Source organism: Stenotrophomonas sp. LARHCG68 (assembly GCF_052871705.1).
The window spans coordinates 625,162-682,832 of the sequence record NZ_JBIXJV010000002.1 but is presented as its reverse complement, the minus strand read 5'-3'; the positions used below and the strand labels follow the sequence as shown (position 1 = coordinate 682,832).

Genomic DNA, 57,671 nt, shown 5'->3' with positions numbered 1-57,671 from the left:
AGATCACCGGGCCGGTGGCGAAACGACGAATGGCCACGAACCGCGCCGGCAGTGGCAGGTGCGCATGGGCAAGCGCCTGCAGCCGGTCGAACACTCCGGTTTCCGATTGCCCCGTCGCCAGTGTCCCCAGCCCGGAGGAGCCGGCCAGGGTGATCTCGGCCGGGTAGCCGGCCAGGCGGGCGTCGTAGCGACGACGCAGCGCCAGCACCTGCGCGGCGACCGGGTCGGGCAGTTCGAGCACCACGTAGCAGGGGTGCTCGAACATAGGCTTCAATGGTGCTCGCTGCGCCGCACGTGGCGCACGAAACGGCGCAGCAGCTGGCGGGCCAGCGGCGCGGCGCTGACCTCGCGGGCAACGCTGCGTGCGCAGCCGCCATGGCGGGCGATGCAGTCGGCGCGTGCGCGCACGTAGCCGCGCATGTGGTGGGTGGCGAATTCGGGGTGGAACTGCAGGCCCCAGGCCTGCGCGCCCCAGCGGAAGGCGTGGCAGTTGTCCTGCACCGAGCGCGCCAGCACGGTGGCGCCTTCGGGGGCGCGCAGCACCGTCTGCAAGTGGGTGGCGTGGGCCGGGAAGGTGGCCGGCAGGCCGGCGAACAGCGGATCGGCCGCGGCCGGTGCTTCCAGCTCCAGGCGGATCGTGCCGGACTCGCGCCCGGCCGGGTTGTAGGCCACCTCGCCGCCCAGTGCGTGGGCCAGCAGCTGGTGGCCATAGCAGATGCCCAGCAGCGGCATGCCGGCATGGGCGGCGTCGCGCAGCCAGTCGGCGCTGCGCTCGCTCCAGTCGGCGCGGTCGGTGACGAAGGCGGCCGAACCGGTGACGATGGTGGCGGCGAACCCGCCGCGGTCCGGCAGTGCCTCGCCGTGCTCGACGTTGACCACCACGGTCTCGGCTTCCTCCAGCCCGGCGGCGACGCGGATCCAGTGCGGGAAGCGCCCATAACGGCGCAGGGTCGGGAACGGTTGCCCGGTTTCAACGATCAGGAACGGCTGGGACTTCATTCCGCGGGAGGCAGTACTGACAGGACTTCCTCGATTGTAGTCAGCCCCTGCGCCACCTTTTCAAGCCCGGTGCGGCGCAGGGTACGCAGCCCTTCGGCGCGTGCGGCGCGGCTGAATCCGGCCAGGTCCATGTCGCGGGTGATCAGGGCACGCAGCCGCGAACCCAGTGGCAGCAGCTCATACAGGCCGATCCGGCCCATGTAGCCGGTGCGCCGGCACTCTAGGCAGCCGACCGGCGCATATGCGGTGATGACATCAGGTAATGCGTCATGGGCATCACGCAGCGGGGCCCAATCGGCCGCTTCCAGCGTGTCGGGCACCTTGCAGTGCGGGCACAGGGTGCGCACCAGGCGCTGGGCGAGCACGCCGTTGACGGTGGAGCCGATCAGGTAGTGCGGCACGCCCAGGTCGAGCAGGCGGGTGATCGCCGAGGGCGCGTCGTTGGTGTGCAGGGTGGACAGCACCAGGTGGCCGGTCAGCGAGGCCTGCACCGCCATCTGCGCGGTCTCCAGGTCGCGGATCTCGCCGATCATGATGATGTCCGGGTCCTGGCGCAGCAGGGTGCGCACGCCGGCGGCGAAGTCCAGGTCGATGTTGGCCTGCACCTGCATCTGGTTGAACTCCGGCGCGATCATCTCGATCGGGTCTTCCACCGTGCACACGTTCACGTCCGGGGTGGCCAGCCGCTTGAGCGTGGAATACAGCGTGGTGGTCTTGCCCGAGCCGGTCGGGCCGGTGACCAGCACGATGCCGTGCGGGCGGGCGACCAGTTCATTCCAGCCGGCCGCTTCCTCCGGGCTGAAGCCCAGCTGCTCGATGCTCTTGAAGGCCGAGTCCGGGTCGAAGATGCGCATCACGCACTTCTCGCCGAACGCGGTGGGCATGGTGGACAGGCGCATCTCCACCTCGCGCCCGCCCGGCGAGCGGGTCTTGATGCGGCCATCCTGCGGGCGCCGGCGCTCGGCCAGGTCCATGCGGCCGAGCACCTTGACCCGGCTGACCACCGCGGTCATCACCGAGGGTGGCATCTCGAACACCTTGTGCAGCACGCCGTCGATGCGGAACCGCACCCGGCCCATGTCGCGCCGTGGTTCCATGTGGATGTCGCTGGCGCGCTGCTCGTAGGCGTACTGCAGCAGCCAGTCGACGATGCTGACCACGTGGTGGTCGTCGGCGTTGACGTCGCCGGAGCTGCCCAGCTCGACCAGCTGCTCGAAGCTGGGCAGGGTGGTGGCGTTGCCACCGTCCCGTGAATCGTTGCGGGCATTGCGGATCGAGCGGGTGACGCCGAAGAACTCCATCGTGTAGCGATGCAGGTCCAGCGGATTGACCAGCACCACCTCGATGCGGCGCCGACTCAGGTGTTGCAGGTCCGGCACCCAGTCGCGTGCCAGCGGCTCGCTGGTGGCCACCAGCACGCGCTCGCTGTCCACGCCCAGCGGCAGGATGCGGTGGCGGCGGGCATAGGCGTGGGAGACCACGGCGGTGGCGGCGGCCACGTCCACCCGGGTCGGGTCGATGCGCAGGTAGCGGGTGTGGGTGCGGCCGGCCAGCCATTCGGTCAGCCGCTCCAGCGCCAGCTCGCCCCGGGCCGGTGGCGCGGCGGCCAGCTTCAGGTTGGCCAGCAGCACCAGCGGATGGATCTCGCTGGGATTGCGCGCGCCCTGGGCCGAGAAGCGGATCCGCTCCTGGTCGTGCGCGGCCACCAGGCCATCGCCCAGCAGGGCGGCGGCGACGTTGGAGAATTGCAGCTTACCGGGCGTGATCGGCACCGGAACCGGTGGTATCTGCGCGCTGCCTGCAGCCTGTTGCTCCACCCCGAACCCCTTGCTGGCGCGGCCAAAGAGCGGCCGCTCGCTATACTAGCGCACCCCTTTCGCATGGCTCAGGCAGCATGTCCGCGACCCCCACCGTTCCAATCACCTTCCAGGGCCTGATCCAGACCCTCAACGATTTCTGGGCAAAACAGGGCTGCGTGCTGATCCAGCCGCTGGACCTGGAAGTGGGCGCCGGCACCTTCCACCCGGCCACCTTCCTGCGCTCGATCGGCCCGGAAAGCTGGAACGCGGCCTACGTGCAGCCCAGCCGCCGTCCCACCGACGGCCGCTACGGCGAGAACCCCAACCGCCTGCAGCGCTACTACCAGTACCAGGTGGCGATGAAGCCGAGCCCGGACAACATCCAGCAGCTGTACCTGGATTCGCTCAAGGCGCTGGGCATCGACCCGCTGGTGCACGACCTGCGCTTCGTCGAGGACAACTGGGAATCGCCGACCCTCGGCGCCTGGGGCCTGGGCTGGGAAGTCTGGCTCAACGGCATGGAGGTCACCCAGTTCACCTACTTCCAGCAGGCCGGTGGCCTGGAGTGCAAGCCGGTGCTGGGCGAGATCACCTACGGCCTGGAGCGGCTGTGCATGTACCTGCAGAACTGCGACAACGTCTACGACCTGGTCTGGACCTACGGCCCGGACGGCACCCCGGTCAGCTACGGCGACGTCTACCACCAGAACGAGGTGGAGCAGAGCACCTACAACTTCGAGTACGCCGACGTGGAAGAGATGTTCCATCGCTTCGACGCCTGCGAGAAGGAAGCGCAGAAGCTGGTCGAGGCCGGCCTGCCGCTGCCGGCCTATGAACAGGTCTGCAAGGCCTCGCATTCGTTCAACCTGCTGGACGCGCGCCGCGCCATCTCGGTGACCGAGCGCCAGCGCTACATCCTGCGCGTGCGCGCGCTGGCCCAGGCCGTGGCCAAGCTGTACGAGGCCAAGCGCCTGGAAGCAGTGGCCGCCAAGGAGGTGCAGGCATGAGCATGCAGCCGCTGCTGATCGAACTGGGCGTGGAAGAGCTGCCGGTCAAGGCGCTGCCGGGCCTGGCGCAGGCCTTCTTCGATGGCGTGATCGACGGGCTGGCCAAGCGCGGCATCGCCTTTGACCGTGAGGGCGCCAAGCCGCTGTCCACCCCGCGTCGCCTGGCGGTGCTGCTGCCGGGCGTGGAAACCGAACAACCCGAGCAGCATTCGGAGGTGTTCGGCCCGTACCTGAACATCGCGCTGGATGCCAACGGCGCGCCGACCAAGGCGCTGCAGGGCTTCGCCGCCAAGGCCGGCATCGACTGGACCGCGCTGGAGCGCACCACCGACGCCAAGGGCGAGCGCTTCGTGCTGCGTTCGGTCAGCCCGGGCGCACAGACCGCCGCGCTGCTGCCGGAGATCGTGCGCGAGGCCATCGCCGCGATGCCGATCCCCAAGCCGATGCGCTGGGGCAGCCACGAGTACGCCTTCGCCCGCCCGGTGCACTGGCTGGTGGTGCTGCATGGCAATGACGTGGTGCCGGCCGAACTGCTGGGCCTGAAATCGGACCGTTTCAGCCGTGGCCACCGCTTCATGGCCGACAAGCAGGTGTGGCTGAGCCACCCGAACGACTACGTCGAGTCGCTGAAGGCCGCCAGCGTGCTGGTCGATGCCGATGCGCGCCGCGAGCGCATCGTCGCCGAGGTCAATGCCGCGGCCGCGCAGGCCGGCGGCGTGGCGCGCATCACCGAGGACAACCTGGAGCAGGTAGTGAACCTGGTCGAGTGGCCGGCGGCGGTGCTGTGCAGCTTCGAGCGCGAGTTCCTGGCCGTGCCGCAGGAAGCGCTGATCGAGACCATGGAGATCAACCAGAAGTTCTTCCCGGTGCTCGATGCCGGCGGCAAGCTGACCGAGAAGTTCATCGGCATCGCCAACATCGAGTCCAGGGACGTGGCCGAGGTGGCCAAGGGCTACGAGCGCGTGATCCGTCCGCGTTTCTCCGATGCCAAGTTCTTCTTCGACGAGGACCTCAAGCAGGGCCTGGCCGCGATGGGCGAGGGCCTGAAGAGCGTGACCTACCAGGCCAAGCTGGGCACGGTGGCCGACAAGGTGCAGCGCGTGTCGACGCTGGCCCAGCACATCGCCGCCCAGGTCGAGGTGGACCTGGCGCAGGCACGGCGTGCCGCCGAGCTGGCCAAGAACGACCTGCAGTCGCGCATGGTCAACGAGTTCCCGGAGCTGCAGGGCATCGCCGGCCGCCATTACGCCGTGGCCGGTGGCGAATCGCCCGCCGTGGCGCTGGCCATCGACGAGGCCTACCAGCCGCGCTTCGGCGGTGACGACATCGCGCTGAGCCCGCTGGGCAAGGTGCTGGCCATCGCCGAGCGCCTGGACACGCTGGCCGGCGGCTTTGCCGCGGGCCTGAAGCCGACCGGCAACAAGGACCCGTTCGCACTGCGCCGCAATGCGTTGGGGTTGGCACGCACCATCATCGAGAGCGGCTTCGACCTGGATCTGCGCGCACTGCTGCACAAGTCAGCGGAGGGTGTGATGCTCTCGATGTCTGAAGTTGCGCTAAGGGAGAAGGCGCGGATTGGCAGTGAAGCAAAAGAAAAGGGCGTTGACGTCCCGGCGGGGCAGGCCAACGTTCGTGCGCTTCAGGACACCAATTACATGGAAATCTATCCCTTTGTCATTGACCGCCTGAAGGGCTATTACGCCGACAAGGGCGTGCCGGTCACCCACTTCAATGCCGTGGCCGAGTTGGGGGTGCCGTCGCTGTACGACTTCGACCGCCGCATCGATGCCATCGGCACCTTCGCCCAGCTGCCCGAAGCCGAGGCGCTGGCCGCAGCCAACAAGCGCATCCGCAACATCCTGCGCAAGGCCGAGGGCGACATCCCGGGCATGATCGACCCGGCGTTGCTGCGCGAGCCGGCCGAGACCGAGCTGGCCGAGGCGGTGACCGCGGCCATCGACGACACCGGCGCCAGCCTGCACCACAAGGACTACGTGGCCGTGCTCGGCCGCCTGGCCCGCCTGCGCCCGCAGGTGGATGCGTTCTTCGATGCGGTGATGGTCAACGCCGAGGACCCGGCGCTGCGCGGCAACCGCCTGGCGTTGCTGCGCACGCTGGGTGACCGCCTGGGCAGCGTCGCGGCGATCGAGCACCTGTCCAGCTGATCGCGGGCGACATGCCGCAGACGAAGGCCCGCGCAAGCGGGCCTTCGTCGTTCTTCCCCGGCAGGAGCGGCCCCGGCCGCGAAGCACGCACGAAGGCGGCCCATGCAAGGGCCAGTGTGCCGATGAGGTTGCGGCGGTTGTCGGTGTGCAGGGGTTGCTGACTTCGCGGTCGAGGCCGCTGCTGCCTGATCGGCAGTGCGGGCCCACAGGCGACGTCCGGCACAAGCGCGCCGGGGATTTACATCGCTTTCACATGTGGCAAAACCGCCACATTGTGATTTTGCCAGTCATCTCCAGCCCGGTATGCTGGCGTGCATGCAGCCTTCCCGAATCACCCTTTTTCTCCTGTCTGCCGCGTTGTTTCTGGCGGCGCCCCTTGCCCATGCCCGCGGCACCATCCAGAAAGTCGAAATCAAGGGCCTGGACAAGGGCGACGACGCCGAGATGATCGAGAACATCGAGGCCTCGCTCTCGCTCTATGACGTCATCGGCAAGCAGCAGGGCGAGTCCCGGCTGGAATACCTGCTCTCCCAGGCCGAGAGCCAGACCCGCAAGGCGCTGGAGCCGTTCGGGTTCTACAACCCCGACATCACCATCGAAAGCCCGCGCGAGGGCGACAACGTGCGCGTGGTCGTGCGCGTGGAGAAGGGCGAGCAGATCCGGGTCCGCCAGGAAGAACTGGCCATCACCGGCCCGGCCGGCCGCGACCGCTACCTGATGGAGGACCTGGAGGCGTTCCAGCCCAAGCGCGGCCAGCCCTTCGACTCGGTCAACTACGAAGCCAGCAAGATCACCATCACCCGCCGCCTGGCCGAACGTGGCTACTTCGACGCCGACTTCACCCAGCGCAAGGTGGAAGTCACCCGCGCCGAGAACGCCGCCGACATCTTCCTCACCTGGGACAGCGGCCGCCGCTACAACATGGGGCCGATCAACTTCCAGCAGGACTACTTTCGGCAGGACCTGTTCGAGCCGCTGGTGTACTGGGAGCAGGGCAGCTACTGGCACGAAGGCAAGCTGGACCGCCTGCGCGAGTCGCTGACCAAGCTGGACTACTTCAGCGTCATCGACATCCAGCCGCACCCGGAGCAGGCCGACGAGAGCGGCGAGGTGCCGGTGGACGTGAAGCTGACCCGCGCCAAGCGCACCATCTACACCGCGGGCCTGAGCTACGGCAGCGAGAGCGGTGCCGGTGTGCGCGGTGGCGTGGAGCGTCGCTACGTCAACCGCCGCGGCCACAAGCTCAACACCCAGGTCGACTACGCGCAGAAGCGCAAGAGCCTGATCACCAGCTACCGCGTGCCGGGCTTCCGCTGGCTCGATGGCTGGTACACCTACGCGGTGAGCGTCTATGACGAGCAGACCGACTACATCGACCTGCGCAACTTCAAGCTGATCGCCAGCCGCAGCGGCGAGATCAACGAGCACTGGAATGCCATCGTCTCGATGAACGCCCTGCGCGAGCGCTGGCGCTACAGCTCCGGCAACCAGTTCAACAGCGCCGTGTACCAGTACTCCACGCTGGTCTACCCGCAGTTGACCGCCGATTACGTGGACGTGGACGACAAGAGCTTCCCGCGCCGGGGCCTGAGCGGCAACGCGACCATGCGCGCCGGCATCGAGGGCGCCGGCTCGGACACCAGCTTCGTCCAGGCCGATGCGACCGTGCGCTGGTACGTGCCGGTGGGGGAGAGTGACCGCCTGATCCTGCGCGGCCAGGCCGGCACCACCTGGACCAGCGACCTGGTGGCGATGCCGCCCAGCCTGCGCTACTTCGCCGGTGGTGACCGCTCCATCCGCGGTTACGCCTACCGTGAAGTGGGCCCGCGCACGCCGGCCCCGGACAAGTTCGCCCTGGGTGCCAAGAACCTGGTGGTCGGTTCGGCCGAGTACGAGCATTACTTCGGGGGCGGCCCGTGGGGCGCGGCGGTGTTCGTCGATACCGGCAGCGCCTTCGACAACACCATCGACCTGCATACCGGCGTGGGCCTGGGCGTGCGCTGGAAATCCCCGGTGGGCCCGGTGCGCATCGACATCGCGCACGGCCTGAACAGCCCTGACTCGCAGTTCCAGCTGTACCTCAACATTGGAGCGGACCTGTGAGCCGGCGTCCGGAAGAGGTGAGCCCGGAAGAGCGCGAGGCGCGCATCGCCGAGCTGCGGGCGCGGCGCAGGGCGCGCGTGCGCACGCTGGCCGTGCGCAGCGGCATCACCCTCACCGTGCTGGTGCTGCTGGGGTTGTTCGGCCTGTACTGGCTGCTGCAGACCGTGGCCGGCCGCGAAGTGCTGCTGGCGCAGGTGGTGGCACGCCTGCCGGCCGGCTCGTCGCTGACCTGGAGCAAGGCCGAGGGCCCGCTGGCCGGCCCGCTGATCCTGCACGACCTGGATTTCCGCTACGACGACCTGCATTTCAGCGCCGCCGAAGCCTACCTGGACCCGGACATCCGTCCGCTGCTGGGCCGCAAGCTGCGCCTGGACGCACTGCGCATCCGCGACGCGCACCTGGAGCTGGGCCCGTCGGAGGACAAGCCATTCGAACTGCCGCGCTGGCCGGACGTGCTGCCGGCCATCGAGCTGCCGCTCGCGCTGCAGGCGGACACCATCGTGGTCGATGGCCTGCGCATCACCCAGCTGCAGGAACCGATCATCGACATCACCCGCGTCCGCGGGGGCATCGAGGCGGCCGATGGCGAATTCACCGCCACCCAGCTCAAGGTCAACAGCAACCTGGGTGACTTCCGCATCGATGGCCATTACCTGCCGCGCAAGGACTACCGGACCGACCTGACCGTGCGTGCATTGATGCCGCCGCGACCGGGCCAGGCCGCGGCCCGGCTGGGGCTGGTGGCACGCGGCGACCTGGCGCACATGGAAGTGGCCCTGGCCGGTTACGCGCCCAAGCCGTTGCACGCCAGCCTGGTGCTGGACGGTCGCAACGACCCGGTCTGGAAGCTGGCCGCGCGCAGCGAGGAGCTGGACCTGGGCCAACTGGTGCCCGCGCAGTTCATGGCCGAAGCGCCCGCACCGCTGGCGCTGGACTTCACCGCGCGGGGCCGTGGCGGCAACGCGCAGCTGCAGGGGCGCGTGCGCCAGGGCGAACAGGAACTGGTGCTGGCGCCGTCCAATGTCAGCATCGACAACCAGGTGCTGACCGTCGCGCCGCTGGTGGCCGAGGCCTTCGGCGGCACCGTGCGCCTGCAGGGCAAGGCCGATTTCACCGATGCGCAGAACCCCGGCTTCCGCTTCGCGGTGGTGGCCAACCAGTTGACCTGGACGCCCGCGCCGGACCCGACCGCACCGGACAGCACGCCGGTGCCGATGCACCTGAAGGAAGCGCGGCTGGGCGTGGCCGGCAACCTCAAACAATGGGCGGCGATCGGCAAGGCCGACGTGGCCCGCGACCAGCAGGACGCCAGCCTGGATTTCGACGTGCGCGGCAATGACCAGCAGGCGCAGATCGAACACCTGAAGGCGACCACGCCGGGCGGCGCGCTGGAGCTGGCCGGTTCGGCCGCCTGGGCCCCCGCATTGGCGTGGGACGTGGATGCGCGGCTGGCCAACTTCGACCCGGGTTATTTCGCACCGGGCTGGGACGGCGACCTGTCCGGCACGCTGGCGTCCCGCGGCAAGCAGTTGCCGTCGCCGGCCGGCACCGAGGACCTGCGTTTCGAGGCCACGCTGGATGCGCCGAAGATCAGCGGCCGGCTGCGTGGCCGCAGCGTCGACGCACGCGCCAAGCTGGCCGTGCAGGGGACGCAGGGCGAGGGCGACGTGCGACTGGTGCTGGGCCAGAGCCGCATCGAGGCCAAGGGCAAGGTCGGCGACCGCATCGACGTGGATGCACGGCTGGAGCCGCTGCACCTGTCCGACCTGCTGCCCGGCGGCAGCGGCAGCCTGGCCGGCACCGTGCAGCTGCGCGGCACGCCCAGCCAGCCGGACATCACCGCCAACCTGCAGGGCAGCAGCCTGCAATGGGACGACTGGAAGGCCGGCCAGGTCAGCATCAACGGCCGCCTGCCGTGGGCCGGCGACAACGGCAACCTGCAGGTGCAGGGCAGCGCGTTGGAAGTGGGCATGCTGCTCGACCACGTGCGCGTGGACGCACGCGGCAGCGTGCAGAACCTGCAGCTGGACGCGGAGACGCGCAACGACCTGGGCGCGCTCGCGCTCAGTGGCAGCGTGCGCCAGGCCGGACAGTCGTGGCGTGGCGAACTGGGGGCATTGCGGATCGCGCCGATCAAGGGCGCACCGTGGCAGCTGCGCCAGCCCGCGGCGTTCAGCGTGCAGGGCAGCGCCTTCACCCTGGGCGATGCCTGCCTGGGCTCGGACACCGGTGGCGCGCTGTGCGTGGCCGCCAACTGGCCGCGCGAGGGCCTGCTGCTGCGCGGTGATGCATTGCCGCTGGCGTTGGTGCAGCCGTGGCTGCCGCCGAACTCGGGCCGCCGCATCCATCTGCGGGGCGACATCACCCTGGACGGCAACATCCGCCCGCGTGGCAATGCGTGGGAAGGCAGCTTCAAGGTGGCCTCGGCCGAGGGTGGCATCCGCCTGGGCGACAACGCCCGCGGTGAACTGGTGCGCTACGACCACTTCTCGATCAACGTGGACATGCAGCCCAACAGCATCAAGGGCTACCTCGGTGTCGGCTTCCAGGGCGATGGCTTCATCGACGCCAAGGTGCAGACCGGCTGGGAGCCGAACGCCGCGCTCAACGGCGAGCTGTACCTGAACATGTCGCGGCTGTACTGGATGGAGCTGTTCTCGCCGGACCTGGTACGGCCCAAGGGCCTGGTCGAAGGCCACGTGAGCCTGCGCGGCACGCGCTCGCAGCCCACGCTGGGCGGTGAGGCCAAGTTGAGCGATTTCACCGGCGAGTTCCCCGCGCTTGGCCTGACCCTGAGCGAAGGCGTGGGCAACTTCACCGCGCAGCCCGATGGCTCGGCGCGCATCAGCGCCTCGGCCAAGACCGGCGGCGAAGGCGCGCTGAAGATCGACGGCGGGCTGTCGTGGTTCGGCGATGCCCAGCCGTTGCAGCTGCATATCCACGGTGACAACGTGCTGCTCGCCAACACCAGCGAGATGCGCGTGGTGGCCAACCCGGACCTGAACTTCACCCTGGCCGGCACCGCGATGGAACTGCGGGGCAGCGTGCACGTGCCGGAGGCCGACCTGGACCTGGAGCGCCTGGACCGCGGCACCTCGGTGTCGGAGGACATCGTGGTGCTGGACCCGGTGGACCCGGAGGAAGCGCCGTCCTCGCCGCTGGACATGGACCTGACCGTGAGCCTTGGCGACAAGGTCCGGATGAACGGCTTCGGCCTCAAGGGCGCGCTGACCGGACGCATGCAGGTGCGCGCGCGCCCGGGCCGCGAGATGACCGCCAACGGCGGGCTGGAAGTGAGCGGTCGCTACAAGGCCTACGGCCAGGACCTGACCATCACTGACGGCACGCTGTTGTGGAACTACGGCATCGTTTCGGACCCGCGCATCAACATCAAGGCGCAGCGCGAGATCGGCGACGTCACCGCCGGCATCCACGTCACCGGCCGCGCGCAGGCGCCGAAGGTGGACGTGTGGTCGGACCCGGCCATGTCCCAGTCCGAGGCCCTGGCCTACCTGGTGCTGGGCCGTAGCCTGAGCATGGCCAGCAGCGACCAGGCACAGCAGGTCAACGCGGCTTCGGCGGCGCTGTCGGCCGGTAGCGGCCTGCTGGCCGCGCAGGTCGGTGCCAAGCTGGGCCTGGACGACGCCGGCGTGAGCCAGTCGCGTGCGCTGGGCGGTTCGGTGATCGGCGTGGGCAAGTACATCACGCCCAAGCTCTACGTCGGCTACGGCGTCTCGCTGGTCGGCAGCGGCTCGGTGATCACGCTCAAGTACCTGCTGCGCCGCGGCTTCGACATCGAAGTGGAATCGAGCACGGTGGAAAATCGTGGTTCGGTGAACTGGCGTACGGAGAAGTAAGCCCCCGGCCGTGCATCGCCGGGGATGGGCCGGGCGCGCAGCCATGCCGCGCGGGGGCGTTGCGGGGGAAATGCGTGCCGGGCGTGGCTCGGCACTACGGGGCGTCTTCCGTTGGTATCCGCTCGCCGCGCGTGCGATGCAGGCGGCCCAGGTCGAACAGGCACAGGCCCAGCGTCAGGCCGCCGCTCAGCGCGCCGTAGGACAGGTTCAAGCCGCGCATGATGAACGGCGCGGCGAAGAACAGGCCGATCGCCAGCAGCGGCAGCATCTGGTTGAGCCGCGCCGAGGCGCGCAGCGCACGCCGCACGGCGAGCCACAGCGCGGCACCGCCCAACAGCATGCCCAGGAATCCCAGTGGCGTGGAGCTGAGCGCGATGGCGGCCACGGCAAGCAGCGGAAGCCACAGCCGCATCGCTGCAGGCGTGGGCAGCCAATGCATCAGCAACTTCCACGGCAGCACACCCATGCCCAGCAGCAGCGTGACCGCCGTACCGGTCAGGGCCAAGGGCATCAGCTCACCTGGCGATGGCCAGCCCAGGCCTGCATCCAGGTCGGCGCTGGCTTTCATCACGTATACCGCAACGGGCAGCAGCAACCACAGTGCGGACAGGCCGATGCCGCGGACCAGCCCCAGCAGCACACGATCCTGGCTGAGCCGACCGTCGTCGGTGACCGCGCGCCAGAACCTGACCTGCATCTCGTGCAGCGGCGGGCAGGGCAGGAAAGCGGCCGCGCCACCGAGGTGCCGCAGCGCATTGCGCATCATGTGCAGGCGGGCCGGGTTTGCCGCGCTCAGCAGCGCCTGCAGGTGGCGCCACGGACGGGTCAGCAGCGTGCGGCACCGCCGTGTGTCGGGCAGTGTCGCCGGTGCGTCCTGGTCGGTCTGCAGTTCCAGTGCCAACGCCGCTTCGTTGCCCGCCTGCCAGATCCAACGCTGGCGCAGCGTCTCGCGCATGCCGGCCAGCGTGTCCGGGTCGACATGCGTGCCCACCTGGTCCCAACCGAACGCCGTGGCAAGCAGATCGAAATTGGCGCCGCCGATGGCGTCGCCACCGTGGTACAGGCGGCCGAGGAGCTCGCCACCGGCATCGGCCTTGCCGCTCAACGACCAGAGCTCCGGGCACGTGTCCAGCCAAACCTGGAAGCGGTCCGGTGGCTGCGTGCCGGCGGCGTCGATGATGCGCGCGACCAGCGCGTCGAGGTCGATGGCCGGCGGCAGGACCAGATTGTCCTGTGCCAACCAGGCCGGTTCGGCGTACGGGTGGGTGGGCGCGACGGCCGCGGGTGCGGCACCGGCCAGCACGTCGGCCAACGACTGCGGCTCGATGATGATCTCCCGTGCATCCGGCTGCGCCGTCGGCCATGGGTCCTGGTCATCGTCCGGTGCTTCGGCGTCGGTGGTCGCCAACGCCTGTTGATGGCGCTGCCAGTGCAGGGCGGTCTGGTAGGCCTCGTGCAGGCGCTGGAAGGCCGCGGCGTCATCGTCCGGGCGGTTGCTGCGCAACAACCGGGCATAGGCACGCTTGATTGCGCGCTCGTCGGCGCTGGCATCGAGCTCGAGTACTTCCAGCGCCCAGTTCACTGCAGCCCCTCCAGCTCGTCCAGCGCCCGGCCGAGTTCGCGCCGGTGGCGTTCCACGCGCTGCGCGTCCTGGCTTTCCAGCGCCTCGCGGAACTGCAGCAGCCAGCCCTGCAACTGCTCGCGCTGGTCCACGTGTTCGGAGTACAGGCGCTCGGTGCGCGCGATCAGCGCAATGTTGGGTTGATGGTCACGCGGGTGCACCTTCAACGCCTGCAGTGCCTGCAGGCGTTGCTGGATCTGGTCCGGGGCCAGCACGCCGGGGTTCTGCTCCAGCACCAGCTCGTGGCGCTTGCCGGTGGCGTTCTCGGTGACCTCGACCTGCAGGATGCCGTCCACGTCGTAGGTGAAGCGGGTGGTGACCGAGCGGTCCTCATTGCCGTGGTTGGTCAGCGGAATCTGCAGTTCGCCGAGCTTGATGTTCCTGTCCACCGTGGGGCTTTCGCCCTGGTAGACATCGAAGCGCAGGACCTTCTGCTCGGCATGCACCGGATGGAACACGTCCTCGCGGCTGACCGGCACCACGCTGTTGCGCTGGATGATGGGATGGAAGTAGCCGGTGCGCTCCTTGCCGTCCGGGCCCATCCGCGACACCTGCGTTCCCAGTGTGTAGGGACAGACATCGGTCAGCACCACTTCCCGCAGCGCGCTGTCGCGCGCCTTCATGCCGGCGGCGACGGCCGCGCCGAGGGCGATGGCCTGGTCCGGGTGGATATGGCGCAGTGGCAGGCGCCCGAACATGCGCGTGGCAAGGCGCACGACCATCGGCATGCGCGCCGCGCCGCCGACCAGGATGATGTCGTCCAGTGCCTCGGGCTTGAGCCGCGCGTCGCGGATGGCGCGTTCGATGGGCGTGCGCATCCGTTGCAGCAGCGGTTGGCACAGCTGCGCATAGCGGGCTTCATCCAGATGCCAGTGCAGCTCGCGGCCGCCCAGCGTGAGTTGCAGGTCAACCGCGCTGCGCGCGCTGAGCTCGCGCTTGAGCTGCTCCAGCCGGTGCAGCAATTGCGCCTGCTCGCTGCCGTCGAGCGTCGCCGGGTCGAGTTTCATGTCCTGCCGGAAGGCGTGCGCCAGTACCTGCAGGAAGTCCTCGCCGCCGAGGAAGTTGTCGCCGGCGCTGGCATGGACCTCGACGATGCCGTCGAACAGCTCGAGGATCGATACGTCGAAGGTGCCACCGCCCAGGTCCAGCACCAGGATGCGGCCCTCGCGCTCGCGTTCCTGCAGCCCATAGGCCAGGGCCGCGGCGGTCGGCTCGTTGATCAGGCGCTCGACGCGGATGCCGGCCAGTTCGCCGGCGGTGCGGGTTGCCTTGCGCTGTGCGTCGGAAAAATAGGCCGGCACGCTGATGACGGCCTCCTCGACCTTGTGGCCGAGCGCGGCCTCGGCGTCGGCCAGCAGTGCGCGCAGCACCAGCGCGGACAGCTCCTCCGGGCGGAAGCGGTGGCTGCCCAGCCGGGTCTCGCGGTCGGTGCCCATCCAGCGCTTGAAGTGCGCCACGCTGTCGCCGGGGTGGCTGACCAGCCGGTCGCGTGCGGCCTGGCCGACCAGCACCGCGCCATCGGCGACGCTGACCGCCGAAGGCGTCAACACCTGGCCGTGCGGGTTTGGAAAAAGGACCGGGCCGTCGGCACCGTGCATGCCGATCAACGAGTGCGTTGTGCCCAGATCAATGCCGACGATCATCCCTGATGCCCCTGTTCAAGTTGTCGTTGCGATTGTAGGCAAGCCACCGCCATGCGGAAACACGCCGTGCAACCGGGTGATGGATCGGCATGCAGCACGGGACTGCATGCCGGCGCGGGCATCGGGGCACCGACCATGACCGCTGGCGGTTGCCGCTGTTGGCTGGCACGGCTACTGTCTGGCCCTGTTCTGCATTCCGCTGGAGTACCCATGACCCGCAAACCGCTTGCCGCCGCCCTGGCGCTGGGCATGTCCCTGGCTACCGCTGCCCATGCCAATGAAGGCATGTGGATGCCGACGCAGCTGCCTGACCTGGCCGGCACGCTGAAGGACGCGGGTTTCAAGGGCAATCCGGCCGAACTGGCCGACGTCACCGCGCCGCCGCTGAGCGCGGTGGTGCGGGTCGGTGGCGGCACCGGCTCGTTCGTCTCCGGCGACGGCCTGCTGCTGACCAACCACCACGTGGCCTATGGCGTGATCCAGTACAACGCCAGCAAGGAACACAACATCATCGACGAGGGCTTCATCGCCCAGGGGCGCGCCGACGAACGCGCGGCCAACCCGGATTACCGCGTGCTGGTGACGGTGGGCTTCGACAAGGTCACCGATGACGTACTCAAGGACGCACGCGGCAAGACCGGCCGCGCCTACTACGATGCGGTGGAGAATGCGCGCAAGCGCATCGTCGCCGACTGCGAGGCCGAAGGCGGCGTGCGCTGCTCGGTGGCCAACATGTACTACGGCAGCGACTTCTACCGCATCCGCCAGCTGGAGCTGACCGACATCCGCCTGGTCTATGCGCCGCCGCGCGCGATCGGCAACTACGGCGACGAGATCGACAACTTCATGTGGCCGCGCCACACCGGTGACTTCACCCTGCTGCGTGCCTACGTGGGCAAGGACGGCAAGCCGGCGCCGTACAGCAAGGACAACGTGCCGTACCACCCGCCGGCACACCTGACGATGTCGCTGGACGGGCCGAAGGAAGGCGACTACGCGATGCTGGCCGGTTACCCGGGTACCACCTACCGGCTGCGCACCGCCGCCGAGTTCGCCAACCAGATCGATACGGTGCTGCCGCGCCGCGTGGCGGTGTTCCAGCAGCTGATCGACACCATCGAGGCGATCGGCAAGGACAATGCCGATGCACGCACGCGCTACGCCTCGCAGCTGCAGTCGCTGAAGAACAACCGCAAGCGCGCCGCCGGCGAGCTGGAAGGGCTGCTGCGCAGCGATGCCAAGACCCAGCGTGCGCAGGACGAGCAGGCGATGCTGGCCGCCACCGACCGCAAGTACAACGCCGACATCGATGCGCTGTTCGCCTCGCTGGCGGCCGGTGAGCAGGCCGGTGCCAGCGAGTTCCTGGTGACGCTGATGTCCAGCCAGACCCAGCTGCTGCGCTCGGCCATGCTGCTCGAACGCCTGCGCATCGAATCGGCCAAGCCCGACGCCGAGCGCGAGAGCGGTTACCAGCAGCGCGACCAGGCGCTGATCGAAGGCGTGCTCAAGCAGGTACAGCGTCGCTACGACCCGACGGTGGAGAAGGCCATCCTCACCGCGCTGCTGACCCGCTACCAGCAGCTGCCCGATGCACAGCGCGACGCGCACTACGACAACCTGTTCGGCCGTACCCCGGCTGAGCTGGCCCGGCATCTGGACGAGATGTACGCGCAGACCCGCCTGGGCGACGAGGCGCAGCGCCTGTCGCGCTTTGAATCCGCGCGCAAGGGGGGATTCATCGAGGGCGACGCGCTGGTGTCGGTGGCGTCGGCGCTGGTGATGGCGCAGCTCAACGCCGAGCGCGAAAGCAAGGAGCGCGAGGGCGAGCAGCTGCGCCTGCGGCCGTCGTACATGCAGGCCCTGTTCGATTGGCGTGCAAAGCAGGGCCGGGCGGTATACCCGGATGCCAACAGCACGCTGCGCATCAGCTACGGCAAGGTCGAGGCGCTGCACCCGCGCGACGCGGTCAGCTATTCGCCGGTGACCACGGTGGCCGGCATCGTCGAGAAGAACACCAACACGGTGCCGTTCGATGCGCCCAAGCCGCTGCTGGCGGCCATCGCCAAGGGTGACTTCGGCAGTACCGCCGATCCGGCGCTGAAGACGCAGACGGTCAACTTCCTGACCAACCTGGACACCACCGGCGGCAACTCCGGCTCGCCGGTGCTCAATGCCAAGGGCGAGCTGATCGGCCTGAACTTCGATTCCAACTGGGAGTCGGTCAGCGCCAGCTGGTGGTTCGACCCGCGCTACAAGCGTGCCGTGCACGTGGACATGCGCTACCTGCGCTGGCTGCTGGCCAAGGTCTACCCGGCACCGGCGCTGCTGCAGGAGATGGGCGTGCCGGCGCAGTAAGCCCGGCCGCACCGGCAGAACTGTAACGGGGCCTACGGGCCCCGTTACTGTTTAATCTTCTGACACATGCACCCTCCCGTAACTGGTATTACGCTGGGCTAGAATCCGACATACGTAGGCAATGGTATGCCTTCGAACAGGAGTGATCGGTGCAGCAACAGGACAACATCATGGTGGGCGTCGAGCGGGAGCTGGCCCTGGCGCCACTGCGGATATGGATCGTCGGCAGCCTGGATGTGGTGCAGCCGCTGGTCTGGCACGGCGCGCAGGTGCATGCGCTGGACAGCATCGACGCGCTGTACCGCGAGCTGGCCATCGTGCCGTGCGACATCGTGCTGATCGACACCTCGCAGATCCGCGAGGACGTGGCCAGCACCGTGGCCCACCTGCGCCGTCGCGATGACCTCGGCGTGGTCCTGCTGGTCGATCCGGCCACCCCCGAGGCGGTGGCCGAAGGCCTGTGGGCCGGTGCCGACGCCTGCCTGCCGCAGCGGCCCTCGTCCAACGTGCTGGCGGCCAAGCTGTACAGCCTGCGTCGTCGCCTGCCCGGCGAGCCGGCGCAGGTGGTGGAGGCCAGCGCCGCCCGCCTGCCGGAACAGGGCTGGATGCTGGAATCCGATGCCTGGGACCTGCGCGCGCCGGGTGGCAGCCTGCTGGCCCTGACCGAAGCGGAACGGGCGTTTCTGTCCCTGTTGTTCTCGTCTCCCTCTGAGACGGTGGCGCGTGAGCGCCTGATCGAAGCCCTGACCGACCAGCCCTGGAGCTTCGACCCGCACCGCATCGAAGTGCTCGTGCACCGGCTGCGCAACCGCGTGCGGATGGCCACCGGCCATACCCTGCCGATCCGCGCAGTACGGGGAAGTGGCTACCGCTTGACGGTCTGAATGTATAAATTTCGTTCAGAATAAATTCACGAATTTGAAATTTCGCGCATTCAGCCGAGTTCCGCGGATGCACCGTGATTTCCCTGTGAAAACAAGATGATGGCGATGTGAGCCAGATCACATTATTTGTGTGACGTGAGGAAGTGAAAGTATCCGTCACGCAGCGGCACTGTTTCCGCGTAAGAGCGCAGTGAGAATCCGCGCCGTCACACGCACCTCACGGTGCTGAATTGCGACCCGTTTTGGGGCGGGTCGCTGTTTCGAAGCTCAACGAAACCAAACGGACTGCCTGGACGGGCAGCCCGAGCGCGCGCTTGCAGAGGCTCTCCGGTGAAAAAACAACTTCAGCAGTACACGGTCCGTGCGGGTGATACCGCCGGTAGTCATCATGGACATGGCCGCTCGCCGTGGTACGCGCCCATCGCCCGTGCCACAGCGGCACTGGTGCTGGGCCTGCTGCCTGCGGCCGCATTTGCCACGGTCGTGCCGCAGAACGTGAATCTGCCGCCGAACATGGGCGAGGGCATCGACACCCCGCTGACCATCAGCTGGCTGCGCACCGCCACCGACGCGACCCAGACCAACATCTCGGTAGTGCTGCCGCCCACCGTGGACTTCGTGCCGCCGGCATCGCCCAGCGCCAGCGACTGCGTGTACACGGCTGCCACCCGCACCGTGTCGTGCCCGGTCGCGCCGGGCAACACCGCCACCGCCCCGAGCGGTTCGGTGGGTTTCAGCATCCGCGCGCGCCAGCTGGGCAGCTTCAACCTGACCGCGACCTCGAGCAACAGCGCGACGCCTGCGACTGGCACCACCACCGTCCGTGAGACCGGCAACCTGCAGGTCCAGAAGACCCTGATCACGCCGGACAACGGCCAGGGCGCGACCGGCGGCACCGCCACGTTCGAGCTGCATCCGCGCATCGCCGCCGGCGGCAGCGCACTGCCCAGCGGCGCGCGCATCGTCATCACCGACCAGCTGCCGACCGACACCGCCAACGTGGTCACCGCCATCACCCCCTCACCGGCCAACAGCGCCGTGTGCGAGACCGTGGCCCAGGCCAACAGCGCCCGTGCGTTCAGCTGTACCTACAACGGCCCCATGAGCCTGGCCCAGCTCGACGCCGCCAAGGTCACGGTAACCCTGCGTACCAACGGCCTGGGCACGCACACCAACAACGCGACCATCGCCACCGCGAACGACAACTACTTCGACGCGGACCCGAACGACAACTCCGACAGCGCCAGCTACAACATCGTGCTGGGCACGGACATCGAAGCGCTGGTGAGCTTCCCGTCGCAGCCGCTGGAAGTGGGCACCGCGCAGAACCTGGTGCTGACCTACAAGAACAACGGCCCGCAGACCAGCACGGCCGGTGGCACCGTGAGCACCATCGTTCCCGACGGCTTCGTCATCGGCACCCTGCCGGCGGGCTGCAGCCTGGAGGCCGGCCAGCAGCTGACCGTCTCCGGCACCGTGTATCCCGGCACGCTGGTGACCTGCGATGCCGGCGTGGTCGCTTCCGGCAGCAGCAAGCCCTTCACCATTCCGCTGACGATGCCGCAGACCGGCACCGACGGGCGCTTCCCGGTCGTGGCCACGCCGCCGGCCGCGCTGAAGGACTGGAACGAAGCCAACAACAGCGTGCTCGCGCCGTACCAGATCAACGAGCCCTACACCGACATCGGCCTGACCAAGACGAAGAACCCGTCCAGTGGCCCGGTCAGCCCCGGCGCGCCGATCACCTCCTCGTTCTTGGTCAGCAATGGCATGAACAGCACCAGCGCGGCCAGCTACACGCCGGCGCAGCCGCTGTACGTGGTTGATTACATGCGCCCGGAGGAAATGGACGCCGGCTACGGTGTGAACGGGCTGGCGAACGTCACCCCGGGCTGGGAGTGCACGGTCCAGCGCAACGTGACCCCACCGAACGGCATTTCTGCCGCCTTCACCACCCAGGTGACCTGCAAGACCACCGGTACCGGCTCGATCGCGCGTGGCGACAGCCTGCCGTTGTCGTTCCAGACCCGCGCCACCGCGATCGTCGGCCAGTTGAACCTGTCCAACCGTGCCTGCACCGGCATCACCGCGCTGGGCCAGCTGGGTGTCAACGCGGCCGATGCCGCGCAGCCGGCCGACCGTAGTGCCACCAATGACTGCGCCACCGCCGGCGGCAGCCTGAACCTGACCGACGTCATCGATGACACGGCCTGGGTCAACATCCGCAAGGACTCCTCGGTCGACCAGATCACCTGGCACGATGACGTGGCCGACGCCCCGACCCTGTCCGGCGCCGCCGAGACGGTGTACTGGAAGATCCTGGTGTCCACCCCGAACACCACGGACAAGCCCAACCAGAAGACCATCCCGACCCTGAACCTCACCGACAACGTGCCGGGCGTGCTCAACACCTCGGTGTTCAAGGGCCAGGTGCGGGTGCTGTCGGCGGCCGCGATCAGCGGTAGCGCAGGTGCCGTCAGCTGTCCCGCGCTGGGGTCCGGTGCGCGCAACCAGACGTGTGTGTTCAGCAATGTGGCACCGGGCACCGAGATCGAAGTGGTGCTGGCGGTGGATCGTCCGCTGCAGTCCACCAGTGGCGGCGGCGATCTGACCAACACCGCAACGCTGACCTCGCCCAACGCGGTGCTGTCGAGCCTGCGCGCCGATCGCATGTACTCCGACTCGGCGGCGGTGAAGGTGCTACCGCGCACCGACTACCGGATGACCAGCAAGACCGTCACCCCGAGCGGCACGGTGCTGATCGGCGAGCCGATCTCCTTCACCCTGACCGCGCGCAACCACGGCCCGGACGCGGCGCCGCAGAACGACTTCCACATCACCGACGCCCTCCCGACCGGGACGGCGACGATGGCCGGTGCCACCTACGAGATCATCGACGTGAGCGTGCCGTCCGGCAGCATGCTGGACTGCTCGGCCAGCAACAAGGCCACCGGCGCCATCTCCTGCGTCAACAGCCGCGGCGCGATCGCCGCGCAGACCACCGAGACGGTGACGATCAGCGCGCGCGTCAAGAAGCCAGCCAACCTGCAGGTCGCTGCCGGTGGCGTGGTCTATCCGTCGGTCACCAACCAGGCGTCGGTCGCCAGCCTCGGCGCTGTCTGCCAGTGGCTGCCGGGCGCCTCGACCAGCTGCGACGACGCCGCTTCCAACAGCAATAACAGTGCCGACGTGACCTTCGAGGTCCGCGTGCCGACCATCGACCTGCAGCAGAAGAAGACCCAGGTCTATCCGAACGGCCGCAACACCTTCGTGGTCGGCGACCAGCTGCGCTACCGCCTGAGCACCTTCAACCTGGGGCCGTCGCAGGCCGAGAATGTGGAGGTCCGTGACCGGATCACCGCACCGGCGGGCTTCACCGCTACCTTCGACCGCATCGAGAACGTCAACACCGGTGCGCCGGTGAGTGGCTATGTCTACAAGACCGACGTCGATGTGACCTGCAGCCAGCAGGGCGCGGAACTGGTCTGCCTGCTGAATTCCGTGCCGGCGCTGAACCGCCTGGACAAGGAACACATGGTGGCGTTCGATGTGCTGTTCACCATCGCCGGTGATTCCAGCCAGCCGGTGCTGTTCAACAACATCGCCTACGTGTGCGGCGACGAGACCACCAATTACGAAAGCCAGGGCAAGTGCAGCGCCGACGCAGGCGATGCCGGCAACAACCTGGAGCAGGTCAACGACGTGATCTTCCCGTCGGCCGACCTGGAAGTGGCAAGCAAGACCACCGTGACCGCTGGTCCGGTCGATGTGGGCCAGCCGATCCGCTACGACATCGTGGTGCGCAACGCGCTGGGCAGCCGCGTGGAGAAGATGCGCGTCACCGACACCCTGCCGTCCGGCTTCGAGTGGGTGCATGACGCCGCCCATCCGCTGACCGTCACCGTCAACAGCGGCAGCGCCGCCACGCTGTCGGGCAGCGTGAACACCGTGGCCAGCAAGCCGGCCGCCGGCACCGACAACGTCTGCTACCTGTCCGCAGGCCCGGCGTCGATCACCGCGATGACCCAACAGCAGGCCGTGACCTGCGACCTGGGCGGCAGCTTCCCGTCGGGCAGCGCGAACACGCTGACGCTGACCCTGTGGGCGCGCACCGTACCGGGCGTGTTCACCGGTGCCTATGCGCCGACCAACCACACCAACAAGGCCAGCATCGAACCGGGTCGTGACGACAACGACGAACCGACCTCGGTGGACCTGGTGCCAACCAACAACGAGAAGACCTCGACCACGCAGGTGCAGAACGCCAGCCTGGGCGGGCGTGTGTTCGCCGATGACAACGACAACGGTGACCAGGACAGCGGCGACACCGGCATCGCCGGGGTCAAGGTGACCCTGAGCGGCGTGGACCTGTACGGCAACACCGTGCTGCTGGAGGCCACCACCGATGCCGCCGGTGACTACCAGTTCACCCACCTGGCGCCGTCCGACGCGGCCGGCTACACCATCACCCAGACCCAGCCGAGCGGCTATGCCGCCAATGGCGCGCCGCAGCCGAACACCCCGCGTACGGTGCGCAACGGCACCAGCAACAATGTCAGCGGCAGCTACACCACCAGCAACACCGCCACCACCAGCGTGATCGGCGGCGTGGTGCTGGGTGCCGGCGGTGCCGGCGTGCAGTTCGACTTCCCGGAACCGGCCGAGCGCACCCTGTCCGGCTACGTGTACATCGACCAGGACAACAACAACGTCCTGGGCAGTGCCGATGCGCGCATCGACCAGGCCACCGTCAGGCTGCTGGAAGTGGAAACTGGCCGCGTTCTGACCGCGACCACCGATGCCCAGGGCTTCTACCAGTTCACCGGCCTGACCGCCGGCAAGACCTACGAGTTGAGCGAGCCGCTGCCGGCCACGCCGGCCGGCCTGGTGAACCAGCCGCTGGCGGTCACCCCGGGCAAGATCGGTGGCGTGCTGTGCGCCGCCGCCTGCACGGCAAGCACCACCGGCAGCGAGGACCGCATCAGCGGCATCAAGCTGGTCGCCGGCAACGGCACCGAGTTCAACTTCGGTGAGAACCTGACCACCGTGCTGTCCGGCAAGGTCTACCTGGACCGTGACGACAGCGGCGCGCAGAACGGCACCGAGCCGGGCATTCCGGGCGTGACCATCACCGTCACCGATTCCAGTGGCGCCGTGGTGTGGACCGGCACCACCGACGCCAATGGCGACTACAGCGTGCCGGGCCTGATCGCCGGCCACGAATACACCATCACCGAGACCCAGCCGACCGGGCTGAAGGATGGCAAGGAGAACCCCTCCAACGTCATCCGCATCCCGCAGCTGCCGCCGACCGGTTCGGCCGGCAACAACTTCGGCGAACTGGCCGCCTCGCTGTCCGGTCGCGTGTACCTGGACCAGGCCAATGACGGTCACACCGTCAGCGATCCCGGCCTGGGCAACGTGCAGGTCACCCTGAGCCGTCGTGACGGCCAGCCGGTGGTCGATGTGCTGGGCAACCCCGTGTCGGTGCTGAATACCGCCGCCGACGGCAGCTATGCCTTCATCGACCTGCCGGCCGGTGACTACATCGTCACCCAGCAGGTGGCGCAGCCGGTCTACACCCCGGCCGGCGGCACCCCGGTCACCACGCTCAATGGCATCACCACCGCCGGTACCGTCATCGACGGCACGCCGGGCGTGGCCACGACCGTGCGCGCCACCCCCAGTGCCATCACCGGCGTGGTGTTGAATGCCGGCGGCAGGTCGGTGGACAACAACTTCGGCGAGATCCTGCCGGTGTCCGCCTCGGGCGTGGTGTTCTTCGACCTCAACAACAATGGCGTGAAGGAAGCGGGCGACGCCGGCATCGGTGGCGTGGATATCCGTCTGACCGGTACCGACGACCTGGGCAATCCGGTTGACCTGCCGTTGCAGACCAACGCCGACGGAACCTTCAGCTTCGAAGGCCTGCGTCCGGGCACCTACACCCTGATCGAGCCGACCCAGCCGGCCGGCACCGCGCAGGGCAAGACCACGGCAGGCCAGCTGGACAGCACCAAGGGCAACAGCGGTACCGCCAGCAATGGTGCGGCACCGGAGTCGAGCAAGATCACCAACATCGACCTGACCCGCCCGGGTGATTTCTCCAGCGACAACCTGTTCGCCGAGGTGCCGACCAACAGCGGCATCACCGGCAAGGTGTGGATGGATGCCAACAATGACGGCGTGGTCGATCCGGGCGAGGACGGCATCGCCGGCGTCGAAATGGAACTGACCGGCACCGACATCAACGGCAATCCGATCACCCCCATCACCGTCACCACCGGTGCCGATGGCAGCTACAGCTTCCTCAACCTGCCCCCGGGCGAATACAAGGTGGTGGAGAAGCAGCAGCCGGCCGGCACCAATGACGGCAAGACCAAGCCGGGCAACATCGGCGGCACGCCGATGGGCAACGGCTCGGCAGAAGGCAGCGCCACCGCACAGAACCCGTCGTTCATCGGCACGATCACCGTTGGCGTGGGCCAGGTGTCGGTGGAGAACAACTTCGGCGAAGTGCCGGCCGCCAGCATTTCCGGCAACGTCTACAACGACAGCAACGACGACGGCATCCGCCAGCCTGAGGAAGGCGGCTTTGCCAACGTCACCGTCGAGCTGACCGGCACCGACGACCTGGGCAACCCGGTCACGTTGACCACCACCACCGACGCCAACGGCAAGTACACCTTCGAGAACCTGCGTCCGGGCACCTATGTGGTGACCGAGCCCAACCAGCCGGCTGAAACGCTCAACGGCAAGACCACCGCCGGCAGCACGGGCGGCACGGGCGGCAATCCGTCGACGACCACCTCGGAGATCACCGGCATCGTGCTCAAGCCGGGCGACAAGTCGGTGGACAACAACTTCGGCGAGATCGGCGATTCGCCGGACATGCTGGTGAGCAAGTCGTCCAACACGGTGAAGTTCACCGTCAACAACGTCGCCACGTACACCATCCGCGTGCGCAACGGTGGGCAGCAGGCATCCACGGGCGAGTACATCGTCAAGGACCGCCTGCCGGCTGGCCTGAACCTGGCGGAAGTTCCGTCCGGCAATGGTTGGACCTGCTCCGGCGCGGTGGGCGATGCCCGCTTTGAATGCCGCAGTTCGGAAGTGGTCAACGCCGGTGCGACCTCCACCTCGGACATCACCGTCAAGGTGAACGTCACCGCCGAGGCCGCGCAGGCCGGCACCGTCAACAACGCCGTGCTGGTGGAAGGCGGCGGTGAGAACGAGTTCCGCACCCCGACCACCACCGAGCGCAACACGTTCGAAGGCGATGTGACCCAGTTGCCGGTGTGCGATGCGGCCATCACCCAGAACGTGTGCCGCGTGCCCAATGAAGTGCAGCTGTCCGCATCGGTCGGCGGTACCGTGTGGTACGACATCGGCAGCGATGATGCCTTCCTCGACGGCGGCGATACGCGCCTGCAGTCGTGGATCGTGGAACTGCTGGATGCGGCGACCGGCCAGGTTGCCAAGACCACCACCACCGCCGTGGACGGCAGCTACCGCTTTGGCGACGTGGTGCCGGGCATCAAGTGGAACATCCAGTTCCGTGACCCTGCGTCGGGCGTGTTGTGGGCGTGGCCGGTGAACCAGGAAACCGCCGGTGGCATGGGCGTGTCCTGTGACGCCACGCGTGCCATCAGCGATGGCAGCAGCAGCGCCTGCCGTATCACCGAGAACGGCACCAGCCAGCTGCAGGTCGTGCTCGAAGCCGGCCAGCATCTGCCGCAGCAGAGCCTGCCGGTGGATCCGTCGGGCGTGGTCTACGACGCCATCACCCGTGATCCGGTGCCGGGCTCCATCGTGACCCTGACCCCGGTGGGCGTGTGCAACGGCTACGACCCGAAGACCGCCATCCTCAATGCCGGTGCCGGTGGCTACCGCGTGGAAGGCAACGCGGTGTCGATGACCGTGGGTACGAGCGGCTACTACCAGTTCATGTTCGGCCCGGCCGCGCCGGCACGTTGCGAGTTCCAGCTGACGGTGACGCCGCCGGGTGGCTACCAGTTCGTGTCGTCGCTGATTCCGCCGCAGGAAGGTTCGCTGTCGCCGCTGGGCGCAGCCGGCACCAGCCACCTGGTGCAGCCGCAGGCCGATGCGCCGACCGGTGCGGTGGGCACGCCCACCCAGTACTGGCTGACCGTGTTTGCCGGTTCGGCCACCGCCGGCATCGTCCACAACCACCTGCCGTTGGATACCTCCGCCGGTACCGGGCTGGTCATCACCAAGACCGGTGACCGCCAGACCGCCGAGATCGGTGACACCGTGCAGTACAGCATCACCGTGCGCCAGACCTCCGGCAGTGCGATGGCGACGGTGAACATCGTCGATACGCTGCCGCGTGGCTTCACCTACATCGACGGCACCGCCCGTGTCGGCGGCCGCGCGCTGGATGAGCCGTTCGGCAAGCCGGGCCCGCGCCTGGGCTTCAACCTGGGCCCGATCAACGTCGGCCAGCAGTTGGTGTTGACCTACCGCGTGCGTGTTGGCGTCGGTGCGCAGCAGGGTGATGGCATCAACCGCGCGCAGGCCCATGGTTGCTCGATCACCGGTGGCTGTATCGATCCGGGTTCGATGACGCCGGTACCGGGTTCGGTGCCGTCCAACCAGGCGCAGTACCGCGTGCGCGTCACCGGTGGTGTGTTCACCGAGGAAGCCTGCGTGCTGGGCAAGGTGTTCGTGGACTGCAACAACAACCACGTGCAGGACAACGAAGAGCTGGGCATCCCGGGCGTGCGCCTGTACTTCTCCAACGGCACCTGGGTGATCTCCGATTCGGAAGGCAAGTACAGCTACTGCGGCCTGACCCCCCAGAGCCACACGCTGAAGGTGGATCCGTCCACCCTGCCGGCCGGCTCGCGCCTGACCACCAGCAGCAACCGCAACCTGGGCGATGCCGACAGCCTGTTCCTGGACCTGAAGAACGGCGAGCTGCATCGCGCCGACTTCATCGAAGGCAGCTGCTCCAACCCGCTGCTGGAACAGGTCAAGGCCCGTCGTACCCAGGGCGAGGTGCGTGCGCCGGAGACCGAAACCGGCCAGTCGCCGCTGCGTTTTGAAAGCAAGCCCGCCCGTGCGCCGCAGCAGGCCACGGACTCGGCCAACCAGAGACCGATCGTGCATCCGCGACCCAACCCGCCCTCGGCATCCGCTTCGCAGGAGGTGCAGCCATGAGCCGTCATTCCCTGCGCAAGATGCCGCGCATGAGCCTGCTGGCCTGTGCGCTGGCCACCGCCGCACTGCCGGCCATGGCGCAGAACGTGGGTACCAGCTCGCGCTTCACGCCGGTGTTGGGTGATGCCACCACGTTGTATCCGCGTTCGCTGGTCACCACCGATACGCCGCCGGAAGTCGTCGCCGCCCGTTCGGGCCAGGCTGACTACAGCGGCAATGTCGGCGTGGACCGCGTGTCGGTGGAAGTGGACCGCGACGGCATCCCGGCCGATGGCCAGACGCCGGTGCATATCACCGTGCGCCTGCTCGGTGCCGACGGCAAGCCGTTGGCCGGCAAGAGCTACGCCACCATCGAAAACAGTGGTGGCCGCCTGCGTCTGCCGGGCTCGCGCACCGATGAATTCGGTCCGGGCGCAGCCGATGCCGACAAGGTCATGCCGGGCGTACAGGTGGAAGTGGAAAACGGCGTGGCCGAGTTCGACCTGGTTGCGCCGCATGATCCGCAGGATGTGCTGCTGCGCATCACCGCCGGCGGCCAGACCGCCGAAGGCACCATCGGCTTCCTGCCGGAAATGCGCGAGCTGCTGGCGACCGGCCTGATCGAAGGCATCGTCAATTTCCGCAACAAGTCCAACGCCAGCCTGATCTCGCCGGTGCAGTACAACGACGCCTTCGACCGTGACATTCGTCGCTGGGAGAAGACGTTCAACAACGGCAAGGCCAATGCCGCCGCGCGCACCGCGTTCTTCGTCAAGGGCCAGATCAAGGGTGAGTACCTGCTCACCGCCGCCTACGATTCGGACAAGGATGTGCGCGGCCGCCTGCTGCGTGACATCCAGCCGGAAGAGTTCTACCCGGTGTACGGCGATTCGTCGCTGCGTGGCTTCGATGCACGTTCGGCCGAACGCCTGTACGTGCGCATCGACAACAAGCGCAGCTACCTGCTGTACGGCGATTTCCAGACCGGCGACACGCTGGCCACCACCAGTGGCATCGGTGGCAGTGGTCCGATCCCGCAGCGCAGCCTGAGCACCTACAATCGTACCGCCACCGGCCTGGGCTGGCATTTCGAAAGCGAGCGCGTGCGTACCAACGTGTTCGCCATCGAAGACTCGCTGCGGCAGATCATCGAAGAGTTCCGCAGCCAGGGCAGCGGTCCGTACGCGCTGCGCAACAACGCCGTGCTGGAAGGCAGCGAGCGCGTGGAGATGATCGTGCGCGACCGCAACCAGCCCACGCGCATCGTTTCGGTGAAGCCGCTGGCGCGGCTGGTGGACTACAGCTTCGAGCCGTTCTCCGGCCGCATCCTGCTCAACCAGTTCCTGCCTTCGTTCGACAGCGACCTCAACCCGGTGTCGCTGCGCATCACCTATGAACTGGACCAGCAGACCGAGAAGTTCTGGGTGGTGGGCGCCGATGGCCAGTTCAAGCTGACCGACAAGCTCGAAGTGGGCGCCTCGGCGGTGGAAGACCGCAACCCGTACGCCGAGTTCAAGATGGGCAGCGTCAACGCCGGTTACCGCTTCGGTGAAAACACGATGCTGGTCGCCGAGTTCGCCCGCACCCGCAGCGAGGTCAACACCAACTCGCTCAACCAGGTCACCTCGCAGGGGTTGAAGGACGTGGTGGGTGAGGTGGAAGGCGATGCATGGCGCGTGGAATTCGCCCATGACGGCGGCAAGTTCGACGCCCGCCTGTTCGCCGCACGCACCGATCCGGAGTTCAACAACGCCGCCTCGCCGTTGTATGGCGGCCGTGGCGAGTACAGCGCCCGCATGGCCTACGCCGTGGGCCCGCGCCTGGAGCTGTACGTCGAAGGGCTGCGCAGCGAAGACCGCAACCCGGATGGCGGCAAGCGTGACGCCGGCGGCGCGGGCGTGCGCATCGGTGCCACCGAGCGTCTGACCGTGGACTTTGGCCTGCGCAGCATCCGCGAGACCATCGGCGTGACCTCGCCGTGGTCGTCCGGTGCGCCGTTCGGCCAGACCGGCGGACTGACCGGTGGCTTCGCCACGGGCGGCGGCGGCGGTGCGCTGGGCTACGGCCAGCAGGCACTGGACCCGGCCACCGGCCTGATGGTCATCAACGGTTCGTCCAGCGGCAGCCCGATCACCAGCGACCTGCCGATCGGCACCAAGCTGGAATCGGACAGCGCACGCATCGGCCTGGGTTACCGCTTCAGCGACAAGTTCAGTGGCGGTGCCGAGTACGAACAGAGCGTCAGCGGTGAAGACCGCAACCGCGTTGCGGCGGGCGTGGACTATCAGGTGTTCGAGCGCAGCCGCCTGTACGGTCGCTACGAAAAGCAGACCGGCCTGACCAGCGCCTATGGCATCACCACCACCGACCGCGAGGCCGATGCGCTGGTGTTCGGTATCGACAGCAGCTACATCCGCGACACGCAGGCCTTCTCCGAGTACCGCATGCGTGACTCGATCAGCGGCCGCGACGTGCAGGCGGCCTCGGGCATCCGCAACAACTGGGACATCGCCCAGGGCCTGCGCCTGAGCAGCTCGGTCGAACGGGTGAACGTGGTGGCCGGCGATACCGGCGACAGCACCGGCCTGGCGCTGGCGTTGGACTACACCGCCAATCCGCTGTGGCGTGGCGCGATCCGTGGTGAACACCGCATATCCGAGGACGTGCCGGGCACCACGGCGAATGAGGCCTTCAACACCACGCTGCTGCAGTTCATGGTGGCGCGCAAGTTGAGCCGCGACTGGACGCTGCTGGGTCGCAACTACCTGCTGGCCACCAACTACGATGACCGTGGTGACGTGCTGCAGGATCGCTTCCAGCTCGGCCTGGCCTACCGCGACACCGACCGCAACCGGGTCAACGCGCTGATGCGCTACGAGTACAAGCTCGAGCGCGACGAGAGCGGCCTGACCCTGCTCGACGGTGAAGTGGTGGATGGCACCAGCCAGGACGTGCGCACCCGCGCGCATATCGTCTCGGCGCATGCCGACTGGCACCCGTCGCGTCCGTGGTGGCTGACCGGCCGCATCGCCGGCAAGTGGCAGCGCGACCAGTTCGCCTACAGCGACGGTGGTCGCGTCAACAGCAGCTTCAATGCTGTGCTGGTGTCCGGCCGCGTGGTCTACGACATCACCGAGAACTGGGACATCGGCGTGCTGGGTTCCACCTTCCGTGGCCAGTACGGTGCCAACCAGTACGCCTACGGCCTGGAAGTGGGCCGCCTGTTGCGCCAGAACCTGTGGTTGTCGGCCGGTTACAACTGGACCGGCTTCGAAGGCGACAGCGACCTCAACGGTTACGAGTACACGCAGCAGGGTGCGTTCCTGCGCCTGCGCTTCAAGTTCGATGAAGATCTTTTCCGTCGGGACCCGGTTCGTTACCGCGATCCGGCCCGCTGAGGATGACACCATGACCCTTTCGCCTATGAAAACCCGCTCGTTCCGCACCCTGCTGGCCGCCGCTGTCCTGACCGCTGTCAGTGGCGTGGCCACCGCGCAGCAGACCCAGCTCAACCCGCAGGCCAAGCGCATCACCGACGAGGCCATCCATGCCGACCTGGAGTCCTACGAGGCGACCCAGGGCCGCATCCAGGCGCTCAACGATGGCGGTCGCCCGATCCGCGACTACCACCTGTCCAAGGCGCAGTGCTGGCTGGACGTGTCCTTCCACGAGTACACCCGCAACGACCGCAGCGCCTTCCCGCAGGAAGCACTGACCGAGTCGGAGAAGCTGATCGTGGACATGGAGAACGGCGTCTCGCCGATCCCCACCGACACCGCGTTGGTCAACAACGCCAAGTACCTGCGTGCCGACCTGTGGCAGCGCCTGAAGGTCATCCACGGCACCCCGGGCTTTGCCTGCGCCGCGCAGAAGGTGGCCTGCGGTGAAGTGGAGCTGGTGCACGCCGGCAACGAGTTCAACCAGCAGCAGTGGCGTCACTCCAAGCCGTACATCCAGATCGCCGAGGACCTGGTCAACGAGGCGGAGACCGCCGCGCGCCTGTGTGGCGTCGCCGACCCGACCGGCCCGGTTGCGCCGGCCCCGGCGCCGGGCCCGCTGATCGCCAACGTGCTGTTCGAGTTCGACCGCGACGGCTACAAGGACATCCGCACCTACTCGCTGGAAAGCGTGGACCGTGCACTGGCCACGATCGGCAGCGAGCAGCGCGAGCTGGCCGGCGTCACCCTGGTCGGGCATGCCGACCGCATGCAGGGCAACGGCTTCGACTACAACCAGGCATTGTCCGAGCGTCGTGCCAAGACCGTGCGCGAGCTGCTGATCGGTCGTGGCGTGGCCGCCGACAAGATCCGCTACGAGTACCGCGGTGATACCCAGCAGGTGCAGCAGTGCGACGGCGTCAAGCCGCGCGCCGCGCTGCTGGAATGCCTGCTGCCCAACCGCCGCGTGGAAGTACGCTTCGAGCTGGGCCGGTAAGCGCCCGCGCGGATGAGGTGACGTGGAACGCCCCGGCCATGCCGGGGCGTTCTGCTTTCTCAACCATGGCTCCCACTTGAAGTGCTACTGCATGAATCGCGCAACCTGGGTAGACGTTGGTGGATAATGGTAGCCTTCAGGTCAACTTCCAACGCGTCCAGTGACGGAGTAGATAGGTTCAAGAATCCATTCATACAAGCGACGTCGCTCGCCCAGGATATCTGCCTCCAGCCGCATACCCGGTCTCAGATTTTCCCCGCGGCCATATGCGGTTACGTACTGGGTGTCAAGCTCGACAACTACGCGATACAACGCTTCACCTCCCGTGTTGCCTGCTGCTGGGGATGAAACCGAACTGCGGGATATGCGGAGTACGTGACCGCCATGAGTGCCGAACTTCTGGTACGGGAACGACTGGTAGCGGAGGGTGACACGATCTCCGGGCCTTATGAAGCCAATTGCGGCGCTCGGTACCATCAACTGAGCGCGGAGCAAGGAGCCTTTGGGAAGGACGCTGTACAAAGGTTGTCCAGTCTGGACAGACTGTCCAGATTCCACGAATCTGCTGGAAACCAAGCCAGACACCGGTGCTCTATGAAGAAGCGCGCCATTCGTCTCCAGTTCAATGCCTTCCTGCGCAAGCGTTGCCATGTCCCTCGAGGCGTTCGCAATTGAAAGCTGCCGTTCGTGCTTCAGTTCGCTGGTCTTCTGATCAAGCGCGGCGATAATTCGCTTCAGTGAAGTTGCCTGCCTTTCAAGGGCAAGTTGTGAGTTGCGGACTTCCAGCACCGATTGCTCTTGCTGGCTGAGCTGAACCAGGCTGACGTACCGCTCATCTGCGACCTTGCGATATCGATCAACGATTGATTCCCCAATTCTGATCTGCTCACGGCGTGTTTCCGCTTCCTGCTCAATCTGCCTCAGCTCCGTCAGTAGCGCTTGTCTCTGACGGGAGTTCCCGATGGATTGAGCGACGAATTGACCCTCCTGCGCCTTTTGCAGTTGTTCGGTGCTTTCCCGGCGCGCGCCGAGGCGATCAAGCATGACGACATGCGCATCATTGCCCGTCGCAGTGGCCCTGGGCATATGAATGATCGTCAGCGGTGAGCCGCTTTCAACCTGATCACCTTCTTCGGCATGGAGAGGGCCAACCACGCCAGCCGAAGAAGCAACGACCGTGGCGAGGCCAAGGTCCGGCACCAGCTCTCCCCCGACGCGCGATCTACGCGTGTAGTCCGTGAACATGACGAAGGAGATGGTAGCGGCCGCCGCGAGAATCGATGCGAAACCAAGCAGCCACACGGCAAGCGGCTGAGAGAGTGAAATGGTGCCAAGGCGGCGAGTCCGCTGTGCATCCACCGCTTCCGTTCGAAACAGCCCGGTCACAGCGGTGCCCTGTCGCTGAAATGGCCACCCTCAAGGGCACTCTGCGGGACACCTGCAACAACCGACCCGTGATCCAGCACGATGACCCTGTCTGCACTGGCGAGGGTCTCGGGGCGATGCGCAATTATCAGGCGAGTGATGTTCAGTGCCCCAATTGCATCGTTCACGCGCTTCTCGCGCTCGACATCAAGATGGCTGGTCGCTTCATCCAACAGCAGCACCTTTGGCATCCTGTATAGCGCTCGCGCCAGGATGATACGTTGCTTCTGTCCTCCCGAAAGTGCCGCTCCCATGTCACCCACGAGTGTGGAGTAGCCCATCGGCATCGCGGAGACCTCATCGTGAATTGCCGACATGTGTGCTGCCCACTCGAGCTTCTCTTTGTCGTGGCGTTCCTCGCCGAAGGTAATGTTGTCTCCGATCGTGCCTGCGAAGAGTTGATCATCCTGCATGACCGCGCCAACGACGTCACGGTAAGTGCCGATGCCAAGTAGATGTAATGGGACGCCGTCTATGTCGATGCGTCCGGCCGATGCAGGAAGCAGGCCCAGCAGTATCTTCAGGAGTGTGGTCTTGCCGCTCCCCGATGCACCCGCCAATGCAAGAGATTCGCCGGGATTAATCGAAAAGCTGCAGTTCTTCAGTACCCAAGGCTCGCTTTCGTCGTAGCGAAAGCTGAGGTCAACCACGTCTATCCGTGGAGCCCTCGATAGCGCTATCGCGTCGGTTGAAGGCAGTTGATCCTCTGGTTCGGAGAGTGCTATGTCGGCCAATCGCTCCCCGTGGAGCCGCAGCATCCTGAACTCGATCCCCTTATCAATGAGGCCGGCCACGCGCTGGGCAAACTGGTCTTTGTAAGCAAGGTAGGCAATAAGCATGCCGGCGGAAAACACGTTCTGCATCGCGATAAGCGCGCCAATCCATATGACTGCGATCCTCTCCACCCCAAAGATGAGCTGATTTGCGCTGCCGAATGCCAGGTCATATTTCTGCAGGGTGATTGCGCGATTTGTCGATTCGTTCAGAAGGTTGCCATAGCTGGCTTGGCGAACACCTTCCTGACGAGCGATCTTGAGCGATTGAACGCCGCGAATCGATTCGAGCAGATGGCCTCGCTCGCTTGCGTCCGCAATCAGCTGGAGCTCTGTTCCTGCCCTGATGGCGCGGAATGTCGCGGCGCGGGAGATGGCGTACAGCATCACGGCGAGAAGGGTGACCAGTGCCAGCTTCCAGCTATAGAGCAACATCATGGTGAGGGTGACTACTGCCATCAGTCCATCTATCAGCCCCTCGACAAAACTTGTTGTGATGGTGTGCTGGATCGCCTGCACACTCCCGTACCGGGAGACGACGTCGCCGAGGTGGCGCTTTTCAAAGAACGAGATGGGAAGCCGTAGAAGGTGCGAGAAAACGTTGGCTGACCACTGAACTCTTAGACGCGCGGAGAGGCCAATTACTATCCATCCTCTGGTCAGGCCGATGCCAGATTGAAGCAGAAGTGCAAGTCCAAATCCAAGGCCAAGCACAGTGAGTAGATCCCTGTCAGATGCAGGAAGAACGTGGTCCACTGTCCATTGCATTAGAAACGGCGCGAGCAGGACGAACACCTGCATGGCAAGCGAGAGGATGAGCAGAAGTAGGAGCGAGCGCCAAAGGCCCACTACTTTCCCGGTCAGCTGTCCGAGCGTGACAGCCGGGGCCTTCTTCGCGGGTCCGAATGCCGCGGTTGGCGAGAGCTCCAGCGCTATTCCCGTAAAGTGCTGGGACATCTCGTTCAAGACTATCCGGCGCCGCCCTGTCGCCGGATCCAGGACCGTGGCGTACTTGGAGCCGACGGCAGCGAGAACGACGTAATGATTCAGGTCCCAGTGCAGGATGCAGGGAAGATGAAGCTTCGCAAGCTGATCCATCTCCAGGCGCAACGGCCTGCAGGCAAAGCCGAGCTCGCTTCCTTGCTTGATCATCTGCGTCAGGGAAGCTCCCCGTAGCGATGCCGGGTACCTGCCTCGCAGCGTACGCAATCCGGAATTATTGCCATGATGGGCACAGATCATGGCAAGACACGCCAGGCCGCACTCCGCGGCTTCGGACTGTAGTACTGGTTGCATAGAACGACGTCCTTGTTGTTCTTCGGGTACACGAATGGCTGATTGAATCGTACGGTCGATTGGAGCAACGGATAAGGCATCGCTTCTATAGGGGAATCCCGATTGTTGCTGCGATGTTGACGGTGCTATAGGTGTCATCCCCGAGTTCGGGGGATAACAGTCTCATAAGGAGTATGAGTATGCGTGAGTTGAATGCCATGGAAGTTGCAGGGGTGTCCGGCGGCGTTTCAATCCAGATCGGGCGGAGCGACGGTACCCATATCAGGGGCAAGCTGAGCGACTTTGGTAATGCGGCCTACATGTACGGAAGAGCCTTCCCGTTCAGTGGCATCGGCATGGTGGGCATGGTTTATCGCCACCTCATGGTTCGCTGATTCGCGAGCCGGCCTGAAATCTTCCTTGGCCCATCTTGGGCCAAGGATCCGCGGGGGTTTCAGTGATGCTTGATATGGGTTCATCGTGGAGGCTGATGGATAGTCCCGCCAACAGAATCTTTGTTGCTGCCATGGCGATAGTCCTGGTGGGTGCCGGACAAAGTCTGCTCGACGCGTTTGACGTCTTTGGCTCGAAGGCGATGACGGAGCTGGCCGCATTCTTGGTATGCACGTGGCTGCTACCCCGTGAGGATCGAGCGGCATGGTCTGTAAGGTTCTCCTTGATTCTTGTTGTGCTCGGTCTCCTCGGTGGAATGCTCTGGGTAGCTTGTGTTGGCTACCCTTCGCGCAACGATTCCCAGTTTCTGACGTGGGATAGGGTTCCGACTGTTTATTACGTGCTTGGACTATTCACGGGCTGCATGGCTGCGCCGCTTTTTGAAGAGAAGGTGGTCAGGCACCTGCTGCTCACTGGGGCTGCTCATTATCTTGGCAAGGTCATTGCTTCAGTATCTGTAAGTGCGCTCTTCGCCTGGGTTCACGTGGAGGGGATGATTTTCGCCTTCCTCTTCTCGATGGCACTCTGTATTGGCGTCTATATGTTCAAGCTGGGTACGCTGCAGCGATCTTTGATCCATGGGCTGATCAACCTTGTGATCACACATTGGGTTCTGGTGTATCCCAATCTGTAGTCGGTTGACGACCGCTGCAGCAGGCTGTGGTTAGGGGGATGGTGTCGTTGCGATCGCGAGTACAGTCGATTGGTGCATCACGGTGGGGTTGTCACGAGGGTGGGGACGCAAGGCGGGAACGCCGTGTAGGTTCCAGTGCGCGGTTGATTGGGGGCATTGGCGCTGCTGGAATGCCTGCTGCCCAACCGCCGCGTGGAAGTACGCTTCGAGCTGGGCCGGTAAGCGCCCGCGCGGACGAGGTGACGTGGAACGCCCCGGCCATGCCGGGGCGTTCTGCTTTCTGGACGAGGTGCCTGGCCGGGCGCTGCATTGGACGGGGCCGGGCCGGGCAGAGCGACGGCACCCCTCCCCAGCCCTCCCCTGCTGCGCAAGGGAGGGGGCGGCTCCCGTGAACGGTCAGGTCGCCGCAGTACCGCTGTTGCTCCCTCCCTTTGCCGCAGGCAAGGGGAGGGCTGGGGAGGGGTAACCTCCACCCCCGCAGCAACCCTTCCGGCATGACCTGAAAAACCACCCCCCACGGAAATCGCTAAACTCGACCGGCTTCTCCAAACGGGTACGCCCTTGGTCTCCAGCTGGATCCTGCTCCTGGTATCGCTTGGCTACGCCGCGCTGCTGTTCGGCGTGGCCTGGTGGGGCGACCGCCGTCCGCTGTACCCGGATCGCCTGTGGCTGCGCCCGGTGGTCTATAGCCTGGCGCTGGCGGTGTACTGCTCCTCGTGGACCTTCTACGGCGGCGTCGGTACCGCGGTGCGCTACGGCATCGGCTACCTGCCCATTTATCTTGGCCCGCTGCTGATGCTGGCCTTCGGCTGGCGCATCATCGAGCGGCTGGCGCTGATCGCGCGCAGCGAGAACGTGGTCTCCATCGCCGACTTCATCTCCTCGCGCTTCGGCCGCTCGCGGCGGCTGGCGGCGCTGGTGGCGTTGATCGCCCTGATCGGCGTGGTGCCGTACCTGGCGTTGCAGTACAAGGCCGTGGCGATGAGCCTGCAGGTACTCAGCGGCGACAGCAGCGGCGGCAGCCTGTTGACCGACCCGGCGCTGTACGTGGCGCTGCTGATGGCGCTGTTCGCCATCCTGTTCGGCACCCGCCAGGTCGATGCCACCGAGCACCACCACGGCATGATGCTGGCCATCGCGCTGGAATCGATGATCAAGCTGGTGGCGATGATCTCGGTGGGGCTGTTTGCCTACCTGCTGATCGCCGACCGCGGCGAGTCGGTGGTGCAGTCCGCGCGCACGCTGTTCGAAGGCATGCCGCCGGTGGGCTTCGTCTCGCAGACCCTGCTCAGCTTCCTGGCGCTGATCTGCCTGCCGCGCCAGTTCCACGTGGCGGTGGTGGAATGCGGCAGCGCCGCCGACGTGCGCCGTGCGCGCTGGATGTTCGGCGGCTACCTGGTGCTGATCTCGCTGATGATCATCCCCATCGCCAGCGCCGGGGCGACGCTGTTCGGCACGGGGCTGGCCTCCGACGACACCCTGGTGCTGGCCCTGCCGATGTCCGAGGGCAGCGTGGCGCTGGCGCTGGTCGCCTACGTGGGCGGCTTCTCGGCGGCGACCGGCATGGTGATCGTCTCCTCGATCGCCCTGGCCACGATGATCAGCAACGACCTGGTGATGCCGGTGCTGTTGCGCCGCAGTGGCGACCACCGCGAGGCTGCCGACGTGGCCTCCAGCGTGCTGTGGATCCGCCGCCTGGCGATCGTGTTGCTGGCGCTGGTCGCCTACGGCTACTACCGCGTCAGCAACAACGACACCATGCTGGCCACCTACGGGCTGATGGCGTTCGCCGCGGTGGCGCAGTTCGCGCCTGGCCTGATCGGTGGCCTGTACTGGCGCGGTGCCAGCCGGCGCGGCGTGGAGATCGGCATGGTGGTCGGCTTCGCGGTGTGGGTGTACACGCTGCTGGTGCCGGCACTGAGCCACGGCGGCTGGCTGGACGATTCGCTGTTGCAGCGTGGCCCGTTCGGCATCGGCTGGCTGCGCCCGCAGCAGCTGTTCGGGCTGGAAGGCTGGGATCCGCTCACCCACGGCACCTTCTGGTCGCTGCTGCTCAACACTGGCGTCATGCTGCTGATCTCGGTGCGCTGGCGCCCGGACGTGGCCGAACGCCTGCGCGCGGCGCCGTTCCTGGATCCTTACGCCAAGCGCCCGGTGGTCTCCGGCGATTGGCCGGCGCACGTCAAGGTGCGCGACCTGCTGGCGCTGGCCACGCGCGTGATCGGTGATGCACGCGCCCGGCGCGCCTTCAACGAGCAGGCGATCGTGTTGCAGCGCGAACTGCTGCCGTCCGCGGCCGCCGACCGGGTCTGGGTACAGTTCACCGAACGCCTGCTGGCCGCGTCCATCGGTGCGGCGTCGGCGCGCCTGCTGCTGACCAGCCTGCTGCGTGGTTCGGGCATGGACCTGGGCGAAGTGGTGGCCGTGCTCGACGAAGCCGGGCAGGAGCTGCGCTTCAACCGCGAGATCCTGTCCACCACGCTGGAGAACATCAGCGCCGGGGTCAGCGTGGTCGACCCGGAGATGCGCCTGACCGCGTGGAACCGCCGCTACCAGCAGATGTTCGGCTATCCCGACGGCATGCTCTACGTGGGCCGCCCGGTGGCCGACCTGATCCGCTACAACGCCGAGCGCGGTGAGCTGGGCGAGGGCGACATCGAGATCCAGATCAACCGCCGCATCGGTTACATGCGCGCCGGTTCGCCGCATGTGTTCGAGCGCACCGGCGCCGATGGCAAGGTGATCGAGCTGCGCGGCCAGGCCCTGCCCGGGGGCGGCTACGTCACCAGCTACAACGACATCACCGACTTCAAGCAGGCCGAGCAGGCGCTGCTGGAGGCCAACGAGACGCTGGAACAGCGCGTGGCCGAACGCTCGCAGGAAGCCGAGGCCGCGCAGCAGTCCAAGACCCGCTTCCTGGCCGCGATCAGCCATGACGTGCTGCAACCGCTCAACGCCGCGCGGCTGTTCGCCTCGGCGCTGCGCGACAGCCTGCCCGAGACCGACGAGCAGCGGCACCTGGCCGAACGCGTGGATGCTTCGCTGCGCGCGGCCGAGGAGCTGCTGGACGGCCTGCTCGATGTCTCGCGGCTGGATGCCGGCGGGCTGCGCCCGACCATCACCGAGTTCGACGCCAGCGTGCTGGTGCGCGAGCTGGCCGCGCAGTACACGCCGGTCGCGGCCGGCCGCGGCCTGCGCCTGCATGTGTTCGCGCGCGCGGCGTGGGTGCGCAGTGATCGCCGGTTGCTGCGCCGCGTGCTGCAGAACTTCATGGCCAACGCGCTGCGCTACACGCGTACCGGCCGCATCGTGCTGGGCCTGCGCGTGCGCGGCGAACAGGTCGAGCTGCAGGTGTGGGATACCGGCCCGGGCATTCCCGAGCACCACATGCAGCAGATCTTCAACGAGTTCCACCGCTACCAGCAGCCGTTCGACTGGGGCGAGCAGGGGCTGGGCCTGGGCCTGTCGATCTGCCAGCGCATCTCGCGCCTGCTCGACCATGGCCTGAATGCCCGCAGCCAGCCCGGCCATGGCAGCATGTTCTCGATCACCTTGCCGCGCGTGGCAGCGCCCGCCGCACCGCTGGTGGAGGCGCGCCAGGCCACGGCGTTCGGCGGGGATGATTCGTTGGCCGGCCTGCGTGTGCTGTGCGTGGACAACGACCAGGAAATCCTCGACGGCATGCGCGCCCTGCTGGGGCGCTGGAAAGTCGAGGTGATCGCCGCCAGCACGGTGGACATGGCGCTGGAAAAGCTGGCCGAACGGCCGGACGTGATGCTGGTGGACTACCACCTGCACGACCGCATGGACGGCCTGGATGCACTGGTTGCGCTGCGCGAGGCCGCCGGCCGGCCGTTGCATGGCGCACTGCTCACCGCCGACGGCCGCGACGAGCTCAAGCGGCTGGCGCGCGAGCGTGGCTACCGTGTGCTGACCAAGCCGGTGAAGCCGGCCTCGCTGCGCGCCTTCCTGATGGCGATGAACGCCCCGCGCCAGCGCCAGCAGCCGTAGCACCGGCCTCGGCCGCGAAGCGGGGAGTGCGCCGTGCCGTGCTCGGTGCCGGCGCGTGGCGGCGAGCAGCAACCCCTCCCCGGTCCTCCCCTTGCCCGTGGCAAAGGGAGGAGGTGTTTCATGCGATCGGTCAGACCACGGCAATGCCACTCCAGCTGCTTCCGTTTGCCGCAGGCAAGGACAGGGCCCTGCAGTTGCTGCTGCCACGGCACCGGCACCGGACTCAACCCACTGCGGTCAGGTGCTCGTACAGGATCGTGCAGCCGATGATGATCAGGATCACGCCGCCCACGATCTCCGCGCGCTTGCCGGCCAGGTTGCCGAGCACGCGGCCGAGCATGATGCCTGCGGTGACCATCGTCATCGTGCACAGGCCGATCACCAGTGCGACCACGCCGATGTGCACGTCCAGGAAGGCCAGGCCCACGCCGATGGCCATCGCGTCGATGCTGGTGGCAAAGCCGGTGACCGCCAGCGCCCAGAAGCCGTGGCGTGGTTTTTCCGCGGAATCCTCGCCTTCGGCCTCCTCCGGCTTCAGGCCGGCGACGATCATGTGGATGCCAAGCGCGCCCAGCAGCACGAATGCGATCCAGTGATCGAATGCTTCCACGTACTGCGAGGCGGCGCGGCCGAGCAGCCAGCCGATGATCGGGGTGATTGCCTCGATCACGCCGAAGATCAGGCCGGCGCGCAGCGCATCGGGAAGGCGGGGTTTGTTCATCGCCGCGCCCTTGCCGACCGCAGCGGCGAAGGCATCGGTGGACATGGCAAAGCCAACGAGCAGGATGGAAAGTGGGGACATCTTCAGTACCGGGCCGGGCGGACTCAAACGGCACACGGCGCGCCCAACCATTCGTTGCGCACGCGTGCCGCTGGTCTCGCCAACCGGATCTGGCTGCCCACGCCACGGCGCACTGGCCGAGTATGTTGACGTGAGCGCTTCCAACGCTGGAAGCAGGCTACTCCCCAAGGGAGCGCGGATTCTAGCATGGCCACCGCCCGGGCCCGTGAGGCCAGGCCGAACAGGCCACTGCAATACCCCTGTAACCGCCGTGTGGCCTGATGGGCGCCCGGCCCTGTGCCGCGCGCCGGCCCGGTTGCCCCGCGCCATCGGGTGCTCAAGAAACCCGTCTGCCGGCCGATCCCGAGGCATCCCCACGCCCGGAGTACCGGCCCATGAAGTTCCCCCTCGGTATCGCCCAGAAACTGCGCCTGAGCCTGTTGGCGCTGGTGATCGGCCTGATCGTGATCGGCTCGGCCTACGCTTGGCTCAGTGTCGGCATGCGCAACGCCGACCAGCGCCTGCAACGTTACCAGCAGGATGCCGCGCAACTGGAAGCGCTGGCCGCCGCGTTCGCCGAGGCACGGCGCGCACAGGCCGAGTATGCCATGTCGTTTTCCGCCGCCGCCGGCCAGGCCTTCGTCGCCGCCAACCACCGCCTGCAGGCCGCGCTGGTGCCGGCCAAGGGCGGTCCGGGCTGGAGCGAGGCGCTGGCCAAGCCGCTGCGTGCCTACGTCGAATCCGGGCAGGCGCTGGACGAGCGCATCACCGAACTCGGCCACGACGCCGACAGCGGCATGCAGGGCGAGCTGCGCGGTGCCGTGCATGAGGTGGAGAACCTGATCGCCGACTACCAGGCACCGGCGTTGCAGGTGTCGATGCTGACCATGCGCCGCTACGAGAAGGATTTCATCCTGCGCCGCGAGCAGAAATACGCCGATGAACTCAGCGCGCAGGTGATGCCGTTCGAACTGTTGCTGCAGTCCACGCGCATGCCCGAGGACGTGCGCGGGCAGGTGCGCGAGGCGATGCAGCGGTATCAGGGAACATTCCTGTCCTATGCCGCCGCGCGGTATGGCGCGGACAGTGAAACCCAGGCCATGGACGACCTCGCCGCACAGGTGGTGCCGGTGATCACCGGCCTGCAGCAGGCGCAGCGCAGCAGCCTGGCCCGGCAGCGCGACGAGCAGGCCGCGGCACGCCGCTGGATGGACGCCGCCTTCGCCGCCACCGTGCTGGTGGTCGGCCTGCTGCTGGTGAGCCTGCTGGTGCTGCTGCTGCGCGCGGTGGAGCGACCGCTGGCCGATGCCGCCGCGTTCGCCCGCGCCATTGCCGACGATGATCTGGACGGGCGGCTGGTGGTCCGCAATTCGCACGATGAGATCGGACGTCTGGCCACCGCGCTGATGCAGATGCAGTCCAGCCTGCGCGAACGCATCGCCAGCGAGCGGTTGGCCGCGCAGGCCAACCAGCGCGTGCGCCAGGCCCTGGACGTGGCCAGCGCCGCGGTACTGGTCACCGATGCGCAGGGCAGGGTGGTCTATGCCAATCCGGCGCTGGCGCACTCGTTCGCGCTGGCCGATGTCGGGTGGGTGGTCGAGGCCGGGTGCGAACTGCAGGTACTGGGCGTGCAGGTGGAGGTACTGGCCCGGCAGGCGCTGGAGGAAGGCATCAGCGTCAACGCCGACGTGGCGCTGGGCAACACCGGCTTCCTGCTGCGGGTCAGCCCGGTGCTGGAGCAGTCGCGCGTGCTGGGGCTGGTGATGGAATGGCAGGACCGCCGGCTGGAGCGGGTGATCGTCAACGAGGTGGCGGCGGTGGTCGAAGCGGCCGCTGCCGGTGAGCTGCAGGGACGGATCGTGCTGGACGACAAGCAGGGTTTCGTCCACCAGCTCGGCGAGCGCATCAATGCCTTGCTCGACAGCGTGCAGGCCCAGCTGGGCGACGCCACCCGCGTGATCGGCCATTTCGCCCGCGGCGACCTGAGTGCACGCATGCGCGATGACGGCCGCGGCATCTACGCGCAGCTGCGGCAGGGGCTGGAAGTGGCGATGCGGCAGGTGGGCGGCATCGTCTCCAGCATCCAGCACTCGGCCGGCAGCGTGCAGGAAGCGGTGGACGACATGGCCAGCGGCACCGCCGACCTGTCCGGGCGGGTCGAGCAGCAGGTCAGTGACGTGCATGACGCGCTGGCGCGGGTACGCTCGGTGGCCAGCGAGGCCCGCGAGAATGCCGGCAGTGCGCGGCACAGCGCGGCGGTATCCGAAGCGGCCAGCGAGGCCGCCACGCGTGGCAGCGAGGCTACCGCCGCGGCGATCAGCGGCATGGAACAGCTGCGCGCGTCATCGCGGCACATCCGCGAGATCGTCGCCACCGTCGACAGCCTGTCGTTCCAGACCAACCTGCTGGCGCTCAATGCCGCAGTGGAGGCCGCGCGTGCCGGCAGCCACGGGCGCGGCTTCGCGGTGGTGGCCGGTGAGGTACGGATGCTGGCACAGCGCTCGGCCGAGGCCTCGCAGCAGATCCGGGTGCTGGTCGATGCGTCGCTGCAGCAGGTGGAGGCCGGTGCGCGGTTGGTGGATACCAGCGGTGAAGTGATGCACGACATCAGCGGCCGGGTGCAGCAGGTGGTGACGGCGATGGCGCGCATCGACGCCGGCTCGGAGCGCCAGGTGAGCGCGGTCGATGACGTGGAGCGGCTGTTGCGTCGCATCGGCGAGGGCACCCGGCAGAGCGGCAACGTTGCGCGCGCTTCCTCGCAGGCAGCGGCGGAAATGCGCGTGCAGGCGCAGGAACTGGCCGCTGCGGCGGAGCGCTTCGTGGTGGCGGCCGAGGCGGAGGCTGCGAAGACTGTCGCGGGGAACGGGGGGCTGCGACGGTCAGCGTGAAGAGTTGAGCGGTTGAGTGCCGGTGAGCAGTCGAGCAGTCGAGCGTCACCCCTCCCCGGCCCTCCCCTTGGCTGCGCCAAAGGGTGGGGGCGGTTCATGCGATCTGGCAGCGCGCAGCCAAGCCCGCTCTTGCCCCCTCCCATTGGCGCAGCCCAGGGGAGGGCCGGGGAGGGGGCGCTCTTGCTCTTGCTCCACACCCAAACCCAGCATCACCTGCCGCAGATCACAAACGCAGCAATGCCCCCGAACCGGCGTTGCGGCTCAGTCTTCTTCCGGCGGGACGACGATGGCGTCGTCGTCGATGGCCAGCTTGCCGGCCATCAGCACCGCCTGGGTGCGGTTGGTCACGCCAAGCTTGCGCAGGATGGCGGTGACATGGGCCTTGATGGTCGCCTCGGAGACGCCCAGGTCATAGGCGATCTGCTTGTTCAGGCGGCCGGCGCCGAGCATCTGCAGGACGCGGAACTGTTGCGGGGTCAGTTCGCGCAGGCGCTGCCCGACCTCGCATTCCTCATGGTCGGTGGGTGGCACGTTGTGCGCTTCGGCCGGGGCCCAGCGCTCGCCATCGAGGATGGTGCCCAGGGCATGGCCGATGGTGTCCGAATCGGCGGACTTGGGAATGAAGCCGCAGGCACCGTGGTCGAGCGCGCGGCGCATCACCTTGGGCTCCTCGCGTGCGGAGACCACCACCACCGGTAGCTGCGGGTGCAGCGAGCGCAGGTGCACCAGCGCGTTGAAGCCCTGCGCGCCGGGCATGTTCAGGTCCATCAACACCAGGTCGGCGTCGGGATGCTGTTCGGCCAGGGTGTACAGGGCCTCGACACTGTCCGCCTCCAGCAGCTGCACACCGGGGATGACGCGTTGCACGGCGCCCTTCAGGGCTTCGCGGAAAAGCGGGTGGTCATCGGCGATCAGCAGGGTAGGCATGGCGGAAATCGGAGTTGGCGGAGTAGTGAAACCCCTCTCCCTGCGGGAGAGGGGTAGGGGAGAGGGTACACAGGCCAAGCCCGTTGTGCGCTGCGCGCCTACCCGCATCCACCCCTTCGGGGCACCTTCTCCCGGAGGGAGAAGGTGAAGCCACGCAGCTTCCCGCACCCGCGGTTACCGCACCTTGCGCTCTTCCACCAGCGAGGCGACCACCGAGGGGTCGGCCAGCGTGGAGGTGTCGCCCAGCTGGTCCGGGGCGTTCTCGGCGATCTTGCGCAGGATGCGGCGCATGATCTTGCCCGAGCGGGTCTTGGGCAGGCCCGGGGCCCACTGCAGGTGGTCCGGCGCGGCGATCGGGCCGATCTCCTTGCGCACCCAGGTCACCAGCTCCTTGAGCAGCTCGTCGGTCTGCGGCTCGCCGGCCACCAGGGTGACGTAGGCGTAGATGCCCTGGCCCTTGATGTCGTGCGGGAAGCCGACCACGGCCGCCTCGGCCACCTTCGGGTGCGAGACCAGCGCGCTTTCCACCTCGGCGGTGCCGATGCGGTGGCCGGAGACGTTGATCACGTCGTCGACGCGGCCGGTGATCCAGTAGTAGCCGTCCTCGTCGCGGCGGCAACCGTCACCGGTGAAGTAGTTGCCCGGGTAGGTGCGGAAGTAGGTGTCGATGAAACGCTGGTGGTCGCCGTAGACGGTGCGCATCTGGCCCGGCCAGGAGTCGCGGATCACCAGGTTGCCCTCGGCCGCGCCTTCCAGTAGTTCGCCGTCGGCGCTGACCAGGGCCGGCTGCACGCCGAAGAACGGCAGCGTGGCCGAGCCCGGCTTCAGGTCGATGGCACCGGGCAGCGGCGAGATCAGGATGCCGCCGGTCTCGGTCTGCCACCAGGTGTCCACGATCGGGCAGCGCGCATCGCCGACCACGTCGTAGTACCAGCGCCAGGCTTCCGGGTTGATCGGTTCGCCGACGCTTCCGAGCAGGCGCAGGCTCGTGCGCGAGGTGCGCTTGACCGGCGCCTCGCCCTCGCGCATCAACGCGCGGATGGCGGTGGGCGCGGTGTAGAAGATGGTGACCTGGTGCTTGTCGATCACCTCCCAGAAGCGCGAGGTGTTGGGGTAGTTGGGCACGCCCTCGAACATCACCGAGGTGGCGCCGTTGGCCAGCGGGCCGTAGACGATGTAGCTGTGGCCGGTGACCCAGCCCACGTCGGCGGTGCACCAGTAGATGTCGTCCTCGCGCAGGTCGAACACCGCCTCGTGCGTGTACGCTGCGTACAGCAGGTAGCCGCCGCTGGTGTGCAGCACGCCCTTGGGCTTGCCGGTCGATCCGGAGGTGTACAGGATGAACAGCGGGTCCTCGGCGTTCATGCGCTCGGGTTCGCACTCGGCCGGCTGGGTGTCCACCACGTCGTGGAACCAGCGGTCGCGCGGGGCCTGCATGTCCACCGCGCCACCGGTGTGGCGCACCACCAGCACGGTTTCCACGGTGTTGGTGCCCGGCAGCTTCAGCGCGGCGTCGACGTTGGCCTTCAGCGGCACCTTCTTGCCACCGCGCAGGCCTTCGTCGGCGGTGATGATCAGCTTGCTGCCGCAGTCGCCGACGCGGTCGGCGATGGAGTTGGCGGCGAAGCCACCGAACACCACCGAGTGGATCGCACCGACGCGGGCACAGGCCAGCATCGCCACGGCGGCGTCGACGATCATCGGCAGGTAGATGGTGACGCGGTCGCCCTTCTTGACGCCGAGGTTGCGCAGCGCATTGCCCAGGCGGCAGACGCGCTCGTACAGCTCGCGGTAGGTGACCTTCTGCGCCGGGCTGTCCGGGCTGTCGGCCTCGAACAGGATGGCGGTCTTGTCACCGCGCGTGGCCAGCTGGCGGTCCAGGCAGTTCACGCTGACGTTGAGCTCGCCGTCCTCGAACCACTTGATGCGGAAATCGTCGAGCTGGTAGCTGACGTTGCGGATCCTGCTGGGCTTGACGTACCAGTCCAGCCGCTCGGCGGCCTTGGCCCAGAACGCGTCGGGGTTTTCCACCGATTCGCGGTACTGCTGCTGGTACGTGGTCTTGTTGATCCGTGCCTTCGCGGCGAACCCGGCATCAACGGGATAAACATCAGTCATGGCAACCCCTCACCTTTGCACTTGTAACCAATGAAAAGGCCTTGTCTGCGCGACAGGGCCGGACAACCCAAGTGTGCCGTATCCACCCCCCCGCGCGCTGCCCCCCGGATTAGACGATGGTCGAATGCACGCCGACTTACGACTAATGGCGAATAGCCGCCCCGTGCCGGCCGACCGCACGCTGGCCGCGACCGTGCAGCTGGTGCGGCCGCAAACGCCAGTCGGGAGAGAGACTGAAAATGAATACATCCGTGTTGAAGACGGCCCGCCGTCCGCTCGCCGCCGCGCTGCTGGTTGCGCTGGTCGCGCCGGGCATGGCGTGGGCCGAGACGGCCAGGGAGAAAGCGCTCGAAGCGCGCGTGGCCGAACTGGAACGGCAGGTGCAGTTGCTGGTGTCCACCCAACAGCAACAGCAGGGCGTGATCACGCAGACCCAGACCGACGTCGGCCAGGTGCGTGCTGCGCAGGCCGACCTGGCCGCACGGCCGGCGGCGACGGTGCCGGCCGGCAAGCAGCCGATCCAGGTCACCAGCATCACCCCGGGCGCGACGCCGGGCACCACGTTCAAGTTCGGCGGCTTCATCAAGGCCGACTTCCTGGCCACGCGCACCGGCGACGGCCAGCTCGCCGACGACGCCACCGGCCGCGCGCTGTACCTGCCGGGGCAGACGCCGGTGCACGGTGCCGGCGGCTCGGGCAAGGCCTCGGACGTGGACTACAACGCGCACGCCAAGTTCTCGCGCTTCAACCTGGGCGTGGACCACGTGGCCGAGAACGGCGACAAGGCCGGTGCCATGGTCGAGATGGACTTCTTCGGCAACTCGCTGGGCAACCAGACAGCGACCAACACCTACGGCGTGACCCTGCGCCATGCCTACATGTACTGGAACAACTGGCTGGCCGGCCAGACCTGGTCCAACTTCATGGATGCCGCGTCCATCCCCGAGGCGGTCGACTTCGTCGGCCCGACCGACGGCGTGGTGTTCGTGCGCCAGGCCCAGGTCCGCTACACCAACGGCGGCTTCAGCGTGGCCCTGGAAAACCCGGAGACCACCACCCTCACCGGCACCTACAACCCGGGTACGGGCAAGTGGAACGTACCGTCGGTGGTCAACTCCGACCGCGGTTCGCTGCCAGACCTTACCGCCCGCTACGGCTGGAAGGGTGACTGGGGCACGTTCGGCGTGGCTGGCCTGGTGCGCCAGCTCAAGGTCGACAACCAGGCCACCGGTGCCGATGCCACCAAGGTCGCCGGCGGCGTGACGCTGGGCGGCAAGTGGGTGATGGGCGACAGCGACAGCCTGCACTACCAGCTCACCGGTGGCGAAGGCATCTCGCGCTACATCGGCCTGGGCATCACCGCCGACAGCGGCTACGACGCGATCCGCGACGAGATCGACCCGACCGGCGTGGTCGCCGCTTACGTGGGCTGGCGCCATGCGTTCTCGCCCAAGCTGCGCACCAACCTGATCTACGCGCGCAGCGACTACGACAACGATGCCTCGATCACCGGCAACCTGGTGACCAAGAGCGTGCAGTCCATCCGCGGCAACGTGTTCTACACCCCGATGCCCAAGGTCGATATCGGCGCCGAGCTGATGTACGGCGTGCGCGAGATCGAGAACGGCCAGAAGGGCGACATCAGCCGCCTGCAGTTCACCACCAAGTACAGCTTCTGATCCCGCGGTGCCGGCATGCAGGCCATGCCGGTACCGTCTGCAGGAATGTAGTCCGTACCATCTCCCTACCCCCACGGGGAGCACTCATGTCACCGCCGAGGCGCGTACCCCGCGCCGGGGCGCTCGTATTCCCACGTCTGGAGAATCCCGATGAATGCTTCCGTCGATCCCCGTGTTGAGCGGATCGCCTCCAATCCGCTCTACCAACGCCTGCGCAAGGTGCGCAACCGGCTTGGCTGGACCCTGACCGTGCTCATGCTGCTGGCCTACTACGGCTACATCGGCCTGATCGCCTTCGACAAGGCGTTCTTGGCCACGCCGATCGCCGCGGGCAAGATCACCACCGTGGGCATCCCGATCGCGCTGGGCCTGATGGTGTTCACCATCCTGATCACCGGCTTCTACGTGCGCCGCGCCAACAAGGAATTCGACCAGCTGACCCAGCAGATCGTGGAGGAGACCCGATGAGCCATTCCTTCCTGCGATCGGGCGCGCTGCTTGCACTGATGGCAGCCAGCGGCGCCGCCCTGGCCGCCGGCGGCGACATCGGCCAGACCGTGCGCCAGCCGACCAACTGGACGGCGATCACCATGTTTGCCGTGTTCGTGCTGGCCACGCTCGGCATCACCAAGTGGGCGGCCAAGCGCACCCGTTCGGCATCGGACTTCTACACCGCCGGCGGCGGCATCACCGGCTTCCAGAATGGCCTGGCCATCGCCGGCGACTACATGTCCGCCGCCTCGTTCCTGGGCATCACCGCGGCGGTCATGGCCAATGGCTACGATGGCCTGATCTACGCGCTGGGCTTCCTGGTCGGCTGGCCGATCCTGACCTTCCTGATGGCCGAACGCCTGCGCAACCTGGGCCGCTTCACCTTCGCCGACGTGGCCGGCTACCGCTTCCAGCAGAAGCCGATCCGCATGTTCGCCGCCTCCGGCACGCTGGTGGTGGTGCTGTTCTACCTGATCGCGCAGATGGTCGGCGCCGGTGCGCTGATCAAGCTGCTGTTCGGCCTGGACTACTGGGTGGCCGTGGCGCTGGTCGGCGTGCTGATGATGGTCTACGTGCTGTTCGGCGGCATGACCGCCACCACCTGGGTGCAGATCATCAAGGCCTGCCTGCTGCTGTTCGGCGTGACCTTCATGGCGCTGATGGTGATGTGGAAGTTCAACTTCAGCTTCGAGGCACTGTTCAGCGAGGCGGTGCGGGTGAAGACCCAGATCGCGGCCAATGGCGGCAAGAGCGCCGAGGAAGCGGCCAGTGCCGGCCTGGCGATCATGGGCCCGGGTGGCTTCGTGAAGGACCCGATCTCGGCGATCTCGTTCGGCATGGCGCTGATGTTCGGCACCGCCGGCCTGCCGCACATCCTGATGCGCTTCTTCACCGTCCCCGATGCCAAGCAGGCACGCAAGTCGGTGCTGTGGGCCACCACCTGGATCGGCTACTTCTACATCCTGATCTTCATCATCGGTTTCGGTGCGATCGCACTGGTGCTGACCAACCCCGAGTACGCCGACCCGGTGACCGGCACCATCCAGGGCGGCCCGAACATGGCGGCCGTGCTGGTCGGCAAGGCGGTGGGCGGCAACCTGTTCATGGGCTTCATCTCGGCGGTGGCCTTCGCCACCATCCTGGCGGTGGTGGCCGGCCTGACGTTGTCCGGTGCCTCGGCGGTGTCGCATGACCTGTACGCCACCGTGTTCAAGCAGGGCAACCCGCCGCCGGGTTCGGAGCTGCGTGTCTCGCGCATCACCACCCTGGTGCTGGGCGTGGTCGCGGTGCTGCTGGGCATCGTGTTCGAGAAGCAGAACGTGGCCTTCATGGTGTCGCTGGCCTTCGCCATCGCCGCCTCGGCCAACTTCCCGGTGCTGATCCTGTCGCTGCTGTGGAAGGACTGCACCACCCGTGGCGCGGTGATCGGCGGCTTCCTGGGCCTGGCCTCGTCGCTGCTGCTGACCCTGCTGTCGCCGTCGGTGTGGGTAGACACGTTGGGCAACCCGGCCGGCAGCGCGCCGTTCCCGTACACCAGCCCGGCGCTGTTCTCCATGACCATCGCCTTCGTCGGCATCTGGCTGTTCTCGGTGCTGGACAAGAGCCGCAACGCACAGCAGGAACGTGCGGCCTATCCGGCGCAGGAAGTGCGTGCCGAGACCGGCATCGGTGCCAGCAAGGCGGCCGAGCACTGATAATTGGTAACGTTTGAAACAACGGCCGGCGCTTGCGCCGGCCGTTGTCGTTTATGGGTCGGCTATGGGGGTTTTCCCTGATGCGGGGTCGGAAGACGGCTTCCTAAGATGCGGACAAGGGGAGTTCCGCATCACAGGTCCGTCGTATCCACTTCCAGCCGTCTGCGAGGAACCGTATGTCGTCTCGTATCGCCAGAACCGCGTTGTCCACGGGCATCGCCCTGATCCTTGTCGGAACGATCCCCGCCGTATCGGCCCAGAACGCAGACACGCCACCGGCGCCGGCCGACGGCAAGGTGGTGGACATCGCCAGCGTCAAGGTCACCGCCTCGGGCTCGCGCATCGACCGTCCCGGCTTCAACGCGCCCACGCCGACGGTGAAGGTGACGCCGGAGGAACTGCAGCTCTCCACCCACACCAACATCGCCGCCGCGCTCAACGACCTGCCGCAGTTCCGCGGCACGGTGTCGCCGCAGACCCACACCACCGGCGTGGACGCGGCGCGCGCGCCGGTCGACCTGCGTGGCCTGGGCACCAGCCGCACGCTGGTGCTGCTGGACGGGCGACGCTTCTCCAGCGACAACGACCTGGCCGCGATCCCCTCGATCCTGATCAGTGGCGTGGACGTGGTCACCGGCGGCGCCTCGGCGGCCTGGGGCTCGGGCGCGGTCAGCGGCGTGGTCAACGTGCAGTTGGACAGCCAGCTGGTCGGGACCAAGGTCGACGTGCAGGGCGGGGTGTCCTCGCGTTCGGACAACCAGAAGCAGTACGTCTCGGCGGCCACCGGCTTCGAGGTCGCCCAGGGCCGTGGCCATGTGGTGATCGGCGCGGAGGCGCTCAACAACGACGGCGTGATTCCCAAGACCTCGCGCCGCTGGCTGGGCCGCACCGCACAGCTGTCCAATGGCGACGGCACCTACACGATGGTCGGCGACGTGGGCTACGGCAACGCTGCCATCGGTGGCCTGATCACCAGCGGCGTGCTGGCCGGCATGGCCTTCAACCCGGACGGCAGCCTGCGTCCCTTCCCCGGCTATACCGGCGCATCGCTGATCCAGGGTGGCGAGAGCCCGAGCAACGATGACATCAGCTCGCTGATGACGCCGCAGCGGCGCTACAACGTGCTGGGGCGGCTGTCATGGAACCTCACCGACAACGTCGGCCTGACCGTGGACGTGCGCCATTCGCGCAGCTGGAACCGCTTCCCGTGGTTCGGCGACCACAACCGCGGCACCGGGCTGCGCCTTGGCGTGGACAACGCGTTCCTGCCGGCGGCGGTGCGCGATGCGATGGAAGCGGCCGGCGAGACCAGTTTCACGCTGGGCCGCTTCAACAGCGACTTCGCCTTCCCCGACATCGACTATGACCGTCGCACCACCCAGTTCACCGTCGCGCTGGATGGCGTGGTGGGCGACAACTGGCGCTGGGGCGGCTACTACAGCCACGGCGACAACCAGTCCGACCTGGCCGCGCCGGGCTTCCTGCTGACCAGCAACTACCGCGACGCGGTGGACGCGGTGATCGATCCGGTCAGCGGCAAGGTGGTCTGCCGGGTGACCTTGACCAACCCCGGCTCCGGCTGCGTGCCGATCAATCTGTTCGGCCACGGCGCGCCCTCGGCCGAAGCGGCTGCCTACGTGACCGGCACGCCGCGGCGCATGACCAACACCCGGCTGGACACCGCCGGCCTGGACCTGCGCGGCGAGCCGTTCTCGCTGCCGGCCGGCGAGGTATCGGTGGCGGTGGGCCTGGAGGCGCGCAAGGAGCAGATCGATCAGAAGGTGGGCGCGCAGGACCTGGCCAAGGCGTTCAGCACCTGGAGCTCCTCGCCGATGGCTGGCAGCTTCACCGTGCGCGAGGCCTTCGCCGAGGTGGCCGCGCCGCTGCTGCGCGACGTGCCGGCGCTGCGCGACCTGCAGGTCAATGCCGCCGCGCGCTTCAGCGACTACAACAGCTCCGGTGCGATCTGGTCGTGGAAGTACGGCATGACCAATGAGTTCTTCGATGGCTTCCGCGGCCGCTTCACCCGCTCGCGCGACATCCGTTCGGCCAACCTGTCGGAGATGTACACCACCAGCACCACCGGCTGGTCGACCATCAGCGACCCGCTCACCGGCACCTCGCTCAGCGCACTGGTGATCGGCGGTGGCAACCCGCGCCTGGACCCGGAGAAGGCCGATACGCTGACCGTCGGCTTCACCTGGGCACCGGCCCGTGCCCCGGGCCTGATCATGTCGGTGGACTACTTCGACATCGAGATCAAGGACGTGATCACCCAGGTGTCGGCGCAGGAAACCGTGCTGCGCTGCATCGCCGGCAACCAGGCCATGTGTGGCCGCGTGGTGCGCGACGGCAACGGCGAGATCGAGCGGATCAACTCCAACTACGTCAACCTGGCCGAGTACCGCACCAACGGCGTGGACGTGGACCTGATGTACAGCCTGCCGGCGGCCACGCTGTTCGCCGCGATGCCGGGCCAGTTCCACGCCCGCGTGCTGGCGACCTGGGTGGACAGCCTGACCACCTACGACGGCAAGAACAGCTTCGAGTACGTCACCTCGCAGGGCCTGACCGGCGGCTCGGGCGTGCCGCGCTGGCGCGGCAACGCCACCTTCGGCTGGCGTGGCGACCGCTATTCGGCGCAGGCGCGCGCGCGTTACCTGTCCGCCGGCGTCTACAACAACCAGTTGCAGCTGACCAACGGCGACATCGGTTCCTACGTGTACTGGGACGTGGGTGGACGCATGCGCCTGCCGATGTCCGCGGACCGCGAGTTCGAGATCTACGCCGACATCAGCAACCTGTTCGACAGGAAATCGCCGCTGGGCGCGGTAGGCTCGCCGTACTACGACGTGGTCGGCCGCTACTACACGCTGGGCGCCCGCATGCGTTTCTGAGCCTGGTCGCGGCGGGATGATCGTCAGTCCCGCCGCGGCGCTTCCCGTCCCTGGAGGAAACCCCCTTGAACATGACCCGTTCCGCTTCCCCTCGCCGCCTGCATCCGCGCCGTCCGCTGCTGGCTGCCGCGTTGCTGGCCAGCCTGTGGCTGCCCGGCACGCTGCTGGCGCGCAGCGCACCGGCAGCGCCGCTGCAGGCCGAGGCGCAACGCCTGGCCAGCCTGCTGCCCGGGGGCGAGCTGGGTGCGGCCATCGTGCACCTGGAAAGCGGACGCAGCGTCTACATCAACGGTGATCGGCCGTTCCCGATGGCCAGCACGATGAAGGTGCCGGTGGCGGTGCATATCCTCGCGCTGGTCGATGAAGGCACGCTGTCGCTGCAGCAGCAGGTCACGCTGAAGGCCGATGACATCTATCCGGAGATGGGCGGGCCGATGGACCTGCACCTGAGCGCCGGTTCGGCGATCACCGTGCGCGACCTGCTGCACATGATGATCACCGTCAGCGACAACAACGCCACCGACATCCTGATCCGGCTCGGCGGCGGCACTGCCGCGGTGGACGCGCGCATGCGCGCGCTGGGCATCGACGGCCTGCGCGTGGACCGCTACATCTGGGAGCTGCTGGCCAACTACCGTGGCAACGCTGCCTCGCAGGCCCAGCCGATGGGCCCGGCCGCCTACGCCGAGCTCTCGCGCGGCGAACGCAGCGAGGAGCAGCGGCGCAGCCACACTAACGCCTGGAACGCCGACCCGCGCGACACCAGTACCGCACGCGCGATGACGTTGCTGCTGGAAAAGACATGGAAGGGGCAGGTGCTGAGCCCGGCCAGCCTGGACGTGCTGCAGGCGATCATGCGCGATACCCGCACCGGCACCGCGCGCCTGCCCGGCATGCTGCCGCGCGACACGCCGGTGGCGCACAAGACCGGCACGGTGGGCGACGTGATCAACGATGTCGGCGTGATCACCCTGCCGGGCGGACGCGGCCATGCGGTGATCAGCGTGTTCGTGCAGTCGCGCGCCAGCAGCCAGGAGCGCGACGCGGCCATCGCCCAGCTGGCGCGGGCGGCGCATGACTACTTCCTGTTCGTGCCCTGAGCGCGCGGTGCTCAGCAGGCGGTGCTGAGCAGGCGCACCAGCTGGGCGCGGTGGCCGACGTCGAGCTTGCGGTAGATCGCGCTGATCTGGCTTTCGATGGTCTTGCGCGAGCGGCTCAGGTGATGGGCGATCTCGTCGTTGCGCAGGCCATCGACGACCAGCTCGGCCACGCGTTGTTCGGTGGGCGAGAGCTTGGACCATACCGGCCGCTGGCTGCCCGCCGGCGCGGCCGTGGCCAGGCACAGCAGGTACAGCGGTTGCAGTGGATGGGCCGGCAGCTGTGCTTCCAGGCGGATGTGCAGCGCCTTGCCCGGACATCGCGGGTGGCTGACCGTCGTGCTGCTGCCGGGGGCGACTGCGCCGGGGTGGCCGAGCCAGCGGCGCAGTTCCGCGGCGATGACATCCGGCAGTCCGGACCGGTCCGGTTCCAGCCAGTCGGCGCACAACCGCTGCGCCGCGGGGGACAGGCTGATCGGGTGCAGCTCGTGGTCGAGGATCAGCTCCGGCAGGCTCTGCCGGTCGAGCAGTGCCTGGTAGACGCTGCGGCGTTCGTCGCGCAGTGAGCGCAGGCGCTGCAGTCCGGCGGCCATCAGCGGGTGCAGCTCGTCCAGGAACTGCTGGTGGCCGTCGGTGATCTGTTCGTGGCCTTCGCGCATGCGGATGCTCAGCACCGCTTCCAGGCCGTCCTCGCCCCAGAACGCCATGTGGATGAACTCGTGCCAGCCCGGCGCCGGGTTCTGCGCGCGCAGCCGTTGCCGCGCCTGTGCATCGCCGGAGGCGATCTGCGACAGCGTGTACCAATGGATGCGCGGATGCTGCTGCAGGTAGGGCGCGGCCACGTCCAGGCTGCGCAGGGGCGGTGGCAGGCCGGAAGGCGTCTCGCCGAGGAAGTGCAGGCTGCGCTGCGGCTGGTAGCCGCAGGTGATGTCGTACATCAGCGTGCACGAATGGCAGGGCAGGCGTTGGCTGACCAGGTCCACGCAGGCGCGCCACAGGGCATGCATGTCCAGCGCCCGGAGCATGTCCTGCTTGGCTTGTACCGGGCAGGCATCGGGATTCACCGCGATGTCATGTTCACGTCCGACCATGGTGTTGCATGTCCCCGAGCCATAAAACGCAGCGGCCGTGACCGCTGTGATCCCCGTACGTCGTGCCGCGCCAGATGTCCGGCCCGGACAGGGGCCGGCATGGACCCTTCTAGCACCCCGTCGCGCGGGCAGGCAAGCCTCGCCCGGGCGGGCGTGGCGACGCTGGGGGCGGGGACGGCAGGGTGGGGCAGCGCGATGCGCTCGTGCGTGCAGCTGCCGGGCCGGTGGGTGCGCCTCAGCCGGTGAGCTCGGCCATGCGGCTGTCCGGTGCCGGTTCGGTCATGCCGAAGCGTTCGTCCAGTGCCCGGTACTCGCTGGGCGTCATGCCGACGGTGGCCTTGAACTGCCGCGCGAACGCGCTCTGGTCACTGAAGCCGCAACGCTGGCCGATGCCGGCGATGCTGCCCTCGCCGCGCAGCAGCCGCATCGCCATCTCGATGCGCAGCTTGATCATGTACTGCTGCGGGGTGAGCTGGAACACGTGGCGGAAGTGGCGCTCCAGCTGCGCCAGCGACATGCCCGCGCGTTCGGCCAGCTGCGGCGTGCGCAGGTTGGTCTCGAAATGCAGCTGCATGTGCGCCACCACCTTGTCGAGCTGGGCGAACGCCGAGTGGCGGCTGTTGGGGCGGCCGAGGTCGCGCGAGACGCCCATCAACCCGGTGATGGCGCCATCGGTGTACATCGGCCGTTTCAGGGTGAGGCACCAGCCCGGGCGCCGGTTCGGGTACAGGTGCACTTCCAGGCGGTCGGCGATCGGGTCGCCGCCGAGGACCTGCTGGTCCTGCAGCAGGTAACGGTTGCCCAGCGGCGCGGGGAACACCTCCAGCGGCGAGCGCCCGATCACTTCGCCACGCTTCTTCCTGCCCAGTCGCTGCACCAGGGTGAGGTTGCAGTGCGTATAGCGCCCCTGCCGATCCTTGATGAAGAACACGGTGTCGGGAAGTGCATCGAACAGGTCCTGCACATCGCTTGAGGAGTGGCGTGCATCCAGGGGCGTCGTCATCACGGTGGCGGCCTTCAGGGTGGCGTGCGGCCGATCCTAGCGCATGCCGGAAGGCGTTTGCGCGTGTTCAGGTGGCTGTGCCGAATTCCGCATGAGCACGCCCAATCGCCTGCTATTCGGGCCTGCGCGGCGAATGGGAGCATGGCCGCATGCACCGGATAGACATCATCGATTCGCATACCGCAGGCGAGCCCACCCGGGTCGTGCTTGGCGGATTTCCCGATCTTGGCCAAGGCAGCCTGCAGCAGCGCCGCGAGCGTTTTGCCGGGCAGTTCGACCATTGGCGCGCGGCGCTGGCGTGCGAGCCGCGTGGCTCGGACACGATGGTCGGCGCACTGCTGCTGCCGGCGCAGGATCCGGCCGCGTGCACCGGGGTGATCTTCTTCAACAACGTCGGCTACCTG

31 protein-coding genes and 1 riboswitch (2 of these 32 only partly in view) are annotated in these 57,671 nt (G+C 67.3%); of the genes, 19 read left to right on the top strand and 12 right to left on the bottom strand.

Annotated elements, in window-relative coordinates; translation table 11 throughout:
• The 3 genes in view from ACIPR8_RS10430 to ACIPR8_RS10420 are tightly spaced (at most 5 nt apart) and all read right to left on the bottom strand, a layout consistent with a single transcriptional unit that may run on beyond the window.
• Nucleotides 1–265, bottom strand: the start of a protein-coding gene (locus ACIPR8_RS10430; protein WP_313255714.1) for a 2'-5' RNA ligase family protein. It extends 269 nt beyond the left edge of the window; only the first 265 of its 534 coding nucleotides appear in the window; the start codon lies at nt 263–265; its stop codon lies off the left edge, out of view.
• Between the two features lie 5 nt (nt 266–270).
• Nucleotides 271–999: a glutamine amidotransferase gene (locus tag ACIPR8_RS10425; RefSeq protein ID WP_446540976.1), complete on the bottom strand. Its 729-nt coding sequence runs from the start codon at nt 997–999 to the stop codon at nt 271–273.
• Nucleotides 996–2,786 (bottom strand): GspE/PulE family protein, encoded by a 1,791-nt coding sequence (locus tag ACIPR8_RS10420; protein WP_313255870.1) that lies wholly within the window; start codon nt 2,784–2,786, stop codon nt 996–998. Before ACIPR8_RS10420 ends, ACIPR8_RS10425 begins: the two co-directional genes overlap by 4 nt.
• A gap of 107 nt (nt 2,787–2,893) precedes the next feature.
• On the opposite strand from ACIPR8_RS10420, the gene glyQ reads away from it, so the two are divergent.
• The 4 genes from glyQ to ACIPR8_RS10400 all read left to right on the top strand — a co-directional run bounded on the left by glyQ (nt 2,894) and on the right by ACIPR8_RS10400 (nt 11,930).
• The gene (gene glyQ, locus ACIPR8_RS10415) at nt 2,894–3,805 is read left to right on the top strand and encodes a glycine--tRNA ligase subunit alpha (RefSeq protein WP_446540975.1); all 912 of its coding nucleotides are present in this window, start codon (nt 2,894–2,896) and stop codon (nt 3,803–3,805) included.
• Nucleotides 3,802–5,970, top strand: a complete 2,169-nt coding sequence (glyS, locus tag ACIPR8_RS10410; protein WP_446540974.1) for a glycine--tRNA ligase subunit beta — start codon at nt 3,802–3,804, stop codon at nt 5,968–5,970. The genes glyQ and glyS overlap by 4 nt, the downstream gene beginning before the upstream one ends.
• A gap of 303 nt (nt 5,971–6,273) precedes the next feature.
• The gene (locus ACIPR8_RS10405; RefSeq protein ID WP_323438660.1) at nt 6,274–8,073 is read left to right on the top strand and encodes an autotransporter assembly complex protein TamA; all 1,800 of its coding nucleotides are present in this window, start codon (nt 6,274–6,276) and stop codon (nt 8,071–8,073) included.
• Between the two features lie 44 nt (nt 8,074–8,117).
• Nucleotides 8,118–11,930, top strand: a complete 3,813-nt coding sequence (locus tag ACIPR8_RS10400) for a translocation/assembly module TamB domain-containing protein (RefSeq protein ID WP_446541061.1) — start codon at nt 8,118–8,120, stop codon at nt 11,928–11,930.
• 94 nt (nt 11,931–12,024) lie between these two features.
• On the opposite strand, the gene ACIPR8_RS10395 is transcribed toward ACIPR8_RS10400, so the two are convergent.
• Nucleotides 12,025–13,512: a hypothetical protein gene (locus ACIPR8_RS10395; protein WP_446540973.1), complete on the bottom strand. Its 1,488-nt coding sequence runs from the start codon at nt 13,510–13,512 to the stop codon at nt 12,025–12,027.
• Entirely contained in the window at nt 13,509–15,194 is a 1,686-nt protein-coding gene (locus ACIPR8_RS10390; protein WP_446540972.1) for an Hsp70 family protein, read from the bottom strand. The genes ACIPR8_RS10395 and ACIPR8_RS10390 overlap by 4 nt, the downstream gene beginning before the upstream one ends.
• A gap of 210 nt (nt 15,195–15,404) precedes the next feature.
• Between ACIPR8_RS10390 and ACIPR8_RS10385 the strand changes: the two genes are divergently transcribed.
• The 5 genes from ACIPR8_RS10385 to ACIPR8_RS10365 all read left to right on the top strand — a co-directional run bounded on the left by ACIPR8_RS10385 (nt 15,405) and on the right by ACIPR8_RS10365 (nt 32,029).
• Nucleotides 15,405–17,549 (top strand): S46 family peptidase, encoded by a 2,145-nt coding sequence (locus ACIPR8_RS10385; RefSeq protein ID WP_446540971.1) that lies wholly within the window; start codon nt 15,405–15,407, stop codon nt 17,547–17,549.
• A 149-nt stretch (nt 17,550–17,698) separates the two neighbouring features.
• Complete coding sequence (locus ACIPR8_RS10380) at nt 17,699–18,433, top strand: winged helix-turn-helix domain-containing protein (protein ID WP_132863969.1); 735 nt, start codon at nt 17,699–17,701, stop codon at nt 18,431–18,433.
• Nucleotides 18,434–18,763: 330 nt separating this feature from the next.
• The gene (locus tag ACIPR8_RS10375; RefSeq protein WP_446540970.1) at nt 18,764–27,616 is read left to right on the top strand and encodes an SdrD B-like domain-containing protein; all 8,853 of its coding nucleotides are present in this window, start codon (nt 18,764–18,766) and stop codon (nt 27,614–27,616) included.
• Nucleotides 27,613–30,993 (top strand): hypothetical protein, encoded by a 3,381-nt coding sequence (locus ACIPR8_RS10370; protein ID WP_446540969.1) that lies wholly within the window; start codon nt 27,613–27,615, stop codon nt 30,991–30,993. Before ACIPR8_RS10375 ends, ACIPR8_RS10370 begins: the two co-directional genes overlap by 4 nt.
• Before the next feature lie 10 nt (nt 30,994–31,003).
• Entirely contained in the window at nt 31,004–32,029 is a 1,026-nt protein-coding gene (locus tag ACIPR8_RS10365; RefSeq protein WP_192287137.1) for an OmpA family protein, read from the top strand.
• A gap of 141 nt (nt 32,030–32,170) precedes the next feature.
• Here ACIPR8_RS10365 and ACIPR8_RS10360 read toward each other — a convergent pair whose 3' ends face one another.
• Nucleotides 32,171–33,415, bottom strand: coding sequence for an HlyD family secretion protein (locus tag ACIPR8_RS10360; RefSeq protein WP_446540968.1), 1,245 nt, complete (start codon nt 33,413–33,415; stop codon nt 32,171–32,173).
• Nucleotides 33,412–35,523: a peptidase domain-containing ABC transporter gene (locus ACIPR8_RS10355; protein ID WP_446540967.1), complete on the bottom strand. Its 2,112-nt coding sequence runs from the start codon at nt 35,521–35,523 to the stop codon at nt 33,412–33,414. The genes ACIPR8_RS10360 and ACIPR8_RS10355 overlap by 4 nt, the downstream gene beginning before the upstream one ends.
• A 179-nt stretch (nt 35,524–35,702) precedes the next feature.
• Between ACIPR8_RS10355 and ACIPR8_RS10350 the strand changes: the two genes are divergently transcribed.
• The 3 genes from ACIPR8_RS10350 to ACIPR8_RS10340 all read left to right on the top strand — a co-directional run bounded on the left by ACIPR8_RS10350 (nt 35,703) and on the right by ACIPR8_RS10340 (nt 40,600).
• Nucleotides 35,703–35,897 carry a hypothetical protein gene (locus ACIPR8_RS10350; protein WP_446540966.1) on the top strand — a complete coding sequence of 65 codons (195 nt, stop codon included), beginning with the start codon at nt 35,703–35,705 and terminating at the stop codon, nt 35,895–35,897.
• Nucleotides 35,898–35,992: 95 nt separating this feature from the next.
• The gene (locus tag ACIPR8_RS10345; protein WP_446540965.1) at nt 35,993–36,589 is read left to right on the top strand and encodes a CPBP family glutamic-type intramembrane protease; all 597 of its coding nucleotides are present in this window, start codon (nt 35,993–35,995) and stop codon (nt 36,587–36,589) included.
• Between the two features lie 561 nt (nt 36,590–37,150).
• Nucleotides 37,151–40,600, top strand: coding sequence for a hybrid sensor histidine kinase/response regulator (locus tag ACIPR8_RS10340; protein ID WP_192287136.1), 3,450 nt, complete (start codon nt 37,151–37,153; stop codon nt 40,598–40,600).
• A 223-nt stretch (nt 40,601–40,823) separates the two neighbouring features.
• On the opposite strand, the gene ACIPR8_RS10335 is transcribed toward ACIPR8_RS10340, so the two are convergent.
• Complete coding sequence (locus ACIPR8_RS10335) at nt 40,824–41,402, bottom strand: manganese efflux pump MntP (protein WP_132863963.1); 579 nt, start codon at nt 41,400–41,402, stop codon at nt 40,824–40,826.
• A 7-nt stretch (nt 41,403–41,409) separates the two neighbouring features.
• Nucleotides 41,410–41,575: riboswitch (yybP-ykoY riboswitch) on the bottom strand.
• Between the two features lie 201 nt (nt 41,576–41,776).
• Between ACIPR8_RS10335 and ACIPR8_RS10330 the strand changes: the two genes are divergently transcribed.
• Complete coding sequence (locus tag ACIPR8_RS10330; protein ID WP_446540964.1) at nt 41,777–44,269, top strand: methyl-accepting chemotaxis protein; 2,493 nt, start codon at nt 41,777–41,779, stop codon at nt 44,267–44,269.
• A 261-nt stretch (nt 44,270–44,530) separates the two neighbouring features.
• On the opposite strand, the gene ACIPR8_RS10325 is transcribed toward ACIPR8_RS10330, so the two are convergent.
• Both ACIPR8_RS10325 and acs read right to left on the bottom strand, forming a co-directional pair.
• Nucleotides 44,531–45,196: a response regulator transcription factor gene (locus tag ACIPR8_RS10325; protein ID WP_132863961.1), complete on the bottom strand. Its 666-nt coding sequence runs from the start codon at nt 45,194–45,196 to the stop codon at nt 44,531–44,533.
• 174 nt (nt 45,197–45,370) lie between these two features.
• The gene (acs, locus tag ACIPR8_RS10320; RefSeq protein ID WP_132863959.1) at nt 45,371–47,314 is read right to left on the bottom strand and encodes an acetate--CoA ligase; all 1,944 of its coding nucleotides are present in this window, start codon (nt 47,312–47,314) and stop codon (nt 45,371–45,373) included.
• Nucleotides 47,315–47,553: 239 nt separating this feature from the next.
• Here acs and ACIPR8_RS10315 point away from each other — a divergent pair, with 239 nt between their 5' ends.
• The 5 genes from ACIPR8_RS10315 (at nt 47,554) to bla (ending at nt 55,176) form a co-directional block, all read left to right on the top strand.
• Entirely contained in the window at nt 47,554–48,993 is a 1,440-nt protein-coding gene (locus ACIPR8_RS10315; protein ID WP_192287133.1) for a DcaP family trimeric outer membrane transporter, read from the top strand.
• A 150-nt stretch (nt 48,994–49,143) separates the two neighbouring features.
• Nucleotides 49,144–49,461, top strand: coding sequence for a DUF485 domain-containing protein (locus ACIPR8_RS10310; RefSeq protein WP_192287132.1), 318 nt, complete (start codon nt 49,144–49,146; stop codon nt 49,459–49,461).
• A gap of 38 nt (nt 49,462–49,499) precedes the next feature.
• Nucleotides 49,500–51,179 (top strand): cation acetate symporter, encoded by a 1,680-nt coding sequence (locus ACIPR8_RS10305; protein ID WP_313255867.1) that lies wholly within the window; start codon nt 49,500–49,502, stop codon nt 51,177–51,179.
• Nucleotides 51,180–51,355: 176 nt separating this feature from the next.
• The gene (locus tag ACIPR8_RS10300) at nt 51,356–54,076 is read left to right on the top strand and encodes a TonB-dependent receptor domain-containing protein (RefSeq protein WP_192287131.1); all 2,721 of its coding nucleotides are present in this window, start codon (nt 51,356–51,358) and stop codon (nt 54,074–54,076) included.
• A gap of 71 nt (nt 54,077–54,147) precedes the next feature.
• Nucleotides 54,148–55,176, top strand: a complete 1,029-nt coding sequence (gene bla / locus ACIPR8_RS10295; protein WP_132863951.1) for a class A beta-lactamase — start codon at nt 54,148–54,150, stop codon at nt 55,174–55,176.
• An 11-nt stretch (nt 55,177–55,187) separates the two neighbouring features.
• On the opposite strand, the gene ACIPR8_RS10290 is transcribed toward bla, so the two are convergent.
• Together ACIPR8_RS10290 and ACIPR8_RS10285 are read right to left on the bottom strand one after the other, a co-directional pair.
• Nucleotides 55,188–56,264, bottom strand: a complete 1,077-nt coding sequence (locus ACIPR8_RS10290; protein ID WP_192287129.1) for a helix-turn-helix transcriptional regulator — start codon at nt 56,262–56,264, stop codon at nt 55,188–55,190.
• A gap of 235 nt (nt 56,265–56,499) precedes the next feature.
• Nucleotides 56,500–57,267, bottom strand: coding sequence for an AraC family transcriptional regulator (locus tag ACIPR8_RS10285; protein WP_192287128.1), 768 nt, complete (start codon nt 57,265–57,267; stop codon nt 56,500–56,502).
• A gap of 149 nt (nt 57,268–57,416) precedes the next feature.
• Here ACIPR8_RS10285 and ACIPR8_RS10280 point away from each other — a divergent pair, with 149 nt between their 5' ends.
• On the top strand, nt 57,417–57,671 hold the beginning of the coding sequence (locus ACIPR8_RS10280; RefSeq protein WP_446540963.1) for a proline racemase family protein. The gene runs 690 nt beyond the window's last position; 255 of the gene's 945 nt are visible here — the first part of the coding sequence; its start codon is at nt 57,417–57,419; its stop codon lies off the right edge, out of view.

Bases quoted from the DNA above. Each gene is read 5' to 3' on its own strand.
- ACIPR8_RS10425 (WP_446540976.1), bottom strand. From the start codon at position 999: ATGAAGTCCCAGCCGTTCCTGATCGTTGAAACCGGGCAACCGTTCCCG.
- ACIPR8_RS10365 (WP_192287137.1), top strand. From the start codon at position 31,004: ATGACCCTTTCGCCTATGAAAACCCGCTCGTTCCGCACCCTGCTGGCC.
- ACIPR8_RS10325 (WP_132863961.1), bottom strand. From the start codon at position 45,196: ATGCCTACCCTGCTGATCGCCGATGACCACCCGCTTTTCCGCGAAGCC.
- ACIPR8_RS10355 (WP_446540967.1), bottom strand. From the start codon at position 35,523: ATGCAACCAGTACTACAGTCCGAAGCCGCGGAGTGCGGCCTGGCGTGT.
- ACIPR8_RS10370 (WP_446540969.1), top strand. From the start codon at position 27,613: ATGAGCCGTCATTCCCTGCGCAAGATGCCGCGCATGAGCCTGCTGGCC.
- ACIPR8_RS10385 (WP_446540971.1), top strand. From the start codon at position 15,405: ATGACCCGCAAACCGCTTGCCGCCGCCCTGGCGCTGGGCATGTCCCTG.
- ACIPR8_RS10345 (WP_446540965.1), top strand. From the start codon at position 35,993: ATGGATAGTCCCGCCAACAGAATCTTTGTTGCTGCCATGGCGATAGTC.
- ACIPR8_RS10330 (WP_446540964.1), top strand. From the start codon at position 41,777: ATGAAGTTCCCCCTCGGTATCGCCCAGAAACTGCGCCTGAGCCTGTTG.
- ACIPR8_RS10315 (WP_192287133.1), top strand. From the start codon at position 47,554: ATGAATACATCCGTGTTGAAGACGGCCCGCCGTCCGCTCGCCGCCGCG.
- bla (WP_132863951.1), top strand. From the start codon at position 54,148: ATGACCCGTTCCGCTTCCCCTCGCCGCCTGCATCCGCGCCGTCCGCTG.
- ACIPR8_RS10305 (WP_313255867.1), top strand. From the start codon at position 49,500: ATGGCAGCCAGCGGCGCCGCCCTGGCCGCCGGCGGCGACATCGGCCAG.
- ACIPR8_RS10285 (WP_192287128.1), bottom strand. From the start codon at position 57,267: ATGACGACGCCCCTGGATGCACGCCACTCCTCAAGCGATGTGCAGGAC.
- ACIPR8_RS10300 (WP_192287131.1), top strand. From the start codon at position 51,356: ATGTCGTCTCGTATCGCCAGAACCGCGTTGTCCACGGGCATCGCCCTG.
- ACIPR8_RS10290 (WP_192287129.1), bottom strand. From the start codon at position 56,264: ATGGTCGGACGTGAACATGACATCGCGGTGAATCCCGATGCCTGCCCG.
- ACIPR8_RS10405 (WP_323438660.1), top strand. From the start codon at position 6,274: ATGCTGGCGTGCATGCAGCCTTCCCGAATCACCCTTTTTCTCCTGTCT.
- glyQ (WP_446540975.1), top strand. From the start codon at position 2,894: ATGTCCGCGACCCCCACCGTTCCAATCACCTTCCAGGGCCTGATCCAG.
- glyS (WP_446540974.1), top strand. From the start codon at position 3,802: ATGAGCATGCAGCCGCTGCTGATCGAACTGGGCGTGGAAGAGCTGCCG.
- acs (WP_132863959.1), bottom strand. From the start codon at position 47,314: ATGACTGATGTTTATCCCGTTGATGCCGGGTTCGCCGCGAAGGCACGG.
- ACIPR8_RS10350 (WP_446540966.1), top strand. From the start codon at position 35,703: ATGCGTGAGTTGAATGCCATGGAAGTTGCAGGGGTGTCCGGCGGCGTT.
- ACIPR8_RS10390 (WP_446540972.1), bottom strand. From the start codon at position 15,194: ATGATCGTCGGCATTGATCTGGGCACAACGCACTCGTTGATCGGCATG.
- ACIPR8_RS10310 (WP_192287132.1), top strand. From the start codon at position 49,144: ATGAATGCTTCCGTCGATCCCCGTGTTGAGCGGATCGCCTCCAATCCG.
- ACIPR8_RS10335 (WP_132863963.1), bottom strand. From the start codon at position 41,402: ATGTCCCCACTTTCCATCCTGCTCGTTGGCTTTGCCATGTCCACCGAT.